The organism is Paraburkholderia fungorum, assembly GCF_902833645.1.
In the GTDB taxonomy this organism is placed as follows: Bacteria; Pseudomonadota; Gammaproteobacteria; order Burkholderiales; family Burkholderiaceae; genus Paraburkholderia; species Paraburkholderia fungorum.
Genome location: NZ_CADFGE010000002.1, coordinates 230398 through 287678, shown reverse-complemented (window position 1 = coordinate 287678; position 57281 = coordinate 230398). Strand labels below are relative to the sequence as shown.

The following is a 57281-nucleotide window of genomic DNA, read 5'->3' as shown; positions in this document are numbered from 1 at the left end:
TCTGGTCTACAAGGACCTGCGCTCGGGCGAAACGAAGAGCATCGAGCTCGAAGGCGTGTTCGTGCAGATCGGCCTCGTGCCGAACACCGAATGGCTGAAGGGCACGGTCGAGTTGTCGAAGCACGGCGAGATCGTCGTCGATGCGCGCGGCGCCACGTCGGTGCCGGGCGTATTCGCGGCCGGCGACGTGACCACGGTTCCGTTCAAGCAGATCGTGATTGCCGTAGGCGAGGGTGCGAAGGCGTCGCTTTCCGCGTTCGATCACCTGATCCGCAACAGCGACGCAGACGAAGTGGTCAGCGAGGCGGAAGCTGAAGCGGCAGTTTGATAAGCGTTGTGTGAGTAGAGAACGGCGGCCTGCGGGCCGCCGTTTTTGTTTGTGGTCGGTCTGGATTCGCGTGAATGCGGCTTCGATCGCACGCGTTTTCGCGTGACGGCGGCGCCGACGCTCCGAAATGCACTGCAGCAAACAGGCAAACGCCCGTTTCATTCACCCGCTCGACGCCCATCCTTCCTGCCGCGTTGAGCGCCCCTTTGTTTGGAGCCTCCCACCTGGGCCAATTCCTTGGCTATCCCACCGCTCAGGCCATATAAATCTGGGGGTCGGGCGCGTCCCGCCGACAGGCGTACTGGTTCGCAAGCGCACAGCGTGCTGCCGCCAGGCGACATAAAACAAGGAGGGAGACAATGGCAATATCGCAAGCAGCCCCCGCCCGGTGGGTCGACGGCAAGCGCTATTTGTGGCTGCTCGGTGCGCTCACCATCACCTTGCCGCTGCACGCCGCCAATCTGGCGTTGCAGACCGGCTGGCATATCTTCTGGTGGTTCGGGCCGATTTTCGTGTTCGGCATTATTCCGGTGCTCGACTATCTGATCGGCGACGATCCGAGCAATCCACCGGAAGACGTCGTCCCCAGGTTCGAACGGGAGCGCTATTATCGCCGCGTGGTGTATCTCGCCACCTTCATCGAATATGTGTCGTTCTTCGGCTCACTGTGGATCGTCGGCACGCACGCGCTGACGTGGTACGACTATCTCGGTTTCGCGCTCTCGCTGGGCGCCGCGACCGGCGTGTCGATCAACACCGCGCACGAACTCGGCCACAAGACCGACGGCTTCGAGAGATGGCTCGCCAAGATCACGCTGGCGCCGGTCGCTTACGGTCATTTCTTCGTCGAACACAATCGTGGACATCATGTGCGCGTGGCAACGCCGCCCGATCCGGCGAGTGCGCGCTACGGCGAATCGTTCTGGCGTTTTCTGCCGCGCACCGTATTCGGCAGTATCGCGTCGGCGTGGCGCCTGGAGAAGCAGCGGCTCGAACGCCTTGGCAAGTCGCCTTGGACATGGCGCAATGAAGTGCTGCATTCGTGGGCGATGACGGCGGTGCTGTGGGGCGCGATGGTTGCGCTGTTCGGCAAAACGGTGATTCCGTTTCTGCTGATTCAGGCGGTGTATGGCGCTTCGTTGCTCGAAGTGGTCAATTATCTGGAGCACTACGGGCTCGGCCGCAAACAGCTCGCCAGCGGCCGTTATGAGCGTTGCCAGCCGCAGCACTCATGGAACAGCAATCGCATCGTGACGAATCTGTTTCTGTACCAGTTGCAGCGTCACGCCGATCATCATGCGAATCCGACGCGCTCTTATCAGGCACTGCGTCATTTCGACGGCGCGCCGCAGTTGCCCTCCGGTTACGCGACGATGATCATGCTCGCGTACGTGCCGCCACTGTGGTTTCGCGTGATGAACCCGCGTGTGGTCGCGCATTATCAAGGCAATATGGCGCAGTCGAATATCCGGCCGGCCATTCGTGAGCGAGTGCTGGCGCAGTTTGCCGGCTAGCGCGCACCGCTTGATGATGCAAATAAAAAGCCGCCCGGGCAATTGGGGCGGCTTTTTTGCTGCGCTTGCGGAACAAGCGCACCGTGGTCCTAACGGCGGTCGATCGAATACTTGCCGGCTCCGGTCACACACAACAGCAGCAATCCACCCATGATGCTGATGTTCTTGTAGAAGTTGATCATGTTTTCGTACTGGGCGGCGCCCGTCATGTTCCAGAAGTGGTGGCCAATGATCGCCGTGCCCAGCGTATAAAGCGCCAGCAGCAGGGCAAGCGGGCGCGTGTAGAAGCCCACCAGCAGCGCGATGCCGACCACAAACTCCATCACCACCGCGATGACCGCCGACAATTCCGGAACCGGCGCGCCGGTGGACGTCATATAGGCGACGGTGCCGGCAAAGCCGGTCAGCTTCGACCAGCCAAAGATCACGAACAACACCATCAACAGGATACGGGCGACGAGAACAACGGCGTCTTTCTGGTTTTCAAATAGCGTATAGCGCATGATTTTTCTCAAAAGGTAAGGAAAGGGGCCGGCTCGCCGCGAACTGCGCAGCGAGCCACGCTTAAGCCTGCCGCTTAATCGGCTTGTTTCACTGAACCGCTTAAGCCCACAACTCCGACACTTCAATATTGCGCAGATCGAACACCAACACCTCCGCGTCGTGACCTTTTGTGAAGGTCAAGGCTTGTTCGTCGCGGACCCGTGCGCCGTCGCCTTCGCCAAGCTCGACGCCGTTCACTGTGACGCTGCCGCGCGCCACATGAATATAAGCATAGCGATTACTGGCCAGTTCGAGGCGTGCAGTTTCGTCACCGTCCAGAAGACCGGCGTAGACCCGGGCATCCTGTTGCAGCACCAGCGAACCGTCCGCACCGTCCGGCGACATCACGAGACGCAACACGCCGCGCTTCTGGTCCGCGCCAAAATGACGTTGCTGGTAGCGCGGCGCGGTGCCTTGCTTTGCCGGCGCAATCCAGATCTGCATGAAGTGCACCGGCTCGCTCTTCGAATGGTTGTATTCGCTATGCGCGACGCCGGTTCCCGCGCTCATCAACTGGATGTCGCCGGGCACGATCACCGAGCCGGTGCCCATCGTGTCCTTATGTTCCAACGCGCCTTCCAGCACGTACGAAAAAATCTCCATGTCGCGGTGCGGGTGCTTGCCGAAACCCTGAGCCGGTGCAACGCGGTCGTCGTTGATCACGAGCAGGTCGGAAAAGCCGTTCTGTTTCGGATCGTGATAGTTCGCGAAAGAAAACGTATGACGCGAGCTGAGCCAGCCGTGTTCCGCGCGGCCGCGTTGATTGGCGTGTCTGATATCGAGCATCGTGTTTCTCCTGGTTCTGGTGGACGATCCGGCCAGATGTTTGGCCGCGATCCATGAACGACAGTTTAGGTCAATCAGGATGGTTATAATCGGGTGTAAATAGGAAACAGTGTCTCGATGAGGTGGACAATACGATGCAACTCGATGACATGCGGATCTTCGTCGCCACGGTCGACGCTCATAACTTCACCGCGGCGGCAAAGCGGCTGGCGCTGTCCAAGCAGTTCGTCAGCCGGCGCGTGATGGCGCTGGAGGAACGGCTTGGCGTGCAGTTGCTGATCCGCAATACGCGCAAGCTGGCCGTGACCGAACTCGGGCAGGAGTTTTATGAGCGCGCGCGGCGCATCCTCGGCGAGGTGGAAGATGCGGAACAGGCCATGTCGGCGGGGCGCGCGGGGCCGCGTGGGTTGCTGCGGGTCAGTGCGCCGATGTCGTTCGGGATGACGCATCTGTCGCCGTTGGTGGCGAGTTTCCTACGTGAGCATGCGGAGGTGCGCTTCGATATGGAGTTGAGCGATCGCACCGTCGACGTGGTGGGTGAGGGGTTCGATATGGCGATCCGGATCGGCACGTTGCCGGATTCGACGCTGATCGCGCAGAAGCTTGTCGATGTGAGGATGGTGGTGTGTTGTAGTCCGGGGTATGTGCGGCGGCGTGGGGCGCCGGTTGGGCCTGCCGATCTGGCGCGGCATTCATGCCTGTTGTATGGGCACGGTGGGGTTGTGAGTTGGGATTTTGTTGTGGATGGGGTTTCGAAAGGGTTTGAGGTGCATGGGCCGCTGCGGGCCAATAATGGAGAGTTGATTCGCGATGCTGCGATCGCCGGGCTTGGGATTGTTCGGCTTCCTGATTTTATTGTTTCTCAGGCCGTTGAGAGTGGGCTGCTGGTGAGTGTGCTTGATGAGTTTTTGCCTTCGGCGGCTACTGTTTATGCGGTGTATCCGCAGCATCGGCAGAGTTCGGTCAGTATTCGGGCTTTTGTGGCGTTTTTGAGGGAGGGGTTGAGAGGGTGAGCTGGTTTTTTTGGTCTTTTGGCCTTTCCTTGTTTTGTTAGTGGTCTATTAGCGTTGCCCCTGTGCGGGGCGGCACCTACTTTTCTTTGCCGGCCGCAAAGAAAAGTAGGCAAAAGAAAGCGGCTTTACACCGCCAGCTCATAAGCGGGTCCCCCGCACAGCCACGGTAGTGGTGCATCTGGAATCTGTGTTCTCGCGCATTCCGCCTTAGTGACAAGGCAGTCATACCTCCGGCGGCGCTGCGCGCGCCGATGCGTATTTCTATGACCCGTCGTCCGTTTTTCTCTTTACCCGTTTCGGAACAGGAAGCTGTAGCCGTTCAGTGCGGGGACGCCACCCAGGTGCGCGTACAACACGCGTGAGCCCTCCGGGAATTCGCCGTTGCGAACCATGTCAATCATGCCGTGCATCGATTTTCCTTCGTACACCGGATCAGTCAGAACGCCCTCGAGTCTCGCGCACAGGCGGATCGCCTCTAACGTGCCGTCGTTCGGTAAGCCATACTCCGGGCCGCCGTAGCGCTCGTCCAATACCACGTCCTTGCTCGTAATGTCGCGCTCAAGCGCCACTTTTTCCGCAGTCTGCTTCGCGATTCGGATGATCTGCTCCCGCGTCTGCGCAGGTTTCGCAGATGCATCAATGCCAATCACCCGCTCGGCACGGCCGTCGGCAGCGAAACCCACCACCATCCCCGCCTGAGTGCTGCCCGTCACGGAACACACCACGATATAGTCAAACTTGAAACCGAGTTCGACCTCCTGCCGGCGTACCTCTTCAGCAAAACCGACAAACCCCAGGCCGCCCAGCGGGTGGTCCGAACAGCCAGCCGGGATCGCGTATGGCTTGCCGCCCGCAGCACGCACGCTCGCCAGGGCGTCCTCCCAACTCTTGCGGAAACCAATGTCGAAACCGTCGGAAACCAGCCGGACGTCAGCGCCCAGAATGCGCGACATCTGGATGTTGCCGACCCGGTCGTATACGGCGTCCGAATAGTTGACCCAGTTCTCCTGCACCAGCACGCACTTCATCCCCAGATGCGCGGCAACCGCCGCTACCTGACGGGTCTGGTTCGACTGGATGCCGCCAATCGATACCAGCGTGTCACACCCCTGCGCCAACGCCTCAGGAATCAGATACTCAAGCTTGCGCGTCTTGTTGCCGCCAAACGCAAAACCACTATTGCAGTCCTCACGCTTCGCATACAAATGCACCTTGCCGCCCAGGTGGTCACTCAAACGCTTCAGCGGCTGGATCGGCGTGGGCCCGAAAGTCAGGGGGTAACGTGCGAATCGTTGCAGGTTCATGGCAGCTCCGAAATGATAGGTTCGGCGCGAGCAGCAAGCCGCCGCGCTATCCAGATGGTAGGGAAAAGCGCTCGAAATGAGCTTGCAAATAAATTCTCTCCAGCATACTTTTTAAAATATTCAATCGAAGATGACCTAATAAAAAACCGGTCAGGAAACAATGAGCACAATAAAAGTTCGTAGCAGATCCGTTGCCGCCGAGGTGCCCGCCGCCCCAAGCGCAACCGCGCGAGCCGACTCGCTCCACGCGCTCGATCGCATCGACCGGGCGATCCTGCGTCAATTGCAAACCGACGCGTCGATTTCGAACGTGGCGCTGGCGGCCAAAGTCAAACTGAGTGCGCCGGCCTGTCTGCGGCGCGTCGAGCGGCTAAAGGAGTCGGGGCTGATTCGCGGCGTCGTCGCGTTGATCGACCCGAAGGCGGCCGGGGCGGGCATGCTGGTGATCATCGGCGTGGTGCTGGATCGGTCCACGCCGGAGTCGTTCGCCGAGTTCGAAAAAGCCGCGCAGAAGGTGGCGGGCTGCATGGAATGTCACGTCGTGACCGGTGAATTCGACTATTTCATGACGATCCGCACGCGCGACAGCGAGAGCTTCAATCGTCTTCACGCGGAGCAGTTGCTCTATCTGCCGGGCGTCCGGCAAATCCGCTCCTTTATGGTGCTCAAGGAGATTCTGTCGACCACGAAATTTCCGCTGTAACCACCGCCATCACGCAAAAAGAGGCGCATGCTGTCATAAACACCGTGGCTGGCCGACTAAGTGTCGGGACCACTCGCGGGCGGCGCGTTCAGCGCCTGAACGGGTGAACGGTACGGACTTTCCGGGACGATCATCATGGCTTGCAGCAGACGAAGTTTCTTCAGGTTAATCGGCGCGGTGTCGCTCGCGGGCAGCACCGCCGCGTGGCGCACCGCACGCGCGGCGGAGTTGGGCGCCGCGGCGGCTTACGAGGTCGCGCACAGCGACGCCGAATGGCACAAGCTCCTGACAGACGCGCAGTACCGCGTGCTGCGCGAGGCGGGTACGGAGCGGCCGTTCAGCAGCCCGCTAAACGACGAGCACCGCGTCGGCACGTTTGCGTGCGCCGGCTGCGCGCTGCCGCTGTTCTCTTCGAAAACGAAGTTCGATAGCGGCACCGGCTGGCCGAGTTTCTGGCAGCCGCTGGATCACGCGGTCATCACGCGGACCGACAAGTCGTTCGGCATGACGCGCGACGAAGTACTGTGCCGGCGCTGCGGCGGCCATCTGGGGCATGTATTCGACGACGGTCCCAAACCGACCGGCCTGCGCTATTGCATGAACGGCCTCGCGCTCACTTTCACGCCCGCTGCGCGCGGTACCAGTTGATCGAATCAGGACAGACATCATGAACATCGAGAAACGCATCATCGGCAAACCGGCCCGCTCGCGCGGCGCGGCCATCGCGCTTTCGCTCGGGCTCGGCGCGCTGGCGCTGCTGCTGGCGCAGCGCGTGGCCTTTTCGTCGGAAGCCGGGGTTGTCATTGCGCCGCCCGCGCTCGACGAACCCGTCTCAGCCACGAGCGCGCACGAAGAAACCGCCATATTCGCGGGCGGCTGCTTCTGGGGCGTTCAGGGCGTGTTCCAGCACGTGCGAGGCGTCACGAAGGCGGTCGCGGGCTATTCGGGCGGTCAGCGCGACACGGCGCAGTACGAGATCGTCAGCGGCGGCGACACGGGCCACGCGGAATCCGTGCAGGTCACGTTCGACCCCACCAGGGTCAGCTATGGGCAGTTGTTGCAGGTCTACTTCTCGGTGATTCAGGATCCGACCGAGTTGGACCGCCAGGGGCCGGACAGCGGCACGCAATATCGTTCGGCGGTGTTCCCGCTCAATGACACACAGCGGCATGTCGCGCAAAGTTACATCGCGCAACTCGACAAAGCGCATGCTTTCCCGGCGCCGATCGTCACGAAGACGGAGCCGTTCAAGGGCTTTTATCCGGCCGAGTCGTACCATCAGAACTACCTGACCTTGCACCCGAACTCCGCCTATATCGCCATCAACGATATGCCGAAGATCGCCAATCTGAAGCGGCTGTTCCCGAATCTCTACCGCGACAAACCCGTGCTGGTCGAAGCGGCGCAGTAGCAACGCAAACGCCGCGCGGGCGGCAATCTTCCTGTTCCGGCGCCGTGTCACGCGGCGCCGGACGTTTTTTTGTGGCTGTATTCTGCCTGTCACCATCGCCACGGCATGCTTGTCAGCATCCGTCGGTCCGTCCTTGCATTGTCCCTGTCCGAACCGGTCCTCCAGCGACCAGGCCCGCATTTTGCACAGCAGCATGCGTCGACAAATCTTCCGCAGGTCACGGTTCGTACCAAGGCGCAATTGACGGGGCGGCATCTGGTTCGACCACTGCGTTTTGTCAGACAAGGCATGTCGTTTGCTGAAAGAATTACATGCTGCGCGTAGTAAATGCGGCATTCGCCCGGACGTTTGTGATCAGTTCTGGAGTCCGGGCGAGAACCTAAACCCTTCGCGAAATGCGAGAACGGAGGCTTCTGGTGTTGAACAGCCGTAGAAAGCGAATCGGCAAGATTCGTAATAAACGAACAAGTATCGCGGCAAAGTCTCTGGTCGCCGTGACCCTGGGTGGTATCGGCGTTCTGCCGGGCTCGGCGCAGGCTCAAACGCCTTCGCCATTGGGCGAATGGCAGTATTCCGTAGGCATTCCGCTGCAGAAGATGTGGCAGCCGGAGATTCCGGACTGGCAGGTGCGTGTTGGCGCGGCGACGTCGTTCCAGCCGCGTTACGAAGGCTCGGACAGGTATCACCTGATGGCGGGTCCAAGCGTCGACGTGCGTTACAAGGACCTGTTCTTCTTTTCGAGCGGCGAAGGCCTCGGGGTCAACTTCGCCCAAGGGCAGAACTGGCGCGCGAGTCTTGCAGCCGTCTACGATCTCGGGCGCCGCGCGCATGACGATCAGCAGGAGTTGAACGGACTCGGCAACATCAATCCCGCGCCGGGCCTCAAACTCTCCGGGGAATATGTCGTGTCGAAGGATTTCCCGCTCGTGCTGCGCGCGGATGTCCGGCGCTATTTCGGCGGCTCGAACGGCTGGATCGGCGATCTCGGCGCTTATATGCCGTTGCCGGGCAGCTCCAAGAAATTCTTCTGGTTCGCCGGGCCGAACGTGACGCTTGCGGACTCTAACTACATGAATGCCTGGTATGGTGTGAACCAGAATCAGGCGGCGCACTCGCAATATTCGCAGTATCACGCGAGCGCGGGTTTCAAGTCGGTAGGGTTCGGCGTCAGCATGGTATGGCTATTCGACAAGCACTGGTTTGCCACCGCCGACGGCGCATTCGAACAACTGGTCGGCAGTGCGGGCAATAGTCCAATTACGCACACCAGGGCCACCGGTGTAGCCGATATCTCGATCAACTATCGCTTCTGATGGACGCGCGGGTTTGCTGCAAGGCGCGATAGCCGGTGTCTTTCGCGACGGCCGGGCTACGGTCGTTGCGCAGTGGACCCGCTAACCCCGCCCATTGTCAATCAACCGGGCTGGCGCGTGGCAGAAGACTGCGCTGTTCTGCCACCCGCGCTTCCAGAAACCGCTGCCACGCCGGGTCCCGTTCGACATTGGCTCGCGCCCCGTTGTGCTACGCTTGCCGGACCGAAACCCAAGCTTGGCAAGCTCGCCTTTATCATGCGTTCCTGGCGCGTATCCACACCGCCCCGCAGCGGGCACATCAATACCTCGCGTGTTACCGACCTCGTCATGTCGATCTCGCATGCCGACCCGGACGCGCTTGCTGCAAGTATTCTGAAAACCGTCGGCGACGCGCTGCCCGTTTCGCAGTGCACGATTTTTGCCTATGAGTTCGACGCGCGGCCGCGTACCGTCTCCGCCGCCGACCATCGGGGCGGCCGCTTTCTGCGCAATGTCGCCGACCACTACGCGACGCACTTCTATGCCCTCGACGGCAATCGCGCCATCATCGGCCGTCCGCAAGCGAAGCAGCCGCAGGAGGCGTTAGTGCTGCACCAGCAGCAAAGCGAAGAAATCGAAAACGAAGCCTACCGCGCCGCCTGCTATGCGCAGCCCAACGTGTCCGACCGCTTATCGTTGCTTCTGCAACCAATGGAAAGCGTCTGGCTGTCGATCAATCTGTATCGCGACCGCGCCTATGGCATGTTTCAACCGGGTGAACTGGAGCATGTGGAGAGCGTGGCGCACCTGTTCGCGCATGCGGCGAAAAGCCATTACGCGCTCAATGGCCAGCATCAGCAAGGTACGGCAGCCGCGATGCTGGCGCGCGTGAGACGGGCCTGCCCGACACTGACGCCGCGCGAGATCGACGTGCTGCGCGGCACGCTGGAAGGCGCCAATGCGGCCGAGATCGCCGCGCAAATGGGGATCAAGGCCACTAGCGTGATTACGTATCAGAAGCGCGCTTACGCCCGGCTGGGTATTTCCAGCCAGCGCCAATTGTTCGCGCTATGTTCTGCTGCCTGAGTGGCGTTGAGCGGCCCTAAACGAGCCTGAGCGGTTCGAAGCCGGCGCGCCGAAGTTGCAGCGATCGCCTCGCGGCGCCGCAGTTGACGGGCTACCGCCAAACAGCCGGACTGCAATCGCTCCCGGCTCGACAATCATCCCCGTTTAGCCCGTGCGTCGGCCTGCGTCTCACGATCCCAGCGCTTCAGCCACGGCATGATGAATTCCGCGAAGCCGTCGGCCGGTGGCGACAGCGCACGTTCGGTCGAGCGATACACGCATACCTCGCGGATGGTCTCCGGATCGACAATGCGCTTCATCACCAGACCGAAGGTTCGCGCGAGCGGCGCGACATAGGCGGGCGCGAGCGTGACGGCGAGCCCCTGTGAAGCGAGGCCGAACGCGGTGGTGACGTTGTCCACCACATCCACCGGAATGATGCGCGCTTCCACCGGCAGATTCGCCAGCATCTGTTCGACAGCGCGCTCGTGATCGCGGCCGGTGGCCACGATCGGCACGTCGCGCAAATGCTGCCACTGCACCCGGCGCCGCGCGCTCAACGGATGCGTTGCCGCGCACCACATCACCCATGGGCTCGCGAAAGCCGGATCGCAACGCACCCGCGTGCCGCTCTGGCGATCCGGGCCGATTGCGAGGTCTACGTCGCCACTTTCCACGCGTTCCACCAGTTGCTCGACCACGGTATCGCAAATGCGTACGACCACCTTCGGCTTGTCGCGCGCATATTCGGCGATGGCTACCGGCAGCGCGGTCGCTGCGAGCACTAGCGGCGCGCCGACCCGCACGATGCCGGCGGCGCGATTGCGGATGTCGTCGGCGGATTGGGCGGCGGCGCGTACATGGCGCAGCACCGATTCGGCCGACGACAGAAAATCCTGCCCCGCGCTCGACAGGTTGACGCGCCGCGTCGTACGGTCGAACAGGCGAAAACCCAGTTCGGATTCCAGTTCGGCCAGCAACTGGCTGACCGCCGACGAGGTCAGCCCGAGCCGGTCCGCCGCCGCGCCGATGCTGTGCAAATCGACGATGGCGAGGAAGGCTTCGAACTGACGGATGGTGACGCGCGTAAGTGGCATCAGGCGATTCTAAAGAAAAACTTACTAATCGTGAAAAAACGATTGATTGTATGTGGCGAGCCGTTGGCCGACACTCGTGCTGGTCGACGCGAGGAGGGAACCCGCTTAGACTTTCGTCTTGCCCACGCGGGGCTCCACTCAAGGAATTGCCATGTTCGACCACATTCCCGCCTATCCGGGCGACCCAATCCTGAGCCTGAACGAGGACTTTCAACTCGACCCGCGGCCCAACAAGGTCAACCTGAGCATCGGCATCTATTTCGACGACGCCGGCAAGCTGCCGGTGATGGACGCCGTGCGGCACGCCGAAACCGCGCTGCTCGGCGCGATCGGCCCACGCTCCTACCTGCCGATGGCGGGTCTGCCGCTGTACCGCGACGCCGCGCAGGCACTCGTGTTCGGCGCGAATCACGAAGCGCGTGCGGCGGGCCGCATCGCGACCTTGCAGACCATTGGCGGATCGGGCGCGCTGAAAGTCGGCGCGGATTTTCTGAAGCGTTATTTCCCGGCCTCGCAGATATGGATCAGCGATCCGAGCTGGGAAAATCATCGCGTGGTGTTCGAAAACGCGGGCCTCACGGTCAACACTTATCCGTATTACGACGAACACACCGGCGGCCTGCGTTTCGCCGACATGATCGAGACGATTGGCCGCTTGGCGGAGCAGAGCATCGTGCTGCTGCACGCGTGCTGCCACAACCCGACCGGCGTCGACCTGAGCCCCGCGCAATGGGCGGAACTGGTGCCGGTATTGCAACGCCGCAAGCTGATTGCGTTCGTCGACATGGCGTATCAAGGTTTCGGTTCGGGCCTCGAGGAGGACGCCGCCTGCGTGCGCCTGCTCGCCGATGCGGGCGTGCCGTTGATCGCCGCCAATTCGTTTTCAAAAAACTTTTCGCTGTACGGCGAGCGCTGCGGCGCATTGAGCGTGGTGTGCAAGAGCCGGGACGAGGCGGCTCGCGTGCTCGGCCAATTGATGTCGGCGGTGCGCGCCAATTACAGCAATCCGCCGACGCATGGCGCACGGCTCGTTGCCAATGTGCTGTCGGACGTGTCCTTGCGCGCTTCGTGGGAAGCGGAACTCGCTACTATGCGCGAACGGATTCTGGCCATGCGCGGCACGATTCACGACGGCCTCGCCGGCCGCGTCGATGAAGTGATGCGCGCGCGTTATGTCGCGCAGCGCGGCATGTTCACCTACACGGGCCTGAGCGAAGCCCAGGTCGAGCGTTTGCGCAGCGAATATGCCGTGTATGTGCTGCGTTCGGGGCGCATGTGCGTGGCCGGATTGAATGCGCGCAACGCGGGCTATGTGGCGTCGTCGATCGCGGCGGTGGTGGCAGGCGCTTAAGCGCTGCGACGCGCAACGGCTGCGCATTCGACTCGGTGAACGATAACAATGGAGACCCTGATGACGATTCTCGAAGTACAACCGGCGAGCCCACCGAAGTCCGCGGCGATGCATCCCGACGAATGGCAGGCGCGCGTGCAACTGGCAGCGTGCTATCGCATCTTCGATCTGCTCGGCTGGACCGAGATGATCTACAACCACATCACGTTGCGCGTACCGGCCAGCGTCAGCGGTGACGAGCGTCACTTCCTGATCAATCCGTTCGGGCTGCATTACAGCGAAGTGACGGCGAGCAATCTCGTGAAGATCGACGCTCAGGGACGCGTGCTCGACAACTCGCCGTATCCGGTGAATCCCGCGGGCTTCGTCGTGCATGCGGCAATTCACGAAGGTCTGGCCGACGCGCACTGCGTGATGCACACGCACACCACGGCGGGTGTCGCGGTGGCCTGCCTCGAAAACGGTTTGGAGCAGACCAACTTCTATAGCGCGCAGTTGCACGACCGTATCGCGTATCACGATTTCGAAGGCATTACGGTGCATGCGGAAGAAGGGCCGCGCCTGCTGGAACATATCGGTAACAAACAGGCGGTGATCCTGCGCAACCATGGCCTGCTTTCATGGGGCCACACATTGCCGCAGACTTTCGCTATCCTGTGGACGCTCAACCGCGCGTGCGAAATTCAGATGGCCACATTCTCGATGGGTCGCGCGCGGCCGGTGCCGGAAGATGTGGCGATCCGCTGTTCACGCGATTCGTTGCAGTTCGATCCGCGCCACGGTGCGGGACAGGATGTGTTCGACGCGCTGGTGCGGCGCGTGGATCGCATCGACGCGAGCTATAAGGAATAACGCAAGGAATAGTGCAAGCAATAACGCAAGGCTTAACGCAAAGCCAGGCTCAGGAATCAAAGCAAGGATTGAATCGATGAAAGTAGCAATCTACGGTGCGGGTGCGATCGGCGGCTGGATGGGTGTGAAGCTCGCGCAGGCCGGCCACGACGTGAGCGTGGTGGCGCGCGGTGCGACGCTCGATGCGTTGCGGCAGCACGGCTTGCGTCTGATCGAAGGTGGCGTGACGCACACCGTGCCGGTGAAGGCGAGCGAACAGCCGGCGGATCTGGGCGTGCAGGATCTCGTCGTGGTGGCGGTGAAGGGGCCGGCCATGGCGTCGGTGGCCGCGCATATCGCGCCGCTGCTGGACTCGCGGACCACCGTGCTCACCGCAATGAACGGCGTGCCATGGTGGTTCTGCGACGGACTCGGCCGCGATTTCGCCGGCAAGCGGCTGAAGTCGATCGACCCTGACGGTGCGATCGCCGCCGCGATTCCCACCGCGCAAACGGTGGGCTGCGTGGTGCACGCCAGTTGTCTGATCGAAGCACCGGGCGTCATCCGTCACCATCAGGGCAATGGGCTGATTATCGGCGAGGCGTCGGGACAACCGAGCGAACGCGTCAAAACGCTCACCGCCGCGCTGAGCGCCGCGGGCTTCAATGCGTCGCTGTCGGAGCAGATTCAGCGCGACGTCTGGTACAAGTTGTGGGGCAATATGACGATGAATCCGATCAGCGCCATCACCGGCGCGACCACCGACCGGATTCTCAGCGACGAACTGGTGCGCAACTTCGTCACCAGCATCATGCTGGAAGCGAAGGAGATCGGCGCACGCTTTGGTATTCCGATCGAGCAGGCGCCGGCGGATCGGCACGAGGTCACGCTCAAACTCGGCGCGATGAAAACCTCGATGCTGCAGGACGTGCAGGCGGGCAAGGCCGTCGAGCTCGACGCGCTGGTGGCCGCGGTGCGCGAACTAGGGCAACTCACCAATGTGCCGACGCCATATACGGACGCGCTACTCGGGCTCGCGCGCTTGCATGCGAGTACATTGGGCTTGTACCCACGACAGTGAACGTAGTCATAGAAAACCGCCCCGCGTGAGCAGTTCACTCGCGGGGCGGTTTTTTTTCGTCTGATGGCTTGCTTCGGCAGCGCTGCGCCGTACTCCGGCCGCGTTATGCGGTCACGGCCGGGGCCGGCGGCAGCTTCGCCGCTTCGATCAGCGACAACGCCCGCTGCATATCGCCGAGCTCCGTCATGGCTAGCAGCGCAAGGCGCGCCAGATACAAAGGCGCTTGCGCTTCGCCTTCGGTGGTGAGTGTCGTGCAGAGCGTCGTGTAGACGACGTCGAGTTCGCTATCGGTCATGGTGTGAATTCCTCTTGCGTCATTTCGTCAGACTGGCCGTCACGGCACTTTGCACGTTCGCCGCGCTGCCGTTGCGCCAGCGGGCGAGCACATGACCGTCCGGCCTGATCAGATAGACGGTGCCCGGCGTCGCGTCGAGCATCTCGTGCAGGCGTCCCGCCGGATCGACCACGTACGGGCAGGCGGTGCGCGGCGCGTCGGCCATGACCAGCGTGACCGCCTTGAACGGAATGCTGTGTTCGCCGAGCGCATGATGCAGTTGCTGCCACGCCTCGTCTTGTGCCGCGTTCGGGCCGAAGCGAAGCGCGGTGAAGCATGGCCCAAGCAGGTCGGTGAGATGGATGTCGACCGGTGCGCCGTCGCATAGGCGTTGCAGGCGGCACTCCGGCAGCACCGTGCCTGGCGCGGGGCCTTTGGCGAACGCGTCCGACGCTGCGGCCGCAACCTGATTGAGCGGGGACTGGGTGTACGCAATGGCATGCGTCTGCCGCGGATTGATCAGTGGCCGCACGGCGGGATGATGTTCGGCAAGTCCCAGCACGGCCTTGCGCATCAGGTCGAACGCGAACGACGGCGGCGCCATGAATTCAGTGCTTTTCATCCCGTAGCTCAGATTTTCACGCGCGGCGAAAACGCGCTCGTCGCTGTAACTGTCGAGCAGCCGTGCCGACGCGATGCCATTGACCACGCAAGCGAGTTTCCAGCCAAGATTGTCCGCGTCGTCGATGCCGGAATTCGCGCCGCGCACGCCGAAGATCGGCACGAGATGCGCGGCGTCGCCAGCGAACAGCACCGAGCCGTGACGGTAGCGTTCGAGGGTCAACGCATTGGCTTTGTAGACGGTAATCCAGATTGGCGACCATGCACCGGTTTCGCCCATCGAATCGAGCACGCTCTGCACGCGCGGCATTACGTTTTCAGGTCTGACCGCGGCTTCGGGGTCTTCGTCGTCGCGAAGCTGGTAGTCGATGCGCCAGACATTGTCAGGCTGTTTGTGCACCAGCACGGTCGAGCCGGGATTGGAGGGCGGATCGAAATAGGCGAGGCGTTCGGTGGCGCGCGCACTCTCCAGTTCGATATCGACAATCACATAGCGGCCCTCGTAGGTCGTGCCCGTGAGTTTGAGGCCAAGCGCCTCGCGTATCGTGCTGCGGCCGCCGTCGCATGCAACAACCCAATCCGCGCGCATTGTCCATGCGGTGTCGCCGGTGCTCAGGGCGAGCGTCGCGCCCGTGGCGCCGTCGCCGGCATGCTGCTCGATGCCGGTCACGCGCGTTTGCCAGCGGACCTCGATCAGATCGGCGTGCTGTTCCACTTCATCGAGCAGCAACTGTTCGATCTGGTATTGCGCGATGTTGATCATCGGCGGCAGCGACTGCTCGTCGTCCTGATGCATGGTGAAGCGGAATACTTCAGCGTCGCGGTAGAAGCTGCGGCCGCCGGTCCACGGCAGGCCTTTTTGCAGGAAGCCTTGCACGACGCCAAGGCGTTTGAAAATCTCCAGACTGCGTCGCGAAATGCAGATCGCTCGACTGCCGGTGCAAACGCCGTCGTCGGCTTCGATCAGCACGGAGCGCACGCCCAAGCGAGCCAGCGCGAGCGCCAGCGTCATGCCGACGGGACCGCCGCCGACGATCGCCACCGCGCGCCGCACGGGGTCGCGTCCGTCGACCAGCGGCGGCACCGCGCCCGCGTAGTGACGAGGCGTGAAGGGATAGGGTTTGAAGCTGCGGCTCATGCATGTCTCCTGGATCTTCGATGCCGGGGATTGCCCGCCACGGCGCTGTACGCGCTCTAAAGACGGTGCGAATCGATCGATGAAGTATGCAGGAGGGGTGGCCCGTGGCTGTCCTCATTTTGGGTACATTGCGCCGGTGCATGGGTGTATTCGCGTTTCGGTGCATCGAAGCCGCGCAAACAGAAAGGCCGCGAGGTGCGTCGGCACCTCACGGCCTCTTTCATTCGATCCATGCCGGCGTTGCGAGGACTACCTCAATCCGCGCCTGTCGCATGCAAGGGCTGGCGCAGGTGGTACGCGCTCGTCGTCGCCTGGCATTCCTCGATCATCGCGCGGAAGGTCGGCGCCGCATGCGAAGCGCTGGTTGCACCGGTTTCCGGACTGCCCTCGGGCGCTCCGCCGACGCCAACCACCAGGGTTGCCTTCGGCCGCCATTCCCGCGTACGCCGCAGCATATTGCGCAGATACGGCGGCGAATCGGGCGCGTCGAGCGAGATGATGCAGATGATCGGCGCGTCCCTGAAACTCGGCTCGTCGGCATGTGCGCTGCGATAACCCGAGTGCGTGGCCATGATCGGCGCAAACCCGTGGCGGCCGAGCAATTGCACGGCGATCGCCACGGTGACCTCGTCGAATGCGCCACGTCCAGGCACGCACAGCACCGAGGTCTTTTCTCTTTCGTGGCGCGGCGGCGTATGGGCCGGATTGTGGCTGTCGTGCCGGTCCGAAAGGTCCGCTGACGCCGAAGCCAGCGTCACACCCGCCGAGCCGGCCGGTTCCGTGCGCGACAGACGATCCGGCAGTCCGTCGGCGACTTCCAGGTTCTCGACGATATCGACCAGCGCATCGTTGATGCGCGCCAGTTGCTCGGGCATCAATACCCCGCGCATCGCATCGTTGCGCGCGAGCTTGAGGCCTTCCAGCGCGACGTTGTCGTAGTAGTCGATCAGCGACATCTCGCGCAGCAGGCGCTCGGCTTGCACGATGGCTTCATGGGTATCGTCTGCCAGAAGCCGCTGATAGAAGTTCTGCGCGGGCGTTAGCGCGGGCTGGTCGCCCAGCAGCACCGTGAGGAAGTTCAGGCGGTCGGCGTAGCGCCCCAGCGTGACGACGCACAGCGTGAGCGGCGTGGACAGCACGAGGCCGATCGGCCCCCACAGCCAGCTCCAGAAAATCGCCGCCACCACTACCGCCAGCGGCGACAGGCCCGAGCGATGGCCATACAGCAGCGGCTCGGCGATCTGACCGGCCGCTACATCGACGACGATGAAGAGGATCAGCGTGTAGACCGCCATGGTCCATTGGGGCTGGATGGCGGCGGCGAGAAAAACGGCAAGAATCGCGGCGATCCAGATGCCGATATACGGGACGAAACGCAGCAACGCGGCAATCACGCCGAACAGCAGCGCCCCCGGCACGCCGATGATCGCGAGGCCAATCGCAATGATGCCCCCCGCGCTGAGGTTCACGCCCAGTTGCGCGACGAAATAGCGGCTCAGACGCCCGGCGGCGTCGTCGATGGCGGTGGTCGTGCGGTGCAGGTCGCGCGAGCCGAACAAACTGATCAGGCGGTCGCGCAGATCTTCGCGTTGCAACAGGATGAAGATCGTCACCACCAGCACGATGAAGGTCGTCTCGATCGGTGCGATCGCCGGCGACAGCGCCCGTTGTGCGAGTTGCAGCGGCGTGGGCGAGGGTTCGTGCACTTCCACAGGCGTCGGTACTGGGGGGGCGTTGCGCGCCGCGCGCCCGGTCAGGCGCGGCGGGGCCGGCTTGGTCGGCGCGACGCGCTGCAGCGCGGCGGCGGCGCGGCTCATCAGCGAATCGGCCCGGCCGACGGTTTTTTCCTGCACCGTCTCGATCTTTTGCTCGATCGCCTCCTGGTACTGCGGCAGATCGCCCGCCAGTTGCACCAGTTGCGCGCCGATCAGCCCCCCTATAGCCAGCAACGCGGCAAGGGCGAACAGCACGGCGATAAAGATCGACGGCAACTGACCCATGTGCAGGCGCCGCAACGCCTGCACCAGCGGGGCGAGCAGAAAGCTGAGCAGCACGGAGAGAGTGATCGGGATCAGCACCGCGCGGCCGAAGTACAGCGCACACACCACCACCACGCCGGTGATGACCGAGGCGAGGCCATGCAGGCTGGGCGTGCCCGGCGGGTATACGCGGTTCGGCCGCCCATGCGGCGGTAACGATATTTTCATAAGCACACTTCTCGATAGGGTGGCGCTGCCGCTTGGTCTGGAGGCACGCGCGAATGGCAAGGCGGCGGATGGATAAAGCGCCCGAGCAATTCATATGCCTGGATTGTAGGCGTTTTGACGGGCAGCGCCGTTTCCGCCTAGCCCAGGTGCAGCCGCAACAGTTCGAACAGGCGCGAACTCGCATACAGCAGCAAACCGATGAAGCCGCCCACGATCGTCCCGTTGATGCGGATGTACTGCAAATCCTTGCCGATATTCAACTCGACTTGCCGTGACATTTCGCGTGAGTCCCAGTTCTTCACGGTATCGCTGATGTGGCGCGTGAGGAATTGGGCGAAGTCCGGCGCCATGCCGCGCGCCACTTCTTCCATGTGGTCGTTGAGCGACTGGCGCAGCGCGGGGTCGTGCGCCAATTCCCGGCCCACCCATTGGCCCATGGCCATCACCCGGGCATGCAGGGCCGAATCGCTGCTTTGCAGGTCGCGCTTGAGCCATGCGCGCAATTCGCCCCACATGTCCTTCACATACGTGCTCAGCGCTTCGCCTTCCACCAGATAGCGCTTCAGTTCCTCGCCTTTTTGCAGGAAGGCGGGATCGCTCTTGAGTTTGACGATCAGCTTCTGCGCGGCTTCGTCGAACTTCTGGCGCAACTGATGGGTGGGGTTCTCGCTGATCTGCTCGAGCATCCGGTTCACGACATTGGCGATCGTTTCGGCGCCTTTCTCGCCTAGCCATGCGGACGGCAGGATCATCTCCATCTTCGGATACTCGTTCTTCACCCACTCGACGATGCGTTCCGCGATAAACTCGCGCGCCTGCGGCTCGCTCAGCAGCGCCACGACCTGTTCGATGCCGGCATCGAGCAGTTCCTGGTGGCGGCCGTCTTTGGTGAGCGTGTCGAGAATCGCACCCATGGATTGCGACAGATCGACTTTGGCCAGCACGTCGCGCAAGGCGTCCTTGATGAAGACCTGGATGCGCACGTCGTCGGTCAGCTCGAGAATGCCGCCCGTCAGCCTGACCACGTAGTCGCCCAGGCGCGCGGTGTTGGCCGGCTTCGTCAGCCAGCCGGTGATGCTTTGCGCCGGGTCGTGCTTCTGGATCAGCCCGACCAGCGAGGGCACGTCCAGAAACTTGTCCTGCACGAACACCGCGAGGTTGTCGGCGATCTTGTACTTGTTCCTTGGAATGATCGCGGTGTGCGCGGAGACGAGCGGGATCGGCACACGGCGAAACAGCGCGGCCACCGCGAACCAGTCGGCGAGCGCGCCGACCATGGCGGCTTCCGCCACGGCCTTGATGCCGTCCACCCAGAGGCCACGTGGCATGAAAGCGGTTACGACAAAAATGCAGGTGGCGGCCGCCAGCAACAGCAAGGGGGTGCGTTTGGCCTTCTTCAGGTCGGTTTCTTTGTTCATCGGCAGCAGGGCAGCGTGGGCAGGTCGATTAAATGTTGCGGTGCGATTGATCCGATCGTCCAGAAACGCGAGTGTAGCGCTGCTGTTCCTGCTGCGTGGCACCGGCCCGGGACTTTCTTTGAGCGGCCGGCGCGGTAACATGAGCGCCGAATGACGGTTGAGTCACGAGGCAATTGAACGGAATGGAGGCACAGTGATCAGGTTTCTGCACACCGCGGACTGGCAGATAGGCACGCAGTTCGGCCAGTTCGAGCCGGACGATGCCGCGCACCTCGCGGAAGCGCGCTTCGAAACCGTGCGGCGGATCGCCGGGGAAGCCGCCGCGCGCAAGGTCGACGCCGTGCTGGTCGCGGGCGACGTATTCGACTTGCAGACCGTCTCGGATACAGTGATTCGCCGTCTGTTCGGCGCGTTGCAGGCATTTTCCGGCCCATGGATCATGCTGCCCGGCAATCACGATGCCGCGCTGGTCGAGAGCGTGTGGACCCGTGCACAGCGCCTGAACTGCATCGCGCCGAACGTGGCGGTGGTGCTCGAACCCGGCGTGGTGACCCTCGACGCCTGCCAATGCGCATTGCTGTGCGCGCCGCTCACGCAACGCATCACCTACGACGACACCACGGGCTTCTTCGACACAACCGAAACGCCGCCGGGCTATCACCGCATCGGACTCGCGCATGGCAGCGTGAGCGGAATCCTGCAGGAGGGTATCGATTCGTCGAACCCCATCGCTGCGACGCGTGCTGCCAGCGCCCGTCTGGACTATCTTGCGCTCGGCGACTGGCACGGCCATCTGCGGGTCGACGAGCGTACCTGGTATGCCGGTACGCACGAGCAGGACCGGTTTCGCGCCAACGAGCCGGGCTTCATGCTCGATGTCACGCTGAGCGAGCCTGGCGCCGTACCGGCCGTCGAAGCGGTGCGGGTGGGGAAATATCAATGGCATCGCTGGGAGGAAACGATCTCGGTGCCGACGGATGTGGATTCGCTCAGAACGCGCCTTGGCGCATTGGGCAGTCACGACGTGCTGCGGGTCACGGTAAGCGGCACGGCCGCGTTGGCCGACGCGGAGGCGATTCGCGTCGCGGTGGAAGAAACCCGCGCGCGGGTGCGCGCGCTGCGCGTCGATCTGAGCGGCCTGCAGGTGCTGCCTACCGCCGCCGACCTCGCCGAACTCGGCGCGCAGAGCGGCTACCTCGCGAAGGTGGTGGCGCGTCTGCGAAGCTTGCAGGAAGACCCGCAGTCCGACCCGCAGAAGGTCAAGCGCGCGGCGGAGGCGTTATTGCTTCTCGCGCGTTTTCAACGTGAACTGCCGCGCGAAGCGAGGTCCGCATGAAGCTGGAAAGTATTGCGATTCAGGAATTCAGGCAGTTCACCGGCCGCCTTGTCATCGACGATCTGCAGCCCGGGCTCAACCTGTTCACCGGTCCGAACGAGGCGGGCAAAAGCACGATCGCCGAAGCCGTGCGAGCGGTGTTCCTCGAACGCTACAAGGCTTCGCATCTGAAGGACCTGTTGCCGTGGGGCAAGGCAGGTGGGCAGCCCTCGGTTGAAGTGACGTTCGATCTGGACGGCACGGCGTGCCGCCTGTCGAAGCAGTTCGTCACACGGCAGCGCTGTGAGTTGAAAATCGGTCAGGCGGTGTTCGGTGAAGATGAAGCCGAAGACAAGCTCGCCGCGTTGCTCGGCTTTTCGCGTGCCGCGCGTGGGCCGCTCAAGGCGGAAAACGCCGGCGTCCCCGGTTTGTTGTGGGTCCAGCAGGGCGCCACGCAGGAGGTGCGCGACTCCACCGGGCACGCGGCGCAGTATCTGCGCGACGCGCTTTCACAGCTCTCGGGCAGCAGCGAGTCCGCGGGCGAGGACGCGTTGATCGCTGCCGTGCAGCGCGAATTGCGGCAACTGCTTACCGCGCGTACGCAGAAGTCCACCGGGCCGTTGGCCGAGGCCGAACAGGCGTTGGCGGCGCTCCAGCAAGAACGCGGCGAACTGGAGCAGCAGCGCCAGCAATTCGACGACAACATCGTGCGGCTTGCCGCGCAGCAGGAAGCTTTCGACGACGCGCAACGCAAACGCCCCTGGGAGCTTCACGAGCAGAAAGCGGTGCAGGCGCAACAGCGTGCCGATGCCGCGGCGGAACTCGAGCGTAGTCTTCAGGCGCTCTCACAGTCGTTGCAATTGAAGGACGCGGAACTGGCCCTCTCGCTGCAACAGGAGCAGGCGGCGAACGAACTGGAGGCGGCCGTCGCACGCGAGAGGCAGCAACTCGATGCCGCGCGCGCCAACGTGGCGGCGATACAGAACGAACATGCGCAGGCTCAGGCGAGCGTGACGCAACTCGAGCAGGTGTATGCCGACGCCACGCGTGCGCAGGAACTGGCGAACGCCGCAGTGACCGCGGGCGATCTGCGCAGTCAGATTGCGCTGCACCGTGCCGAAAGCGAGCGGCTTGAAGCAGCGATTGTGGCTGCCGACAAGGCAAATGAGACCGTGCTGGAGGCGACGCGCGCGGCTGCCGCGCTCGAAATCGACGCAGCGCAGTTGAAGCGGCTGCAATCGTTCGATGCCGAATTGACCGTGCTGCGCGCGCGTACCGAAGCGGCGATGACGCGCATCGAATACCGGCTGACGGGTGCGATTAGCGTCGGCGATACGCAGGTAAGCGGTGATGGTGTGTTACGGGTCGATGAGGAGAAGCGGATCGGCCTTGGCGAGCTTGGCGAATTGCGCGTGATTCCGGGCGTGTCCGATCTGTCGGCGCAGTTGTCCGAGCTGGCGTCGCTCGAAGCTCGTCATGCGCAGTTATTGCAGGCGCTGGGCGTGGCGTCGCTGGGCGAGGCCGAGGCCCGGCACGAGCAGTGGAAGACGCTGGTCGCGCAGCAGAAAAGTCAGGCGAAGATTCTCGAAGTGCATGCGCCGCACGGTATCGACGCGTTGCGTGCCGCCCTGGCGACGGCTGCTGCACGTTTGCAGACCTCGAATGAGCGGCTGGCGCTATTGCCCGATGCGTCCGCTGCGCTGCCGCTCGACGAAGCTCGCCGCAATGCCGACATCGCGCGCGATGCATTGGAAGCCGCCAGAAAGGTGCTGGCGCAGGCCGCGGAAAGCAGATCCACCGCTACCGCAACGACAGAGTCGCTCGCGGTTCAGTTGCAGCGCAAGGAAGCCCAACTGGGCGACGAAGCGTTTTGCCGCAACCGTGCGCAGTGGCAGACGAAAATCGTCGAGCAGCGTGTGCAGGTCGAAGCGCTGAAAAAACAGCTCGAAGGACGTGAGCGCGAACTGGAAGCGGCGCGTCTCGACGATCCGGCGGCTGAAGCGAAACGCTATCGCGCGTCGGCTGAGCTTGCGCGCAACGAGCAGCATGAGCGGCAGGTGCGGATTGCGCAATTGCGCAGTCAACTGGAGACGGTTGGCGCGTCCGGGCTTGGCGAACGTCTCGCCGCCGTGAACGCTTCGCTGGAACAGGCCACGCGCCGTAAAGACGAACTGAGCTTGCGGGCAGGTGCGTTGAGTTTGCTCGACGAGGTGCTAGTCGACGAACGCGATGCCGCGGTGGCCCAACTGCGCGCGCCGTTGACCGAACGCCTCGGACACTACCTGAAGCGGATTTTTCCGCAGTCGACGATCGCGCTCGGCGACGATCTGAGTCCCGCGACGCTGGATCGTTATGGTCGAGCGGATACGCTCGATGCGTTGAGTTTCGGCACGCGCGAACAGTTGGGCATCCTGACGCGGCTCGCCTATGCGGATCTGTTGCAGGCATCGGGACGCCCGACCTTGCTGATGCTCGACGATGCCGCCGTGCATACCGATGCGGCACGGCGCGACGCGATCAAGCGCGCATTGATCGACGCGGCCACGCGGCACCAGATTCTGGTGTTCACGTGCCATCCGGAGCTTTGGGACGATCTGGGGGTGCGGCAGCGGGCGATTGACGATCTGAAAGTGGCGGCTTAGCGGGCTAAGCGGGGCGCCTTTGTTGAACCAGGCGGCTACCCCAAAGGAGGGTGGTATGAGCGAGCCGACCGCTCACTCATACCAGCGCGGCGTATACACCCACTCGCCACCGTCGACGCCGTTGGTAAACCCGCGCGTGGTCGACGAGCCGATGATCACCATCGTCCGCATATCCACATCGGACGAGCGCAGTTCTCTTAGCGTGATCGTACGCAGCGTGCCGCCCGGTCTGCCGATATCGCGACCGAGTACCACCTTCGTTGCTGCCGTGCGATATTCCCGCAGGATATCCAGTGCCTTATCCAGTTGCCACGGTCGTGCGCGCGAGATCGGGTTATAGAAAGCCATCACCAGATCCGCTTCGGCCGCATGCCGGAGGCGCTTTTCGATGATGGTCCACGGTTTCAGATTGTCGGATAGCGACAGCATGCAGAAATCGTGACCCAACGGCGCGCCGGCCTGTGCGGCAGTCGCCATGGCTGCCGACACCCCCGGCACGATGGCGAGTTCGACCGCACGCCAATCGGCGTTCGCCGAACCGCCTTCTTCGAGCGCCTCAAGCACCGCAGCCGCCATCGCGAACACGCCAGGATCGCCCGACGACACCATCACCACCGACCGTCCTGTGCCAGCAAGTTCGAACGCATGGCGGGCCCGCTGCATTTCCTCGCGATTGTCGGTGCCGTGCACGCGTTGATCGGCGCGCAACGGGCCGGCCATTTTCACGTAGGTTTCGTAGCCGAGGATATCGGTGGCTTCGTTCAGCGCGGTTCGTGCGGCGGGCACCATCAGGTCGGCGCGGCCAGGGCCCAGGCCGATCACGGTCAGGCGGCCGCGCGCGCGGCCAATCGTGTGCGGGTCGATGGCCAGCGCGGCCAACGCGAGGGCAACGCCTGCGTCCGCGTCGTCGTGCAGCGTTTGATAAGGGACGCGCAGCGCGGCGTGCAGCAGATTGCTCGGCGGTTCGCCGTCCTGCGGGCGCGGCTGGGCAAAACGCAGCGGCACGTTCAGGCTCGCTGCGGCATCGGCGAGCGCCGGGTCCAACATGTGTTCGGAAGGCGCCAGCAATGCCGCGAGCGAAAGCGGCGCAAGACCGTGCGTGTCCAATGCGTCGCGCACCAACGCCGCGATCCGCGCGCCTGAACCCGTCCGGGAATCGGATCTGGAATTTGCGCTGAGGTTTGCGTTCGTAGCAGAGGGCGAGCCAGAACTAGCACCCGCACCCGCACCCGGCACGGTGACTGCCGCCACCACGCTCCGAGGATGAATCACCAACTCATCATCACGCCCTTCCCACGCACGGGGTGTCACGCGAATCGCGAGACGTGCCGATTCGGAGCGCGGCAGTTGCGCATCGTCGAGCCACGGCGCTTCGCCCTCGATTCGCGTGCTTTCTCCAGCGAGCAGGTCTGAAACAAAGCGCTTGCCTTGCGCGATATCGGCGAGTGCATAACCTTCGGGTGGATTGAGCACGCAGGTGCCGAAGCGCAGTTCGCCACTGGTCGTAATCGCAGGCGGCACAGCCAATTCAGCCGCGATCTCACGCGCCATCACGTTGACGCCTGCAAGGCCGCCGAGCAATGGCACGACCGCGCTGCCATCTTCCGCGACGGCCAGCACGGGCGGCTCGACGCCCTTGTTCGACAGCAAGGGCGCAATGCAGCGAATCACGATACCGGCGGCGCACAGCGCAACGATCGGCGTTCCCCGCGCATACAGATCGCACAGATGCGCGCGGAGTTCCGCATACGAGACGTCAGCTTCGACGCGCCCCTGCAAGGCGTGCACCTGGGAACCGGCATGCAGCGTCTGGATACGCCGTGCGGTTGCCAACGCGCCCGTGCCGAGAATGACGATGGCGGGCGGCGTCATCCTTGCCATTTTTCCCCCGGCACCACAAGCAGCGAGAAATACGGCGAGGCCATCGGGTCGACTTCGTCGAGGGCCACAATACGTTGATTACCCATGGTCGCGCGTTCGACGTAAAGCGCCCGATGCGCGAGCCCCAGTTCGACGAGCACGCGCCGCACCTTTTCGAAATTGCGGCCGAGTTTCATGATGACCGCGGCGTCGGCATCGGCGAGACGCCGGCGCAATTCGTCCTCGGGCAGCACGCCGGAGAGCACCGACAGACTCTGATTGCGATACACCAGCGGCGCGCCGAGAACGGCCGCACCGCCCAGCATCGAACACACGCCCGGTACCACTTCGGCCTCGAACCGCGCGGCAAGGCGGTCATGCAGATACATATACGAGCCGTAGAAAAACGGGTCGCCTTCGCAAATCACCGCGACGTCGCGGCCGGCGTCGAGATGGCCGGCAACGATCTCCGCGGCGGTGTCGTAGAAATCGGCGATGATCGCTTCATACGAAAGCGGCGGTTCGAGCGCTTCGGTCGTGACGGGATACACGAGCGGCAGATGCTGCTGAGCGTCATGCAGATGTGCCTCGATGATGCTGAAGGCATTGCCCTTTTTACCCTTCGCGACGAAATACGCGACGACGGGGGCCGCTTTCAGCACGCGCAGCGCTTTTAGCGTGATGAGTTCCGGGTCGCCGGGGCCGACACCCAGACCGAATAAACGTCCTCGCACGGTCATTTACTCGACCTCCGTCGCCAGCGCATTCACCGCGGCGGCGGCCATCGCGCTGCCACCGCGCCGGCCATGAATCACGACGTAGGGCACACCGCGGCTATTTTCCGCCAGCATCGCTTTCGATTCGGCAGCGCCGACAAAGCCGACCGGAAAACCAAGAATCAGCGCGGGTTTCGGCGCATCGTCGTCGAGCATGTCTAGCAGATAGAAGAGGGCGGTCGGCGCATTGCCGATCACCACGAGGCTGCCGGCCAGATGCGGCCGCCACAATTCGAGCGCGGCGGCCGAACGCGTATTGCCGAGTTCGCGCGCGAGCGCGGGCACGTCCTGATGCGTGAGCGTGCAGATCACTTCGTTGTTGGCGGGCAATCGTGCGCGCGTGATGCCCTGCGCCACCATGCCGGCGTCGCACAGAATCGGCGCGCCTTGTGCCAGCGCCGTGCGGCCCGCGGCGCCCGCCCCCGCGGAAAACCGCAGGTCTTCAATGACGTCTACCATGCCGCAGGCGTGGATCACACGCACCGCGAGTTTTTCGAGGTCGGCGGGAATACGCGAAAGATCGGCCTCAGCACGTATCGTCGCGAAGGATTGGCGATAGATCTCCTGACCGTCGCGAATGTAATCAAGCATCTGAAGGGCTCCGGGCCGGGTGGGCCAATGAGTCGAGCATGTCGGCGGCCTGTTCGATCGTAAGTTGGTGCGCGACGCACGCACCGAAATCCGGTTCGCCGTTGCGTCGATAGAGGTCATAGAGGCCGGGCGCGGTGGCCAGCAGCGTGTACGGCGCGCAATGGGTCGCAGCGCATGAGCGCGGACAGCCGCTCAGATGAACGTCGACGCCAGCGGGCAAGCGATTCGCCAGAAGCAGTGCATCGGCCTTGGTGTCGGCGAGGCTTTTTGCGCAACCCGTGGAACCGGCGCAGGCGATCAGGTGCGTAATCGGCTGCGCGGGATCGCAGGCGAGACCTAGCGCGTTCATTTCCGCGAGCGCGGCGGATGCGTTATGCGCCGCGATATCGGGAAGCAATACGCTTTGCCAGGGCGTGATGCGCAGCGTGCCGTTGCCGTGCTGCTGGGAGAGTTCCGCGAGGCCGCGTAATGCGGCGGCGTCGAGGCGCCCAAGCGGCGGCTGCCCGCCCGCGTGCTGCAGGCCCACCACGCGTTGAGCATGCGCGCCGAGCCGCAGCGTGGCATCGGCAAGCGTGCCGCGTTGCCAGTGTGCGAGCGACGCGTCGCGTGACAGCGGGAAATCGACGTACTGACGAGCGTGCTGCAAGACGGCGTCGATGGAATGCGCGGTAAGCAGATGACGCATGCGCGTGGCATCGGCGGTGCCCAGGTCGAGGAACGTATGCAGCAGCGCGCGAACCAGGCCGGTGACCTGCTTGGGCAGAACGGCGCCGAGGGCGCCAGGTTTCGCGTTCATCTCTGCAGCGGGGCAACCGGCCAGGCCGAACACAAATCGCACTCCGTCTTCGGCTTGCGTCGCCGCCAGCCAGACATCGTGCGGATGATCGACTCTCGCAAGGCGCTCGCCGCCGTCGAGCAATAGCGCGAATTTGGGCGACAGCGCCGCGAAACGCGCTTCGGTCTGCAGCAAGGCAAGCAGTTCGGTGCAAAGAGGCCGCGTGTCGAACAGTGCAAATGGATCGCGCCCGGCAGTCGGACTTAGCATCACGTTGCGCACGTCGTCCGCCGAAGTCGCGAGCAGCGACTTGGCGGCATCTACCGCAGCGTCGGCTCGAATCGGCTCGACAGCCGGTCCGAGGCCCGCGTCGAGCAACGTGGCGATCAGTGCCGCTTCTTGCCCGCTGCGCACGCCACGCACCTGCAGATTCGCGCGATTGGTCAGCTCAATCACACCGCTTGCATGCCGCCTGCTGGCCTCGGCAATCGCGATGGCCTGTGCGGCGCTCAACTCGCCGCCGGGCAGTTTGATCCGGCAGATCCCACCGTCGCGCGCGGCGACGATGCGCAGCAGCCCCGGACACGCCGAAGGCCGCAGTGCGAGCGCCGCGTCAGGCAAAACAGTGGAGGGCGAAGCTTGATTCAAGACGGACACCGGGTTGAGCGTCGCGCGATAGCCCGAGCGCCGCCCTTACAGGCATTGCTGCGGCATCGGTACACCCCGCCCGATGGTGGCTGGCACGAACAGTCTGGCCGGCAGGTCTCCTGGCTGGCAGGTCATCGTCCGCCGCCGCCTTCCCGGTTAAACCAGTGGCGCGTAGCGCAGGCGGACTCGCTGCATACAGTTGCGGGGGCAGCCACAGCGATACTGTGTTCCCTCTTCGGCCCCGAAGGGCACCGGCGGCTGTATTATGCCTTTTTTCGAACAGCAGAACGAGGCTGGACGCTTTGACCGGCGTGGCACAGCACAAGATTTGAAGACACAGAATGAGGATGGATGCATGCCGGCGTGGCTGACTGTGGTGGGCATAGGCGATGACGGTTTCGCCGGCTTGGGGAGGCCCGCGCGGCGTGCTTTGCTGGAAGCGTCGGTGATCTACGGCGGCGAACGTCATCTGGCGATGCTGCCCGGGCGTCTGGCCGCGCGCCGGACAGCATGGCCGAAGCCGTTCGATCTTGCACCTTTGCTGGCGGAGCGTGGTGGGCCCGTGTGTGTGCTGGCGAGTGGCGACCCGATGCTGTTCGGCGTCGGCGCCACGTTGGCGCGGCAATTGCCGGCCGGTGAATTGCGGGTGCTGCCGGCGCCGTCGTCGCTATCGCTAGCGGCCGCACGGCTGGGCTGGCCGTTGCAGGATGTGGCCACCGTTTCGCTGGTGGGGCGGCCATTGCCGGCGCTGAATGCCCATTTGTACGACGGCGCGCGCGTGTTCGTTTTGAGCGCTGACGGGCGTACGCCCGCAGCGCTGTCTGAGTTGCTGAACGCGCGCGGTTTTGGCGCGACACGAATGAGCGTGCTGGAACATTTGGGCGGCGACCTGGAGCGGTGTATCGACGGACGCGCCGACCAGTGGTCCGCGGGCGACGTGGCGGCGCTCAACCTGGTGGCGCTCGAATGCCGTGCAACGGAAGGCGCGCCGCGTTTGCCGTTGACCACCGGCTTGCCCGACGACGCCTTTCGCCACGATGGTCAGTTGACCAAGCGCGACGTTCGCGCGATCACGCTGGCGCGCCTCGCGCCGACGCCTGGCGAATTGCTCTGGGACGTCGGCGCGGGCAGTGGCTCGATCGGCATCGAATGGATGCGTGCGCATCCGGGCTGCCGCGCGATCGCGATCGAAGGGCACGCGGAGCGTCAGCGCTTCATCGAACACAATCGCGATGCGCTGGGCGTGCCGGGCTTGCAACTGGTGGCCGGCCGCGCGCCCGAGGCACTGGCAGGATTGGCCGCGCCAGATGCCGTGTTCATCGGCGGCGGCGTGACGGTGCCGGGCGTGCTCGACGCCTGCTGGGCGAGTCTGCGCGCAGGCGGCAGGCTGGTCGCCAATGCCGTCACGTTGCAGGGCGAGGCGGCGCTCGCGGCATGGCGGGAGCAGCATGGCGGCACGCTGACCCGCATCGCGCTGGCCGAGGCTCAGCCGCTCGGCGGTTTCGATACGTGGCGTCAGGCGTTGCCGATTACGTTGCTGGAGGTCACAAAACAGGCCGACGGCGCGCACGGCGCGTCCGGCAACTCACCTCAACCGTAATCGGAGCCGTGCAATGAAGCGCGTTCTGCTGCTCGGCGGCACCGGCGATGCTGTGCGGATCGCCAGACAACTCGGTCATGAGCATGTGTACAGTCTCGCGGGCCTCGGCAAGGTGCCGGACGATCTGCCGTGCCCGGTGCGTGTGGGCGGCTTCGGCGGTAGCGAAGGGATGGCGCGCTATATCGCGGACGAACGTATCGACCTGGTGATTGACGCGACGCATCCGTACGCCGCGCGGATTAGCGCTAATGCTGTGAAAGCGAGTGGCGCGGCGCGCGTGCCGTGTTGGGCACTGCGGCGCGAAGCCTGGCTGCCGCAAGCCGGCGACGACTGGCGCATGGTCGGCGATTGGGCCGAACTCACGGCGGCGCTCGCTTCGTTCAAGCGGCCGCTTTTCACGCTCGGACGCGAACCGCTTGCGCATCTGGACGAAATCCCTCTGCGGCAGTTCTGGACGATACGTTGCCTCGACGCATCCGAAACCCATCCGCGTGCGCGGATTCTGGCGGCACGTGGCCCGTTCACGCTGGAAGGCGAACGAGCGCTGTTCAGCGGGGAAGCCTTCGACGTCGTCGTCAGTAAAAACAGCGGGGGTAGCGCCACCGAAGCGAAACTCGAAGTCGCGCGCGAACGCGGCTTGCCGGTCGTGATGCTGCGTCGCCCTGAATTGCCCGCGGTCGATCGCGAGTTTGCAAACGTGGCCGACTTGCTGGAAGCGTTGCGAGTCTCAGCTTGAATGGCACATGCATGGCATTCCGGCCAATCGAATCATGGAGTACTGAATGACGGTGTTTTTTATCGGTGCGGGTCCCGGTGACCCGGAACTGATCACAGTGAAAGGGCAGCGCCTCGTGCGCGGCTGCCCGGTGATCCTGTACGCCGGCTCGCTGGTGCCAGCCGCCGTGTTGGACGGGCATAGTGCCGAGCAGGTCGTGAATACCGCCGAACTCGATCTCGATCAGATCGTTGATTTGCTCAAGGCCGCACACGACAAAGGCCAGGACGTGGCGCGGGTGCATTCCGGCGATCCGTCGTTGTACGGCGCAATCGGCGAGCAGATTCGCCGGCTTCGCGAACTCGATATTCCCTACGAAATCGTGCCGGGCGTAACGGCAACCGCGGCTTGCGCGGCGACGCTCGGTTGCGAACTGACGCTGCCCGATATCTCGCAGACGTTGATCCTCACGCGCTTCGCCAGCAAGACAACGATGCCGGAAGGCGAGCAACTCGCCGACCTCGCGAAACATCGCGCGACGATGGCGATTCACCTCGGCGTGCGTCATCTGGCACGCATCGTCGATGAGTTGCGGCCGCATTACGGCGGCGACTGTCCAATCGCGGTGGTCTATCGCGCGAGTTGGCCGGATGAGGAGAAGATCGTCGGTACGCTCGACGATATCGTCGGCAAAGTACAAACGACCTCCATCGAGCGTACGGCGCTGATTCTGGTGGGGCAGGTACTCGCCGCTGACGGGTTCGCCGAGTCCACGCTGTACGCGAAAGGCGCCTGATTCGCGCGGCGCCGACTCGTTACCCTCCGGTTTTTAGCTGCGCCCACAGCCTGCCTTCCAGGCGTTTGATCGGGGCAGGCAAAGGCTTGAGCAGAAACAGCGTTTTCAGCACGGAATCAGGCGGGTACACGGTCGGATCGTTGAGAATTTCCGGGCGCACGAATTTGCGGGCGGCCGCGTCCGCGTTCGGATAAAACACCTCGTTCGTGATGCCGGCATGAACCTCGGGCCGTTCGATGTAGTTGATCCAGTCGAGCGCGGCTTGCGGATGCGGCGCATCTTTCGGAATCGCCATCATGTCGAACCAGACTGGCGCACCGCCTTGAGGAATGAAGTATTTCACCTCGTAGCTCTTGCCGGCTTCGCGCGCGCGATGGCTCGCCATCGACACGTCGCCTGACCAGCTCAGCGCGAAGCAGATATCGTCGCCTGCGAGATCGTTGATATAGCTCGTTGCGTTGAACTGCGTGATGTACGGGCGGATCTTCTTTAGCGCTTCGTACGCGGCCTGGTAGTCGGCGGGGTTCGCGCTGTTCGGATCGCGGCCGAGATAGTGCAGCGCGACCGCGAATACATCGGTTGGCGCGTCGAGCACCGATACGCCGCAACTTTTCAGCTTGCTCAGATATTCGGGCTTGAAAAGGATGTCCCAGTTATCGAGCGGCGCGTCGTTGCCGAGAATCTTTCTGACCCGCGTCACGTTGTAGCCGAGCCCCGTGGTACCCCACGCCCACGGCACGGCGTACTGGTTGCCGGGATCGGCGTCTGCGACCAGCTTCAACAGGCTGGGGTCGAGGTTCGCGAGGTTCGGCAGCTTCGATTTGTCGAGTTTCTGGTAGATGCCGGCCTCGATCTGCTTCGCGAGAAAGTTCGAGGTGGGTACCACGACGTCGTAGCCGGTCGACCCGGTCAGCAGTTTTGCCTGCAAGGTTTCGTCGCCGTCGTAGACGTCGTACCGCACGTGAATGCCGGACTCTTTCTCGAAGTTCGGCACGGTGTCCTTGGCAATGTAATCAGCCCAGTTGTACAGATTGAGCTGCTTGTCGTCCGCGTGCGCGGCGGTGCTGAACGAACTGAACGCGCAGAAGGCGCAGAGCAACAGCGCGGCCAGTTTTGGCGCCGCGGGCGCCCGGCTCATGACGGTATGGGGCATGGTGATCATCCAGAGAGATTTCAACGGAGGAGTAACGACACTTACACGCAGGCGCTTACTCGCGCTGCTGGCGTTGCAGCTTCTGATTACGCATCAGGCACAGCATGTCGGCAGCAAGGTGCGCTGCGGCGAGCGCGGTAACGTCGCTGTGGTCGTAGGGCGGCGACACTTCCACCACGTCCGCGCCCACCAGATTCACGGCGCCCAGCGCGCGCACGATTTCAAGCGCCTGCGCCGAGCTCAGACCGCCCGCCACCGGTGTGCCCGTGCCGGGTGCGAAGGCCGGATCGAGGCAGTCGATATCGAAGGTGAGGTAGGTCGGCGCATCGCCGACGATCGACAACACTTCGTCGACGGTCGCCTGCGTGCCGTTGCGATGCACCCACGGCGCGTCGAGAATGCGCACGCCCATGAAGTCGTCGTTCCAGGTACGAATGCCGACCTGCACCGAGCGGGCGGGGTCGATCAGCCCTTCGCGAATGGCCTTGTAGAACATCGTGCCGTGGTTCAGCGAATCGGGGTTGTCGTCCGGCCAGGTATCGCAATGCGCATCGAAATGGATCAGGCTCAAGGGCCTGCCGAATTTTTCAGCGTGCGCGATCAGGAGCGGATAGGTGATGTAGTGATCGCCGCCGAAGGTCAGCATGCGCGTGCCGGCGGCAAGAATTTCCCGGGCGTGGGCAACGATCGCGTCGCGAATGCCGAGCGGGTTGTGGGCGTCGAAACAGCAGTCGCCGTAGTCGACCACGTTGAGATGGTCGAAGGGATCGATGCCCCACGGAAACGCGCCCAGGTCCGCCAATTGCACCGAGGCCGCGCGCATGCCGGCCGGCCCGAAACGCGTGCCGGGGCGGAAGGTGGTCGCGAGATCGAGCGGAATGCCCGATATGGCGACGTCGACGCCGGCGAGATCGCGCGTATAAGGGCGGCGCATGAAGGACAGCACGCCGGCGTAGGTGGGCCCGGCGGGGTGCCCGGCGGTGGCCGTGTCAGCGCGCGCCGGGGGCATGGCTTCGGCGTGCGGGGCGTGCAGGTTTTGGTGAAGGGTCTGGGACATACAGATCGATCCGGTCGGTTTCAAAGGACGCCATGACACAAATACTGTTCATGTCTGGCGGAAAAGGCTAAGACCACGTGAAGGGCGTTGGCGCTATGATTGCGGGGCAATAATCCGGCGAAAAGCGAAAAATCTTGCTGGAAGTATCGATATTCTTAATATCTGGCCGTGAGCCCACATGCCCCATGTCCATGCGTAGACTTCCCCCTTTGCAGGCTTTGCTTGCTTTCGACGCCGCCGCGCGTCTCGGCAGCTTCACGCGCGCCGCGCAGGAACTGGCGCTGACCCAATCGGCAATCAGTCATCAAATCCTGCAACTCGAGGAATGGACCGGCCAGCCCTTATTCCGGCGGATCGGACGCGGTGTCGCGTTGACCGCCGCCGGCGTGCTGTATGCGCAAACCGTCACGACCGCGCTCGCCACGCTGGCCGACGGGCGCGACCGGATCGAGCCGTATGGCAATCCGGATTCGGTGATCCTCGTGTGTGCGCCGCAGTTCGCATCCGGTTGGCTGATGCCGCGCATGCGGGCTTTTTCGGAGGCATTGCCGAACCTCGAGATCTGGCTCGTGACGGGCGAAGAGGTCAACGAGATCGATCGTGTCGACGTCGACCTGGTGGTGTCGGAGAAAGAGATTCGCACGCCGGAAGTCGTGTGCGAATTGCTGCTTGAAGAAGAGGCGCTTGCGATCTGCGGCCCTGCGACCGCACGCCGGCTGCGCTCAATGCCGTTTCCGGATGTTTTGACGCAAGCTCCCTTGCTGGTTCACGAGGCGCACGCGGACTGGGCGCCATGGTTGCCCGAGTTGCGGCGGGGTGGGTTGCGTACGCGGCGGGCGATGACGGTCAGCGACCCGCGTTTTCTCGTGGCGGCTGCCGAGCAGGAGGCCGGCATCGCGATGGTGTCGCGGCTAACCGCGGGCGAGGCCTTGACGAGCGGGCGCGTGGAAATCTTGCCGCAGGTGCCCGGGTTCGCGCTGGCGCCGCTCTGGCTGATGCGCTCGGCTCAGCCGGCTCGCTCCGCTGCAGTGGACGCGGTCTATGCGTGGATGATGAAGCTCTGCCGGGATGGCGCTTGACGGCTTGATGCACAGCAGATGCCGTCACGCATCCCGCCAGACTCGTCCATTTGTAGTATTGAAACCCGAGCCTGCGCCCGGGTAAATGCCGCAAGTTCTGCACCGTCTTCCGTCCATGAGACCGCTATCCTAGCGCCATGATGAAGCCCAGCACCGAACGCGATTATCGTCGACGGATCGCCCGCGTAATCGAGGCGATTCTGGTGGAACCCGGCGCGCCGCATACGCTCGAGAGTCTTGCCGCGGTGGCGCATCTGTCGCCTTATCACTTCCATCGGATCTATCGCGCGCTAACCGGCGAAAGCGTGGTCGAGACCGTGCAGCGCCTGCGGCTCGCCCAGGCCGCGCAACGGCTGACCAATGCCGCGGCTTTGGTCACGATGGTCGCGCACGATGCCGGGTACAACAGTCCGCAGGCTTTTGCGCGCGCGTTTCGCGGTTTCACCGGGGTGACGCCGAGCGAATTCAAGGCGCGGCAGAAGCGACTGGCCACGCCGTCCAGAGGGCGCCGGGACAATGAGGCAAACGGGGCCGGCAGCGAACACGCGGCTGAAAGCCGGGTGTCGGCTCTGCCGTCGGTTGAACTCACCGAGATCGCGCCGCTCGATCTTCTGTGCCTTCGCCACGAAGGGCCGGTGGCGACGATCGGACAAACCTTTCGCTCGCTGATGGAGCGGCTCGGCTGTGGCGCGAACGCGCTTGAGGATCAGCGTATCGGCGTCTGTACGCGCGATCCGGCGCAGCCTGCCGGTTTCCACTATCACGCGGGCCTTGTCGCGTCGCTTCATGATGTGCTGGAAGCGGGCGAGGCAATCGAGCCTATGCGCGTGGAGGGCGGCCTGTACGCGGTCCATCGGCTGGTCGGCCCGTATGCGCTGATCGCACCGACCTTCCATGCGCTCTACCGCGGCTGGCTGCCGCAAAGCGGCTATGCACGCGACAACCGTCCGTTGCTCGAGGTGTACCGGAACCCGGCGATTGCCGGGTTGCAGCATGCGTGCGTCACGGATCTGATGATCCCCATTCGCAAGGATTAGTCATGTTTCGTTTCTGCTGTGCCGCCATCGCGTGTTCGGCGGCCTTCCTGTGGGCAGACGCCGCTGCGCCGGCCGATCCGCCCGCCTGGCATGTGGGGGAGGCCGCGCGTGTGTTGCACCCGGCCGCGGCGCGTAACTGGCGCGGGGCCCGGACCCAGGCGCTGGTGACGACCATCTGGTATCCGGCCGATCCGGCGAGCCCGGAACTCGCCCATGATCTTGGCGCACCAGGACGTCCGCTGTTTCATGGGCACCCGGCCGTCGTGGATGCCCCGCTGTCGGGCGCGCGAGCGAAGTATCCGCTGCTCGTGCTGTCGCACGGCACCGGCGGTAGCGCGGACAGTCTCGACTGGCTGGCCTCGGCGCTCGCGGCCCAGGGCTATATCGTGGCGGGCGCGAATCATCCCGGTAACAACGCGTTGGAGCAGATGACGCGCGACGGCTTCATGCTCTGGTGGGAGCGCGCCACGGACGCGAGCGAAGTGCTGGACGGTGTCCTTGCCGATCCGATGCTGGGCCCGCATGTCGATCGTGACCGGATCGGCGCGGTGGGTTTCTCGCTCGGTGGCTACACGGTTCTCGAACTGGCCGGCGCGCGAACCGATTTACCGGCCTTCGAGCGTTTCTGCTCCGGGCCGCAGGCCGATGCGATCTGTCATCCGCCGGAAGCCGCCAGAATCCACGACGACCCTCAGGCCCCAGCGTTGACACTCGCCACGCTTTCGCCGGAAACGAAGGCGTCGCGGGACCGCGCCGGCGACTCGTACCGCGACCCGCGCGTCAAGGCGGTCTTTGCAATCGCGCCGGCGCTAGGCGAGGCATTCGATAGCCACTCGTTCGCGGACGTCGACATTCCCGTCTCGCTGCTCGCGGGCGAGGCCGACGTGACCGCGCCGTTGGACACCAACATTCACCGCATCGCGGGTTTGCTGCCGAAGGCAAGCGTCACGATGGTGCCGGGCGCGTCGCACTACACCTTTCTCGACACCTGCCTGCCCGGTGTAATGGATCGCCTTGCGACTATCTGCAAGGACAATCCGGGTGTCGATCGGGATGCTGTACACGCACAAACGGCCCAGCGGGCGATCGATTTCTTCGCCGCCGCGTTGCCGGCGAGCGGCGCGTAGCGCCACATATCACGCGGCGGCGCTCAATCCTCGAGCGGCGACAACGCTTCAAGCGGAATCTGCTTGGTCGGCCCGATGGAGATGGGCGGCACGAAGCCGAGCAGCACGACCACAAAAATCGCAATCGCGAAGATCGAGATAAAAGTCAGGTGCAACGACTGATGCAGCACCATGCGGATCATGTCGCTGTCGGCGAGACTCGTCACCTGATTCTGCAGCAGCGCTTTCAACTGGTCGGAGGTGACCACGGCCACATTCTTCGAGTGGCTGAGCCCGAAGTTAAGGACCGCGCCGAACAAGGTCGCGCCCAGCGTGCTGCCGAGATTGCGCGAAAAAAGATTCGATGCGGTCGCGCTGCCGCGTTCGTCCATCTTGACGATCTCCTGGATCAGCACGAGCGAACTGACGCTCGACGTACCCATGCCGAAGCCCATGATGAGCGAGCCGAACGCCGCGATGAGCGGTGAGCCGCCAGGCTGCAGGAACAGCAGCAACACCGCGCCGAGCGGCACGAAAGCGCTGCCGCCGATCAGAATGCGCCGCAAGCCGATGCGGTGAAATGACTTCGCCGCGAGCGTCGCGCCCGCCGGCCAGCCCACCATCATCATCGTGAGCGCAAGACCCGCGACCACGGGCGAACGGTGCAGCACGCCTTGAACATACATCGGCAGGAAGGTGGTGGCGCCCATCAGGATCATGCCGGCCAGCACGGTGGCGGCATTGCACGCCGCAATCGGCCGCCGGCTCCAGAGCGCGAACGAGATCATCGGCTCGACCGCGCGGCGTTCCTGGAACACGAACAACAGCAGGCACAGCATGAATGCGCCACCGGCGAGCGAGGCTTTGACGAGGTCGTCGTCGCCCGCATAGGTGAGCGCCATCATCAGCGCCGCGATCGCCGCCATGAACAGCGCCGCGCCCGCGAAATCGATCGACGGCCGCGCATGCCGCTCCGATTCGCGCAGGAACGCAATGAAGCCGGCTGCCGAAGCAAGTCCGATCGGCACGTTCATCCAGAAGATCCATGCCCACGACAGATTGTGAATGATGAAGCCGCCCACCATGGGCCCGACCACCGCGGAAATCGCCCACACGCTGGCGAGATAACCCTGCACCTTGCCGCGCTCGCGCGCCGGATAGAGATCGGCGACGATGGTGAGCGTGACCGGCTGGATCGCGCCCGCGCCGACCCCCTGGATCAGACGGAACACGATCATCGCGGGCATCGACCACGCGAAGCCGGCCATCACCGAGCCGAGCAGAAAGATCGCGATGCCGGCGAGCATGACCGGCTTGCGTCCGTACAGATCGGCAAGCTTGCCGAATACCACGGTCATTGCGGTTTGCGTTAGCAGGAACGACGAGAAGACCCAGCTATAGAGATGCAGATCGCCGAGTTGCGCGACGATCTGCGGCATGGCGGTGGAAACGATGGTGGCTTCAATGGCGACCATTGCCATTGAAGCCATGACGGCGGCAATGACTAAACGACGCGACGATTGCGGGCTGCGGGACATGGGGGCGGTAGTATTAGGATGTTGGAAGCGTCTGACGGCACAACAGGCAACACGCATGCCGCGACGCATAAGCGCGGCCGCCCGAAGGCGGCCGATCTCGAGTATGCACCTTGCGGAGAATGTGTGCTGAACGCGGCTAGCGGCGGCGCGGGTCAGGCCGGTATTGAAGTGGCACCGGATCGGCTTGGCATGGCCATTGCGGCGTCGGCATTACTTTCACCAAATGGAGGGTCATTATGAGGATCGAATTCACCGGACGCCGTGAAGTGGTGGCAGCGGCGCGCGTCGCCTTCGAAGCCAATGTCGATGGAGCCGACGTCTGGTGCAGCGTGTCGCTGGACGCGCTGAATAACCATTTCGGCAACGAGGGACCGTCGGCCCACGATCTGGTCGGGACCTTCGAGGCCAATCGCGCGCGGATTGAAAATGCTACGCGGCGTGTTCTCGAAAAAAACGGGGGACGGTCAGTGGAACTCGAAACCGGGGATTTCAACTGAGGCCTGAGCGGCCCGAATCCTGACACGGCAGGGCGGGTCCGGCATCTTTGTGCCGGGCCCGCCCTGATTGCTTTTCGCCGGCGCACCGGCTGATTTCTCCAGATTCAACAACAATCCCTTCGATGAGCGCCCGTTACTCCGTGAGGAAGCGGCGCCTATATTGGGTTCAGCGGTCACAACGAGTATGACTCGACAGACCGCCCACCCTTAACTATCGGAGGTTGTTTTTATCATGAAGTCTTTGATCCAGGCCGTCGTTATCGTTGCTTCGCTTGCCGCTTCGGCCACCGTTTTTGCGCAATCGAATTCCCGCATCACCCGCGAGCAGGTGCGTGCCGAACTGATTCAACTCCAGCAGGCCGGGTATCACGTCGGTGACGGCGACCAGGCGCATTATCCTGAAGCGATTCAGGCTGCGGAGGCACGAATTGCCGCCCGCAATGGCGACATGAGCGGCTACGGTGGCAGCGTTGCGGGATCGTCGCAAAGCGGCCGTCCGGCGGTATCTGCCGCGGACTGGAATGCGATGTACAGCCGTTAAATCGTGAGCTTTGCCGGAAACGCGGCGCGGATTGACTGACCTGGTTGTGTTGCGCTTATGCGTGTCGGTGCGTGTTGCCGTCTGGCGATGCAGCAATGTGGCAGCGCGCATTAGCGCAACGCGTTCGGGTTTTCGCCGCGCAGCCGGCGAGTAGTGGAGAGCGATGTAGAGCGGAGACGACCGGTGGAAAGGACTCTTCCAGAGTCACGTGTATATCCGCTGCGTCTGCGCAGATACAGTATTCATGCCCGCACGGTTTCCGGTGTGCGGACGAGAGAGTTGGCCCCGGCTGGTAACAGCCGGGGTTTTTTTGTTTGCGGCTTGCTTGCCGCCGGATGAAATGGCAACCGCGACTGCGGTATAGTCCCGCGAACCGATCGCAGACACGCCTTGGACCTTTGCCGCAGTTCCGGCAGGCTAAGGCTTTGACTATCCGGAGAAAATCGTGAAAGAAATCATCGAAGGGCTCATCCGCTTCCAACGTGAAGTCTTCCCGCAGCAAAGCGCCTTGTTCAAGCGCTTATCGACCGCGCAAAGTCCGAAGACGTTGTTCGTGACCTGCTCGGATAGCCGGGTCGTCCCCGAATTACTGACCCAGGTGGAGCCGGGCGCGCTGTTCGTCATTCGCAACGCGGGCAACATCGTGCCGTCATACGGTCCCGAGCCGGGCGGGGTATCGGCCACGGTCGAATATGCAGTGGCGGTACTCGGCGTGCGGGACATCGTGATTTGCGGTCACTCCAATTGCGGCGCAATGACGGCAATCTGCACGTGCAAGAACCTCGACCATCTGCCAGCAGTGGCAGGCTGGTTGCGTCACGCCGACGCCGCGAAAGCGATCAACGCGTCACGAACCTACGCATCGGACACCGAGCGTCTCGAAGCGCTGGTCAAGGATAACGTGATAGCTCAACTCGCGAACATTCGCACGCATCCCTCCGTGGCCGTGGGGCTGGCAAACAGAACGGTGCGGCTGCACGGCTGGATCTTCGATATCGAAAGCGGCACGATGCTCGCGCTCGACGGGCGTACAGGACAGTTTCTGCCTTTAGTGGACAACACGGAAATTTACGCCGTCTAGTTTGAGCGGGATGCTTCTGCGCGTCGGATAGCCGCCTATACTGCCAGAACGCGCGGCGCCGGCGATCCCGTTGCACGGTGCCGCGCCACGCGAATTGAACTGACTCGCGAGGTTTCCATGAAAATCCTGGTGGTGCTGACTTCACACGACCAACTCGGCAATACCGGCCGGAAGACTGGTTTCTGGCTGGAAGAGTTTGCCGCGCCGTATTACGTGTTCAAGGATGCCGGCGTCGAGATGACGCTTGCTTCGCCCAAAGGCGGCCAGCCGCCGCTCGACCCGAAGAGCGACGATCCCGATGCGCAGACCGATGCGACGCGCCGGTTCGGCAAGGACAAGGACGCGCAAGCCGCGTTGGCGAGTACCGTAAAACTTTCCACCGTGTCGGCCGCGGACTACGACGCGGTGTTCTATCCCGGCGGCCACGGACCGTTATGGGATCTCGCGGAAGACCCGCACTCGATTGCGCTGATCGAAACGCTCTATGCCGCCGGAAAACCGGTCGGCGCCGTATGCCACGCGCCCGCTGCGCTACGCCATACGAAGCTGGCGGATCAAGCGCCGCTCGTGCGTGACAAACCGGTTACCGGTTTTTCCAATTCCGAAGAAGCGGCGGTCGGTCTTACCGACGTCGTGCCTTTCCTCGTGGAAGACATGTTGAAGAAACATGGCGGACGTTATTCGAAGGGGCCGGACTGGCAGTCGCACGTGGTGATCGCGGGCAATCTGATTACGGGGCAAAATCCCGCTTCGTCGGAAGCGGCGGCCAAGGCGTTGCTCGCGAAGCTCGGTTAGCGGCAGGCTCAGTCGGCCTCAAGCCGCATAGCAGCGAAACGCGAGGCTGATACGCGGCTCGGTCACGCCCGCCAGTTTGGGAATGCCGTGCTCATGGGTGAACTGCGAGGCGTAGCTCATGACGATGCAACTGCCTGGCTCCAACTGCACATGCACGATCCGGCCGGAACCCGCCTTTGGCCGGATCGACATACGGCGGCACGCGCCGAGCGAGACGATGGCAATCGGCTGGCCCGGTAACAGCTTTTCGGTTTTGTCGCCATGGAGCGCGACGCTGTCGTTGCCGTCGCGATAGAGATTCAGGCCGACGCGATTGAATGGCGCGCCCAACAGCGCGCGTACGGCCTCGAATGCTTCGCCAAGCGGCGCAGGCAGATCTTCGGCTTCGCGGGCGAAGGTGGCGAGCAGGCGCGGCACCGCCACTTCCCGGTCGTACATCATGCGCTGCTGGCTCACCCAGCCGATATTTTCAAGTAACTGCTCGAACCACTGTTGCGCGGCAATTGCGGGGATCGAATCAGGTAAATATCGAATTCCGCCTTCCGCGTCATTGACGAGGGATAAGGGTTCGGGGGCAAACAGGCCTGGCTGGAACACCATGATTCAAACCTTGGGGAGCAATAGCCCGCACACGAAGCAATGGGGCCATCCGTAAAGGCTATTATACTGTGTTTTTATACAGTGTTTCGAGGCAAGGCCGCGCATTTCCACCGGACATCCACGTGAACCGCAAACGAGTACCCGGTCTGTTGGCAGCCGTCTGCATGACGGCGGCGTTTTCGGCCTGCGTGCAAACCGGTGATGGGACGGCGAACGCCGGCGTGCCGCCCGCAACGACAAGCGGTAAAACCGGGTCGCAGTCCGATGACAATCTGGCGATAGCAGTCCGGCGAGCACTCGACAAGGCCCCAGGCTTCAATGTGGCGGGCGTATTCGTGCGCGCACGGGACGGCGCGGTGATCTTGAGCGGCACGGTGCATAGCGCCGAGCAGATCCGGCAGGCGGAGCAGATCGCCCGAACCGTGCCGGGTGTGCTGGTCGTGGTGAACAAGCTCACGCTGTGGCACGGCGGTAACGGCTGAACCCGCGGATTGACGACACCACCAGTCGGCAGTTGTTGCTGGGCTGCGGCGCTGCCGACTGGCGCAACGATCGCTCCGTTAGTTCGATGTCACGAGCGAGTCCGACGGCACGATCCTCAGTGCCCCCGGGTTCTTCGCCATTGGGCTCGACCACGACAGGTGCATGCTCGCCGGGCCCGACCCGTGCACATACTCCACCTTGATCGAGGCGCGCTGCTTCGCGGTGAGCCAGGTGGTGCCGCTCACGGTGGCCAGCGCCGAGGTCTTCTTGTCGATGACCCGCACCCCGTTGATCCACAGGCGCGCAACGTTGTCGCTATTAATCGAGAACGTGTAGAGCCCGGTTCTGGCGGCCTCGATTGCGCCGGTCCACCGCACGCCATAACCGGTCGCGTTGACGCCCGCGGAGGCATCAGGCGAATCGGTGCCGCGCTCGGTATTCAGGTCGAAGTCGATCAACGGCGTGACCGAGGTCTTGACCGGCGCGCTGTTGAAAGTCGGATCGTTGTAGTAGCCGACTTGCAGCACCGGCAGCTTCACATCGAATCCGCCCGTCAAGGCCTGGACCTCCGACGTCTGCCACGGGTGGCCATCCGGATAGATCGTCCCCTGGAAGGGCGTGGCCGGTTCGACGGTGGCGGGCGCGCTCGGCACCTGACCCCAGTGGAAGCGCGTATTGGTGCGGCCAATCATCAGTTCCCACACGACGAAACCCGTCGTGCCGCCATAGTTCGACACAATGCCCGGCATCGTCTGTCCCGTCGTGCCGGGGAAGCCGCGCTGCAGCGTTTCGGAATTCAAGGCGCTGACATTGCTGCCGTTCACCGGTCCCGTGTACGGGTTGTTGTACGGATGGAACGCATAAAAGTCCGAGAAATACGTGCCTTCGTCCTCCTGCACCTGGGGCGAATTGATCGGCTGCGTCGCACCGGCATTCAGAATTGCGATGCGCGCGTCGTTCATCATCACGGCGCGGGTTTGCTGCAACGAACCGTTGCCGCTGCAACCCGGTTCGTTCATCGGCTCCCAGAAAATGATGCGCGGGTCGTTGCGGTGCGGTGCGACGAAGTCGGTGATGTAGCTCGCGAGACTCGCCTTATACGTGGTGCCGGCATTGGCCGCTGTAGGCTGGAAGTACGCCTGCTCGACCGGCGTGCCTGGCGACTGCACCCACTGGCTGTTATGCACGCCCCAGATCGGCGCGGGTTGCGGGCCATACGCGGGCGTCGGGTTCCAGCAGTCGTCGTAGAAGATCGGCGAGACCTTGATGCCATGCCGCGCGGCGATCTTCAGCAGGTTTTCGAACTTGCTAAGGAATGCGACGCGATCGTTCGCCCACACGAGGTAGTGCAGATACACGGCAATCGTGTTCATGCCGTATGTCTGCGCATACGTCAGCTCGCGATTGACGATCTCGGGGTCGTAGTTCTCCCAGAAATCGATCGCGTTCACCGCGTTGGACGGCGTGTAGACCGCGCCGACCACTTTCGAGAAATCGAAGCGGGGCGACGTAACGGTCGGATAGGTGCGGATCGTGATGTTGCTGAAGCTCGCGCCGACGCCGAAGCGCCGCAGCCCGAAACTGCCCGACTGGAAGGCCGCGGGGAGCGCGTTGGTGGCGTCGTTGACGCTGATCACGCGCTGCTGGTCGAGATCGACGGTGATGGCCGTGCCGCTCGTCGTGACTTTCAGGTGGTGCGTGCTGCCGCCCACGATCGTGCTCATCGGGTACGCGATAAAGCTCGTCCAGTTGTTGTTTTCCCGGCCGACCTGCAGCACGTGCGAACCCGTATCGAGGCCGATGTAATAACCGGTCAGGCTATCCGGGCCGCCTGCGGTGGGGTTCGTCGTGCGGACGATAAAACCGGCGTTCGCCGCGCCGCTGCCCACCGGCGCGCTGACTGTCACATCCGCTTCGTAAGACGCGGTGGCATAGGTGCTGGCGAGCGCAACCGTTTTGTCGCCGGCGCCTGTGCCGTTGGTGGCCGGCGGCGGAATCGTGATGGTCGAACTGCTCGTGCCGGGCTGCCAGCCTTGGGTCGACCCCGGCGCGAGGTAACTCGTGAAGTCGCCGAAGTTGAGGGTCGTGGTGGAAACCGGTGTGGGCGGGGGTGGTGGCGTGTACGGCGGAAGGTTGAGGGTGGGGTCGGCGATCACGAGCGGCGGCGTCGTTGTCTTCATTCCGAGGGGGATGGTCTTCGCCGCCCTGAACTCGGCTTCCACGTTGGCCGTATCCGCCAGCGCCGCTGCCGAGGCCGCGGCTGCCGCCGACGCTGCTGAGGAATCGACTGCCGCGATCTGCCTGTTCGCCGACGCGGCGACGTCCGGCGAACCATCATTGCCGCCGCAAGCGCCCAGCATGGCGAGCGTTGCCAGCACAAAGTAATTGCGCACCTGTATCTCCTGATGTCCCCGCTTAATTGATGGTCATAATTATTATTAAACTCGCATAGGGCCTCTGACAGTTGGTCTGGCTCCTATGAGTGCGGAAATCGATATGAATAATATTATTAGTTGGCCAGACCTGTATCGGTACTTACCCGGAATGGCGTAGACGCGGGGGCAGGGTGTCAGGCGAGGGTGCAGCCGATGCCGGCGGCGCAAAGGAGGCGCGGCAGGCATAATCCGTTTTCCGATTACACAACCCTTTCATTGGGGTGCAATCCAGGCGGTGCACCGCCGGGTGCGCCGTCAGGAAAACTCATGCCGCCCATCACTGCAGTCCGGAACACCGCCGTGCCGCTGCGCAGCATTGCGCTGATCCTCGTCTCGATGTTCTGCTTCGCGCTGGTCGATGCGCTGGCGAAGTCGGTGGCGCTCGCCTATCCGGCCAATGAAGTGACCTTTTTCCGGATGCTATTCGGCCTGCTGCCTGCCATCGCGGTTTGCCTGCGCGGCAAACCGCTCATCGAGCGTCTCAGGCATATGGATGTGCGGGGGCAGACCGTGCGCGCGCTGACCTTGCTCGGCGCTTCAGGATTGTTCTTTGCCGGACTGCCTTATGTGCCGCTCAGCGAGGCGGTGGCGATCGTCTACTCGGAGACTTTGCTGGTGATCGTTCTGGCGCCGCTTATTCTGAAGGAGACGCTCAAGCCACGCGATGCGCTCGCCGCCGCGATCGGTTTTATCGGCGTACTTTTCGTGGTGCGGCCGGACGGTTCGCATTCGAGTTGGCTCGGCCCGGTCCTGCTGATTGCGAGCGCATTTTGCGGCGCGTTGTCGATCATTCAGATCAAGCGGATTCGTGCCACCGACGATTCGCGCACCACGGTGCTGTATTTCACGGTGATCGGCACGATCGTCACCGGAGCGTCGCTATTTTTCGCGTGGCGCACGCCATCGCTTCAGGCGCTCGCGGTGATGGCCCTGCTGGGCGGATTTGCCACCGCCGGGCAGCTGCTGATGACGATGGCATTCCGCCAGGCCGACGCCGGTGCGCTCGCGCCGTATAACTACACCAGCATCGTATGGGCCGCGTTATTCGGTTATGTCGCGTGGGGCGAGACGATCGGCAGCATGTCGCTGCTCGGCATTGCCTTGATTGTCGGCAGCTCGATTGTGGTTGCGGTGCGTGGCAAGCAGGCGGAAGGGCCGCTCGTGTAGGCCTGTACCGGGCTCCCCGCATGCGCCGGATTCAAACGCTGAATTCAAATTCGCTGCTGATTGCTTCGCAGTTCAAACAATCGTCCTGGAAATGGCTGGCCAGCAAGCTGGCTTTTTCGGACAACACGCCAGACACATGCGGACAGATCGACGTTTGGTGGCTATAAATAGCACATAGCACGCATCCAGCTTGCACTCCTGTTCGTACGTGCCTGTACCGGCCCGAACTTGCGGTCGTTGCGGCGGCATCGATTAATTCGCTACGAACCCTCCGATGAATTCGGGCACGTTTGCGATACCGCGAACGCGCACGCGTACGTCCACGATTCGAGGGGAGACGTCATGATTAGTGAACCCAGCAAGATCGTTCTCACGAGCCTGATTGTCGGCACGCTCGGGATCGCGGCTTATATTTCGCAGTCGGATAAAAACTGGCTGCCGGCGGATGACCTGGGTCTCGAGCACGGAAACACTTTGGCTCGCGACGCAGGCGGCGGCACGAACAGCGGTTCGGTAAGTTCGGGACCCGTCCTGACATCCGGCGGCTCGGCGGCAGCTATCGCCGGGAATCTCGACGCGGCGCGCCATAGTCTGCAGCGCAACGATCTGGCTGCCGCGCAAGCGCAACTGGACGCGGTACGGCCGGCACATCGGGGCGACGATCAGGTTCGCGCGCTGCAAAGAGAAGTCGCGGCACGCATGGAGCAGGCACAGCAAGCGCAGGCCGCCGTGCAGGTGCGCCAGCCGACGCGGCAAGGGATCAAACCGGCTCACGCTGCGTCGCTGTCTTCCAGCAACACGGTCCGTTCTAGTGAGGGTCACGTGGCGACGCGCGAACAGCCGAAGCGCGTGCCCGCAAGCTATGCGAAGACCCGGCGGGTTCCAGAAACAGCGGTGACTACTGCTGGCGCGGGCAGCGTGTTGAGCGGGGCAGCGAGTCCCGTTGACGCTCCTGCGACTGGACGCGCATTACCCTCAGTTCCCGCTGGGGTGGCGGAAGTCTCTAACGTGGCCGACGCGCCGGCTGACTCGAAGCCGACCGTGCCAGCGTCAACTGCGCAGTCCGTACCGCGAGCCGAGCTAACCGCGCAAGCCGCATCGGCACAATCGGCACAATCGGCGCAATCGGCGCAATCGGCGCAATCGGCGCAATCGGCGCAATCGGCGCCGCAACTCACGCCCGCCGCCGGCACGTCGGCGAATTCAGAAGGCGGGGCGATAACACGTGCACAGGTGCGTGCGGAAATCGCCCGTGCCCGTGCCGACGGTGCTCTGCCCGCGTTCGGCAATCCGGACCCGGCCGGACCCGGCGGCGCGCCGAGCCTGACCCTCGCGCCGCGTCCTTGAAGCGTTGTGCGGGCAACTGCACCTGCGGCACTTCGCAGGTGGTCGGCATGGTGGGTATCCGTCACCGTTTCTAACCGGCCGGTGCAGAGGTAAGCAGAAAAGCCCGCATTTTGCGGGCTTTTCTGTTCTCGCCGACGAAGCGGTCCCGCCCTCATGCTCCGAGGCCGCTCATTGTGTACCATGCGGATTGCCGTGCCCGCTTTGTGCCTTCGCTGCCGCCGGGTGGACGTGGCCAGCACGACGAAGGTCGAATGTGAAGCGCCCGTTATTCCCCCACACGCTGTGCCGGATGAACTGACATGCAGATAGAGCCGTTTCAGATTGCCGTGCCTGACGCCGACATAGATGATCTTCGCCGGCGTATTCGCGCAACCCGCTGGGCCCCGGCGACGCCATCGCCCGCGTGGCAGCAAGGCGCCGATTCCGCGTGGCTACGCGAACTCGCGCAGTACTGGGCCGAGCGTTTCGATTGGCGCGAAGCCGAGCGCAAGCTGAATCGGCTGCCGCAATTTCTCGCGGAGGTCGACGGACAGCGCGTGCACTTCGTGCATCGGCGCGGGGTTGGCCCAGCGTGCTATCCGCTCGTCGTCACGCATGGCTGGCCCGGATCGTTTTTCGAGTTCCACGCGTTGCTCGACCGCCTGTGCGACCCGGCCGCCTTCGGCTGCGATCCGGCCGATGCGTTTGACGTCGTCGTCCCATCGCTGCCCGGCTTCGGGTTCTCGCAGGCTCCGACAGAGGCCGGAACATCCGCGGTTCAGGTGGCGGACCTGTGGGCCTCGCTGATGCGGGGTCTCGGTTATGAACGCTTTGGCGCCCAGGGCGGCGACCTGGGCGCGGGTGTCTCGATCGCGCTCGCGGCAAGGCATCATGAACGCGTCGATGGCATTCATCTCAACTTCCTGCCGAGCTCGTATGAGCCCGCAAGCGGCGCCGCGCAAACACCGCTCACGCCAGCGGAGGAAGCCTATCTGCGGCACAAGAACGAATGGGCCGCGCTCGAAGGCGGCTATGCGCATATGCACGGCACGAAACCGCAGACCGCGGCGGCGGCGCTGAACGATTCGCCGGTGGGGCTCGCCGCATGGATCGGCGAGAAGTTTCGCGCATGGAGCGATTGCGACGGCGACGTCGAGCGGGTGTTTTCGAAAGACGAGCTGCTCACCAATATTTCGCTTTACTGGTACACCCAGAGTATCGGCTCGTCGATGCAGATGTACTGGGAAAACCGGCTGCAGCCGATGCGTTTCGCCGATGGGGCTCGCGTCGTGCCGCCGGTAGGATTCGCCTGCTTTCCGAAGGAAATCAATCAGCCGCCACGCACGTGGCTCGAGCGGACCTTCAACGTGGTGCAATGGAGCGACATGCCGGCCGGCGGCCATTTTGCCGCGATGGAGAAACCGGATCTGCTCGCAACCGAGATTCGCAAATTTTTCAGGAAGTTGAGGCACTAGGTGTCGATTCAATGGCGTGATCGGTTCGGCGATGATGTGCCTGGCCGACACGACCGGCGTGTGTTCCGAAGCGAATCTTCAAATATCGTCAGGGCGCATTGCGGTGCCACGGAGGCCGCGTATGATCGGCAGGGCAACAAGAACAACGCAGTGACGCAGGTCTGGGCACAACGCGTCTCAGAGCAGGCTCTGCGGGAAAACCAAAAACAATGCAGACAATGAAGGCCATGACGCGGCGTGTCATCTATTCACGCGCGACGCTTCGCCAGAACTATTGGCGAGCTTCGAGGAACGCGATTGGGAGGTCGAGGTGATCGGCTCGGTTCGAGACGTGCGGCGCGCCGTGGACGATGGCTCGCTGGCGGCCGGACTGGTCGATCTGTCGAGCGTGTTCGACGTTCACGACATTGCCGCGCTGGAAGGCTGCCTGGCAATGCCGAACGTCGGCTGGGTGGCAATGACCGCGACGCCGGAACTCGATGCGCACGCCGTGCGCCGACTGGTGCGCGACTACTGCTTCGATTATGTGACACTCCCTGCCGCGCACGCCAGGATTGTCGATACCGTCGGCCATGCCTGCGGCATGATCGCGCTCGGCGAACCCGCGTTCGTCGATACGTCGATGGCGGAAGGCGAGATGATCGGCAGTTGCGATGCCATGCTCGCGCTATTCCGCTCGATCCGCAAGGTCGCGACGACCGACGCGTCCGTCTTCGTTTACGGTGAATCCGGTACCGGCAAGGAGCTGACCGCGGCGGCGATTCATGCGCGTTCGCCCCGCCGTAACGAGCCGTTCGTTGCCATCAACTGCGGCGCGATACCGCCGCATCTGCTGCAGTCCGAGTTGTTCGGCTACGAGCGCGGCGCGTTCACGGGCGCGAGTCAACGCAAAATAGGGCGCGTCGAGGCCGCTCACGGCGGCACGCTGTTTCTCGACGAAATCGGCGACCTGCCGCTCGAAAGTCAGGCAAGCCTGCTGCGTTTCCTGCAGCAAAACACGATCGACCGCCTGGGCGGCATCGACTCCATCGATGTCGACGTGCGCATCATTTCCGCTACCCACGTCGATATGGAGGCCGCGATTAGCGACGGGCGTTTCCGCGCGGATCTGTACCACCGCTTGTGCGTGCTGAGAATCGACGAGCCACCGCTGCGCGCGCGCGGCAAAGACATCGAACTGCTCGCGCTGTACACGCTGGACCGCTACCGGAAGGATGCGAGCCGGCGGGTGTACGGTTTTTCGCCGGACGCGATCGCAGCAATGCATCAATACGACTGGCCCGGCAATGTGCGGGAACTGATTAACCGGGTGCGCCGCGCGATTGTGATGTCGGAAGGGCGAACGATTGGCGCGGACGACCTCGAACTCTCCAACTACGTCGAAGTCGTGCCCGTGACGCTCGCCCAGGCGCGCGAGACGGCGGAACGCCAGGCCATCGAACTCGCGCTGCTGCGCCATCGCGGGCGGCTCGGCGACGCCGCGCGCGAACTCGGCATTTCACGCACCACACTGTACCGTTTGCTCATCTCGCACGGCATGCGCGAGGGGGAAGACAGCAGCGTGGCCGAAAGCTGATGCGAAGGTCGCGCGGCGTTGGCCAATCTGCCCAGCTAAAGCGCCCCAGCTAATGCACCCAACTGCTGCACCCAAGTAAGTTATTCACGCAAATGTCAAAACACCGGATCGCTGCGCGTATTTTCGACCTCCCGAAAGCCGATTGACGGCGCCCGCGTTGCGTCTCGCTGGCTTTTGGCGGAAAGGGGATGCAAGGACGTGAAACGATAGCTCATACCTGATAGCCGCGGCCCGGTTCATCCGATTCCATCGCCGCGGATCATCACCCGGCTCGAGCGTGACGCCCCCAGGGCGCGAGCCGCGGCACGACGGCTCTCGCACCACCTCGCGCGGGCTTCTGGCTTGCCGCCCGATGCGGCCTGTGGATCAATCCGCGAACGATTACGGCAGCGCTGGAAAAAGCGAACCGTCTCTCACACATGGTGAGGAACAACGTGAATCTTTTTCCTTGCACGCTGGTGTATGTGGATGTCGATGCGAATCCGGGGCCCAACTCGAGGAATCGCGATCCGCTGTCGTACGTGAGTCAGGCGATCTGCCTGAACAACAGCTTGCGGCAGGTCGGCATGCCGAAGCTGACCATCGTGACCAATGCGCCGGCACTGGTCGCGCCCCGGCTCGACAAGGTGACGCCCGAGCGCCGGCCCGCACTGATGACCCTGAAGGCGACGATGGAGTTGCCGAAAAACACGCCGTTTTACGCCGCGCATTTCAAGCTGGATCTGATGGATCAGATAGCCGGCTGGCTGCCAGCCGACACGATGCTGTTGCTGCTCGACGCCGACATGGTCGCGCTGCAGCCGCTCTCGCGCGATCTGATCGGGCGCTGCGCTGAAGCAGGGCTCGGCGCCTTCGATATTTCGGATCAGGTATTTCCGCCGTACGGCAGCGAACGCGTTGTCGCCGACCTGGAAATCGTCGCGGACAGGCGGCTCAAAAATCCGCGCTGGTACGGCGGCGAGTTTTTGATGGCGACGCCCGCTGCATTGCGCCGGCTGGTGCCGCGCGCTCGCGCCAGCTACACCCGCTATATCAGCGAAATCGAGCGGCTCGGACATCACGGCGACGAAGCGTTCATTTCGGCGGCGCTCAACATCCTGGCCGACGAGGGGCAGGGCCTGATCGAAGTGGGCGCCTATCAGGCGGTGGGCCGCCATTGGCCCGGCAATAACTATCGGGACGTGCGCTGGTTTCGCTGCTGTTCGTTTGTCCACTTGCCAGGTGGTAAGGCATTGCTGGAACGAGAAGCACGTTTCGCGGATTTTGTGCCGGACCGTTTCTGGCGCCATATGCGACAGGCGCATCTACGTGGCCGCGTGCGCCATGCACTGAAACGCATCGCCCGATGGCTAAGTGTGGAGCGTCTCTCCACGCGCTCTGCCTGAGACCTGTACGGCGTGAAGCGGTAGGCCATCGCATTCCGCGGGGCACGGCGGCTGTCGATCAGATCGTGCCGAACAAAGCCCGGGGGCGATCCTTCAGCGTGCCCGTCAGCAGCCGCAACGCACTCACGAGTTGATCGCGGCTCGCGGCGCACGCGAGGTTGATCCGTACCCCGTGCTCGATCTCCGAGCGGTCCACGGCAAACGCCGACGACGGCATCACCACCACGCCACGCGCCTTCGCATTCGCCGCAAAGTCGTCGGCACGCCACGGCGGCGGCAGCTTGAGCCACACGAACATGCACGCCGGATCGGTCTGCAGCCATTCCTGCGGCAACAACTCGCGAGCGAGGTCTTGTCGGGCGCGAATTTCGGCGAGCTGTGCGTCCATGATGTGGCGCGCGGTGCCGTCCTCGATCCAGATCGACGCGATCAGCATCGACATCGGCGCGGGCATCCAGGCGGTGGTGCGTACCGCCTCCGCACACAGCGCGGAACTGTCCGGCGGGCTCAGCAGATAGCCGAGCCGCAGGCCGGGCGCGAGAATCTTCGAGGTCGCCGCGAGGTGGAACGTCAGTTCCGGGCACAGGCTCGCGATGGTCGGCAGCCGCTGCGAAACCAGCGGCCCGTAGACGTCGTCTTCGATGATCGCCACGCCGTGCCGACGTGCAATGTCGACGAGCGCCATGCGACGCTCGAGACTCATCGTCGTCACGGTCGGGTTCTGCAGATTAGGCACCGTGAAGATGGCTTTCACCGGCATGCGCCGGCAGGCGCGCTCTACCTCGTCGGTCAGGAGGCCGTCGCGGTCGCTCGGAATGCCGACGATCTCGAACTGGAACACCGGCGCCAGCGCTTTCAGCCCGTAGTAGGTGAGCTGATCGGCGAGGATCACGCCGTCCGTGCCGATCAGGCTGTTCAGCACCGCATACAAACCGTGTTGCGCACCGCTCGTGACCACCACGTGATCGGGTGCCGGCGTGAAGCCCGGCGCGGCCATCCAGCGTGCGCCGGCGGCGCGCGCCCAGACGGGGCCTTGCGGCGGCTGATACTCCTGCAATTGCGGGTAACGCGGATCACGCGGCAATTCCGCCAGCGTGCGCGCGAGGCAGTTCAGGAATTCGCCCGTGGCCGGCCGGTTGACGGTCAGATCAATCGCCGCGTTGCTGGCCGCCTGCGCGGGTTCGACGCTCGGCATCGCGCCGCCGGTCACGAGCGAGCCGCGCCGCTTGCTGCCGATCACCAGCCCGCGCAACTGCAATTCCTTGTACGCGCGGGACACTGTCGACACATTGATGCCCAGTTCGGTGGCCAGTTGCCGTTGCGGCGGCAGGCGGCTGCCCGGTGGATAAACGCCGCTGCGAATCTCGTTTTCGATCGAGCTGGACACCTCGACGTAGGTGGAGCGCTTCATCTGCGCCCGCGCGCCGTTGGACCCACGCGCCGTGTCTTTGTCAGAAGCCATAAGAACCGATGTCTCCATACAAAATCGACTTTGTCCGCGATTGTGCGGAATTTTGCCGATTCTATACCAGACAAGCACCCGTGCAACGCTTAAAAACCAGCGTGCCGGGACTGCACGGTTGTTGCAGCGCCCTTGGCTGCAAGGATCGAACCACAGACCATCCAGGGAAAATGCCAGGGCCACACAATGTTAGTTTTAATTGCACACAAAAAAATATTGTGTGATTCTGATTGTCAGAGTTTGTCTGGCTGCGTGCATGTCGCGGTGTCGCCGGACAGTGTCCCGATTCTGTCAGCAGGAGTTTTCCGATGAGTTTCCCTCAGTCCTCACCAGGTCCCGCCGCGCCGAAACTGGGCGCCGCACTGCGCCAACGGCACGTCACGATGATTGCGCTCGGCGGCATCATCGGTGCGGGTCTGTTTGTCGGTAGCAGCGCGACGCTTGGCACTGTCGGGCCGGCCGCGTGCCTGTCGTATCTGGTGGCCGGCATCGTCGTGCTGATGGTGATGCGCATGCTCGGCGAAATGGCGCTGGCGGTGCCCGGCGTCGGCTCATTCACCGAATATGCGCGCATCGGCCTCGGCAATTGGGCGGGTTTCACCAGCGGCTGGCTCTACTGGTACTTCTGGGTGATCGTGGTTGCCGTGGAGGCGGTGGCCGGCGCGGCCATCCTGCAACGCTGGATTCCGGCGCCGGTCTGGGTGATCGGCCTCGTGTTGTTATCGGTGATGACGCTGATCAATCTGCTCTCGGTAAAGTCGTATGGGGAGTTCGAGTTCTGGTTTGCGTCGATCAAGGTGGCTGCCATCATCGTGTTCATTGCGATCGGCGCCGCGTATGTGTTCGGCTTTGGACATACCGGCAGTGCGGTGACGAATCTGCTGGAGCACCGCGGTTTTATGCCGTTCGGCGCGATGTCCGTGTTCGCGGCCGTACCGACCGTGATTTTCGCGGTGGGCGGCGCGGAAATCGCCACCATCGCCGCGGCCGAATCGGACGATCCGGCCAGAAACGTTGCGGCCATGACGCGTTCGGTCATCCTGCGGGTCATCACGTTCTATGTCGGATCGATGTTTCTGATTGCGTGCATCGTGCCGTGGAGCAGCATCGTCACCGGCCACTCGCCGTTCGTCGCCGCGCTGGAAACCATGCGCGTACCGGGTGCCGCGGACATCATGAATGCCATCGTGCTGGTCGCTGTGCTGTCCGCGCTGAATTCGGGCCTGTACGTATCGTCGCGGATTCTGTTTCGTCTCGCCGAGCGTGGCGACGCACCGGGTGCGCTGCTCAAGCTGACGCCGCACAAAGTGCCGCGACTGGCGGTCCTGTTGAGCAGCGTGGTGGGCTACCTTGCCATCATCGCGGCGATCGTATCGCCACAAGGCGTGTTTCTGTTCCTCGTGAATGCGTCCGGCGCGGTCATGCTGTTCGTTTATCTGGCGATAGCTTGCGCGCAGATCCGTATTCGCCATCGTATCGAACGCGGCGAACCGGAGCGTCTGACGCTGCGCATGTGGCTATTCCCCTGGCTATCCTATGCAGTTGTGGCGGCAATTGTCGGCGTGCTCGCGGCAATGGGCGCCGACCCGGCACTGCGCCCGCAAATGATGGCAAGCCTCGCGAGTCTCGCCGTCGTCTCGGCCGCGTATCTGCTGGCGGCCAAACGCTGGCAAAGCGAAGGCAGCGCAACCGGCTATCTGTCGCGGATGGGCGTCGCTTCGATGGAAGGACGCAAGTGATGTCGGAGATTGCCATCATCGGTGCGGGATTCATCGGCCTCGCGAGCGCTGCGGCGCTGATGCGCGACGGCCATCGAATCACGCTGTTCGACCCGGCCGGCGTGGGGCAGGGTGCGTCTTTCGGCAATGCGGGGACCTTCGCGCACTATGCGTGCATTCCCATCAACAATCCGTCCGTATTCCGCGACTTGCCGCGCTTTCTGTTATCCAAAGACAGCCCGTTCAGATTGCGCTGGGGCTATCTGCCCCATCTTGCACCATGGCTGGTGCGTTTCATGATGAGTTCGTTGCCGCGGCGCTACGAAGCGAGCGCCGGCGCGCTCGCCGCGCTGCTCGATTGCGCGCATGACGGTTATGCGCCGCTGCTGGCGGACGCAGAACTGGCGCGTTTTGTCCGGCCCCACGAATGTCTTTATCTTTATTCGAGCGCGGCTTCGTTCGATGCGGCGCGTCCCGCACTCGATCTGCGCCGGCAGCTAGGCGTTACCTTCGAGGTGCTGGGCGGCAGCGAAATCCGCGAGCTCGAACCGTTCCTCGCACCGATATTCGAGCGCGCTGTGCTGTTCAGCAATAGCTGGCATTTTTCCGATCCGCACGGTTTTCTTCAGACACTTTATCAACAGCTTGCCGCGCAAGGATTGAAGCTCGAACGTTCGGCTGTTGACGCCGTGCAGCCTGCCGGGGACGGTGCTGCCCTGAGCGTCGCCGGCGCCACGCGGCGTTTCAGCCACGTAGTGGTCGCAACCGGCGCTCGCTCCGCCCAGTTTGCCAAGCAATGCGGCGACCCCGTCCCGCTGGATACGGAACGGGGTTACCACGTCCGCTTTCCAGGCGCGCAGCAACTGGTGTCGCGGCCGGTCGGCTGGGCCGAGCGCGGCTTCTACATGACGCCGATGAGCGATGGCCTGCGCGTTGCCGGCACGGTCGAACTCGCGGGGTTCGGCGAGACCCGCAACCGTTCGCTCATCGATCTGCTGACGTTTTCGTCGAAGCGAGCCTTACCCGCGCTCGATAGGCCGGATAGCAGCTGGCTCGGATTTCGTCCGACCTTGCCGGACGGCGTGCCGGTACTGGGGCGTTCGCGCGCGAGCGAACGGGTGATCTACGCATTCGGCCACCAGCATCTCGGCTTGACGCTAGCCGGCGTGAGCGGGCGCATCGTCGCCGATCTGATCGCGCGGCGCGCGCCGCCGCTCTATCTCCCGCCTTACTCGGCCACGCGTTTTTGACTTTCATCGAGGCGTTGAGCGCACAGGTTTTCTCGTTTCACGATCAGTATCTGAGGACGGTTTCGACGCGTCGCGCATCGGATCGGCCAACCTTCACATCGCGCGACGTTATATCTCGCAAGGAGCGCATCATGAATCGCCGCTATTGGTTGTTGAGTGTCACCGTCTGCGCACTTGCCACGGCTATGTCGTCGGCGTGGGCGGCCGATCCTGAAGTCGTCAAGATCGGTTTCGTCGGACCGTTGACCGGTCCCGTTGCACGCGTGGGCAAGGACCTGCAGTACGGCGCTCAATTGGCGCTCGATGAAGAAAATGCGAAGCACCCGACGATTGGCGGAAAGCCGGTCACCTTCGTGCTCGATGTGCAGGACGATCAGGCGGACCCGCGCGTGGCGATTCAGGTGGCGCAGAAGCTGGTCGACGACGGCGTGGTCGGCGTGATCGGGCACTACAATTCGGGCTGCAGCATTCCCGCCTCGGCCGTTTATCACCAGGCAAACGTGGCGATGATTACGCCGGGCTCGACTAATCCACAACTCACCAAGCAAGGCTACAAAAACGTGTTCCGCACCATGGGGCACGACGGCATCGGCGGTGTCGTAGCCGGGCATTTTGTAGTGGAGCAGATGAAGGCGAAGCGCATCGGCATCATCGATGACCGTACGGCATTCGGGCAAGGCCTGGCGGATGCGTTCGAAAAAGGCGCGAGAGAAGCGAAAGGCAACATCGTCGACCGCGAATTCACTAACGACAAAGCGGTGGATTTTCGCGCTATTCTCACCACGCTCAAGAGCCGGAACGTCGATCTGATTTTCTTCGGCGGCC

Annotated in this window: 49 protein-coding genes, 1 pseudogene and 1 riboswitch (2 of these 51 only partly in view); of the genes and pseudogenes, 32 read left to right on the top strand and 18 right to left on the bottom strand. The window is 63.4% G+C overall.

Features of this window, described 5'->3' with window-relative positions:
• Positions 1–328, top strand: partial view of an alkyl hydroperoxide reductase subunit F gene (ahpF, locus tag HWX91_RS07995; RefSeq protein ID WP_028194611.1) — the final stretch only. 1265 nt of this gene lie to the left of the window's left edge; only the last 328 of its 1593 coding nucleotides appear in the window; its start codon lies beyond the left edge, outside the window; the stop codon is at positions 326–328.
• 359 nt (positions 329–687) lie between these two features.
• Entirely contained in the window at positions 688–1842 is a 1155-nt protein-coding gene (locus HWX91_RS07990) for an alkane 1-monooxygenase (RefSeq protein WP_028194610.1), read from the top strand.
• An 89-nt stretch (positions 1843–1931) separates the two neighbouring features.
• On the opposite strand, the gene HWX91_RS07985 is transcribed toward HWX91_RS07990, so the two are convergent.
• Together HWX91_RS07985 and HWX91_RS07980 are read right to left on the bottom strand one after the other, a co-directional pair.
• On the bottom strand, positions 1932–2345 hold the full coding sequence (locus HWX91_RS07985) for a DoxX family protein (protein WP_028194609.1): 414 nt from the start codon (positions 2343–2345) through the stop codon (positions 1932–1934).
• Positions 2346–2445: 100 nt separating this feature from the next.
• Entirely contained in the window at positions 2446–3171 is a 726-nt protein-coding gene (locus HWX91_RS07980) for a pirin family protein (protein WP_028194608.1), read from the bottom strand.
• Between the two features lie 134 nt (positions 3172–3305).
• Here HWX91_RS07980 and HWX91_RS07975 point away from each other — a divergent pair, with 134 nt between their 5' ends.
• A complete protein-coding gene (locus HWX91_RS07975) occupies positions 3306–4184 on the top strand; it encodes a LysR family transcriptional regulator (protein WP_028194607.1) in 879 nt (292 codons plus the stop codon).
• A gap of 287 nt (positions 4185–4471) precedes the next feature.
• Here HWX91_RS07975 and HWX91_RS07970 read toward each other — a convergent pair whose 3' ends face one another.
• Positions 4472–5488, bottom strand: coding sequence for a 1-aminocyclopropane-1-carboxylate deaminase (locus HWX91_RS07970; RefSeq protein ID WP_028194606.1), 1017 nt, complete (start codon positions 5486–5488; stop codon positions 4472–4474).
• 160 nt (positions 5489–5648) lie between these two features.
• Here HWX91_RS07970 and HWX91_RS07965 point away from each other — a divergent pair, with 160 nt between their 5' ends.
• From HWX91_RS07965 to HWX91_RS07945, 5 genes are all read left to right on the top strand, one after another.
• Complete coding sequence (locus HWX91_RS07965; protein WP_028194605.1) at positions 5649–6191, top strand: Lrp/AsnC family transcriptional regulator; 543 nt, start codon at positions 5649–5651, stop codon at positions 6189–6191.
• A 135-nt stretch (positions 6192–6326) separates the two neighbouring features.
• Positions 6327–6839, top strand: coding sequence for a peptide-methionine (R)-S-oxide reductase MsrB (gene msrB / locus HWX91_RS07960; RefSeq protein WP_028194604.1), 513 nt, complete (start codon positions 6327–6329; stop codon positions 6837–6839).
• A 19-nt stretch (positions 6840–6858) separates the two neighbouring features.
• A complete protein-coding gene (gene msrA / locus HWX91_RS07955) occupies positions 6859–7602 on the top strand; it encodes a peptide-methionine (S)-S-oxide reductase MsrA (RefSeq protein ID WP_028194603.1) in 744 nt (247 codons plus the stop codon).
• Positions 7603–8018: 416 nt separating this feature from the next.
• Entirely contained in the window at positions 8019–8915 is an 897-nt protein-coding gene (locus tag HWX91_RS07950; protein ID WP_028194602.1) for a MipA/OmpV family protein, read from the top strand.
• A gap of 255 nt (positions 8916–9170) precedes the next feature.
• Positions 9171–9980, top strand: a complete 810-nt coding sequence (locus HWX91_RS07945) for a helix-turn-helix transcriptional regulator (RefSeq protein WP_028194601.1) — start codon at positions 9171–9173, stop codon at positions 9978–9980.
• Positions 9981–10114: 134 nt separating this feature from the next.
• On the opposite strand, the gene HWX91_RS07940 is transcribed toward HWX91_RS07945, so the two are convergent.
• Positions 10115–11056: a LysR family transcriptional regulator gene (locus tag HWX91_RS07940; protein WP_028194600.1), complete on the bottom strand. Its 942-nt coding sequence runs from the start codon at positions 11054–11056 to the stop codon at positions 10115–10117.
• Positions 11057–11207: 151 nt separating this feature from the next.
• Between HWX91_RS07940 and HWX91_RS07935 the strand changes: the two genes are divergently transcribed.
• From HWX91_RS07935 to HWX91_RS07925, 3 genes are all read left to right on the top strand, one after another.
• The gene (locus tag HWX91_RS07935) at positions 11208–12407 is read left to right on the top strand and encodes an amino acid aminotransferase (RefSeq protein WP_028194599.1); all 1200 of its coding nucleotides are present in this window, start codon (positions 11208–11210) and stop codon (positions 12405–12407) included.
• 60 nt (positions 12408–12467) lie between these two features.
• Positions 12468–13259 carry a class II aldolase/adducin family protein gene (locus HWX91_RS07930; RefSeq protein WP_028194598.1) on the top strand — a complete coding sequence of 264 codons (792 nt, stop codon included), beginning with the start codon at positions 12468–12470 and terminating at the stop codon, positions 13257–13259.
• Between the two features lie 76 nt (positions 13260–13335).
• Positions 13336–14319 (top strand): 2-dehydropantoate 2-reductase, encoded by a 984-nt coding sequence (locus tag HWX91_RS07925; RefSeq protein WP_028194597.1) that lies wholly within the window; start codon positions 13336–13338, stop codon positions 14317–14319.
• A gap of 103 nt (positions 14320–14422) precedes the next feature.
• On the opposite strand, the gene HWX91_RS07920 is transcribed toward HWX91_RS07925, so the two are convergent.
• The 4 genes from HWX91_RS07920 to HWX91_RS07905 form a co-directional block, all read right to left on the bottom strand.
• Positions 14423–14614, bottom strand: coding sequence for a hypothetical protein (locus HWX91_RS07920; protein WP_028194596.1), 192 nt, complete (start codon positions 14612–14614; stop codon positions 14423–14425).
• Positions 14615–14633: 19 nt separating this feature from the next.
• Positions 14634–16352, bottom strand: a complete 1719-nt coding sequence (locus tag HWX91_RS07915) for an FAD-dependent oxidoreductase (RefSeq protein WP_028194595.1) — start codon at positions 16350–16352, stop codon at positions 14634–14636.
• A 254-nt stretch (positions 16353–16606) separates the two neighbouring features.
• A complete protein-coding gene (locus HWX91_RS07910; protein WP_028194594.1) occupies positions 16607–18559 on the bottom strand; it encodes an AI-2E family transporter in 1953 nt (650 codons plus the stop codon).
• 137 nt (positions 18560–18696) lie between these two features.
• Positions 18697–19977, bottom strand: a complete 1281-nt coding sequence (locus HWX91_RS07905; RefSeq protein WP_042273969.1) for a DUF445 domain-containing protein — start codon at positions 19975–19977, stop codon at positions 18697–18699.
• A gap of 193 nt (positions 19978–20170) precedes the next feature.
• On the opposite strand from HWX91_RS07905, the gene HWX91_RS07900 reads away from it, so the two are divergent.
• Positions 20171–21313, top strand: a complete 1143-nt coding sequence (locus HWX91_RS07900; RefSeq protein WP_028194592.1) for a metallophosphoesterase family protein — start codon at positions 20171–20173, stop codon at positions 21311–21313.
• Entirely contained in the window at positions 21310–23934 is a 2625-nt protein-coding gene (locus tag HWX91_RS07895) for an AAA family ATPase (RefSeq protein WP_028194591.1), read from the top strand. The genes HWX91_RS07900 and HWX91_RS07895 overlap by 4 nt, the downstream gene beginning before the upstream one ends.
• A gap of 72 nt (positions 23935–24006) precedes the next feature.
• Here the strand turns inward: HWX91_RS07895 and cobJ are convergent, their stop codons facing one another.
• Genes cobJ through cobG form a run of 4 tightly spaced genes read right to left on the bottom strand, consistent with a single transcriptional unit; the run spans position 24007 to position 28593 of the window.
• Positions 24007–25806, bottom strand: coding sequence for a precorrin-3B C(17)-methyltransferase (cobJ, locus tag HWX91_RS07890; RefSeq protein WP_028194590.1), 1800 nt, complete (start codon positions 25804–25806; stop codon positions 24007–24009).
• Positions 25803–26534 (bottom strand): precorrin-2 C(20)-methyltransferase, encoded by a 732-nt coding sequence (locus HWX91_RS07885; protein WP_028194589.1) that lies wholly within the window; start codon positions 26532–26534, stop codon positions 25803–25805. The genes cobJ and HWX91_RS07885 overlap by 4 nt, the downstream gene beginning before the upstream one ends.
• A complete protein-coding gene (locus tag HWX91_RS07880; protein WP_028194588.1) occupies positions 26535–27161 on the bottom strand; it encodes a precorrin-8X methylmutase in 627 nt (208 codons plus the stop codon).
• Positions 27154–28593 (bottom strand): precorrin-3B synthase, encoded by a 1440-nt coding sequence (gene cobG, locus HWX91_RS07875; RefSeq protein WP_081832935.1) that lies wholly within the window; start codon positions 28591–28593, stop codon positions 27154–27156. Before cobG ends, HWX91_RS07880 begins: the two co-directional genes overlap by 8 nt.
• Positions 28594–28676: 83 nt before the next feature.
• Positions 28677–28853, bottom strand: a riboswitch (cobalamin riboswitch).
• An 86-nt stretch (positions 28854–28939) separates the two neighbouring features.
• Between cobG and HWX91_RS07870 the strand changes: the two genes are divergently transcribed.
• The 3 genes from HWX91_RS07870 to cobM are packed head-to-tail and all read left to right on the top strand — an operon-like array spanning position 28940 to position 31695.
• Complete coding sequence (locus HWX91_RS07870) at positions 28940–30184, top strand: bifunctional cobalt-precorrin-7 (C(5))-methyltransferase/cobalt-precorrin-6B (C(15))-methyltransferase (RefSeq protein ID WP_028194587.1); 1245 nt, start codon at positions 28940–28942, stop codon at positions 30182–30184.
• A gap of 13 nt (positions 30185–30197) precedes the next feature.
• Positions 30198–30920, top strand: a complete 723-nt coding sequence (locus HWX91_RS07865; RefSeq protein ID WP_028194586.1) for a cobalt-precorrin-6A reductase — start codon at positions 30198–30200, stop codon at positions 30918–30920.
• Positions 30921–30966: 46 nt separating this feature from the next.
• On the top strand, positions 30967–31695 hold the full coding sequence (cobM, locus tag HWX91_RS07860) for a precorrin-4 C(11)-methyltransferase (protein ID WP_028194585.1): 729 nt from the start codon (positions 30967–30969) through the stop codon (positions 31693–31695).
• 19 nt (positions 31696–31714) lie between these two features.
• Here the strand turns inward: cobM and HWX91_RS07855 are convergent, their stop codons facing one another.
• Positions 31715–32848 (bottom strand): polyamine ABC transporter substrate-binding protein, encoded by a 1134-nt coding sequence (locus HWX91_RS07855; protein WP_244144024.1) that lies wholly within the window; start codon positions 32846–32848, stop codon positions 31715–31717.
• 55 nt (positions 32849–32903) lie between these two features.
• Positions 32904–33857, bottom strand: a complete 954-nt coding sequence (gene speB / locus HWX91_RS07850) for an agmatinase (RefSeq protein WP_042273962.1) — start codon at positions 33855–33857, stop codon at positions 32904–32906.
• Positions 33858–34096: 239 nt separating this feature from the next.
• Between speB and HWX91_RS07845 the strand changes: the two genes are divergently transcribed.
• The 3 genes from HWX91_RS07845 (at position 34097) to HWX91_RS07835 (ending at position 37148) form a co-directional block, all read left to right on the top strand.
• Complete coding sequence (locus HWX91_RS07845; RefSeq protein ID WP_162181279.1) at positions 34097–34984, top strand: LysR substrate-binding domain-containing protein; 888 nt, start codon at positions 34097–34099, stop codon at positions 34982–34984.
• A gap of 137 nt (positions 34985–35121) precedes the next feature.
• Positions 35122–36021: an AraC family transcriptional regulator gene (locus HWX91_RS07840; RefSeq protein ID WP_375792427.1), complete on the top strand. Its 900-nt coding sequence runs from the start codon at positions 35122–35124 to the stop codon at positions 36019–36021.
• Between the two features lie 2 nt (positions 36022–36023).
• Positions 36024–37148, top strand: a complete 1125-nt coding sequence (locus tag HWX91_RS07835) for an alpha/beta hydrolase family protein (RefSeq protein WP_028194581.1) — start codon at positions 36024–36026, stop codon at positions 37146–37148.
• A 23-nt stretch (positions 37149–37171) separates the two neighbouring features.
• Here HWX91_RS07835 and HWX91_RS07830 read toward each other — a convergent pair whose 3' ends face one another.
• Positions 37172–38665, bottom strand: coding sequence for an MDR family MFS transporter (locus HWX91_RS07830; RefSeq protein WP_028194580.1), 1494 nt, complete (start codon positions 38663–38665; stop codon positions 37172–37174).
• 236 nt (positions 38666–38901) lie between these two features.
• Between HWX91_RS07830 and HWX91_RS07825 the strand changes: the two genes are divergently transcribed.
• From HWX91_RS07825 to HWX91_RS07810, 4 genes are all read left to right on the top strand, one after another.
• Positions 38902–39162: a DUF1488 family protein gene (locus tag HWX91_RS07825; protein ID WP_028194579.1), complete on the top strand. Its 261-nt coding sequence runs from the start codon at positions 38902–38904 to the stop codon at positions 39160–39162.
• Between the two features lie 232 nt (positions 39163–39394).
• Positions 39395–39703: a DUF4148 domain-containing protein gene (locus tag HWX91_RS07820; protein ID WP_028194578.1), complete on the top strand. Its 309-nt coding sequence runs from the start codon at positions 39395–39397 to the stop codon at positions 39701–39703.
• A gap of 445 nt (positions 39704–40148) precedes the next feature.
• Positions 40149–40784 (top strand): carbonic anhydrase, encoded by a 636-nt coding sequence (locus tag HWX91_RS07815; protein ID WP_028194577.1) that lies wholly within the window; start codon positions 40149–40151, stop codon positions 40782–40784.
• A 117-nt stretch (positions 40785–40901) separates the two neighbouring features.
• Positions 40902–41579 carry a type 1 glutamine amidotransferase domain-containing protein gene (locus tag HWX91_RS07810; RefSeq protein ID WP_028194576.1) on the top strand — a complete coding sequence of 226 codons (678 nt, stop codon included), beginning with the start codon at positions 40902–40904 and terminating at the stop codon, positions 41577–41579.
• Positions 41580–41597: 18 nt separating this feature from the next.
• Here HWX91_RS07810 and HWX91_RS07805 read toward each other — a convergent pair whose 3' ends face one another.
• Positions 41598–42179, bottom strand: coding sequence for an alpha-ketoglutarate-dependent dioxygenase AlkB family protein (locus tag HWX91_RS07805; RefSeq protein WP_028194575.1), 582 nt, complete (start codon positions 42177–42179; stop codon positions 41598–41600).
• Positions 42180–42301: 122 nt separating this feature from the next.
• Here HWX91_RS07805 and HWX91_RS07800 point away from each other — a divergent pair, with 122 nt between their 5' ends.
• Complete coding sequence (locus HWX91_RS07800) at positions 42302–42661, top strand: BON domain-containing protein (RefSeq protein WP_244144023.1); 360 nt, start codon at positions 42302–42304, stop codon at positions 42659–42661.
• Positions 42662–42739: 78 nt separating this feature from the next.
• Here the strand turns inward: HWX91_RS07800 and HWX91_RS07795 are convergent, their stop codons facing one another.
• The gene (locus HWX91_RS07795) at positions 42740–45055 is read right to left on the bottom strand and encodes a PA14 domain-containing protein (RefSeq protein ID WP_244144022.1); all 2316 of its coding nucleotides are present in this window, start codon (positions 45053–45055) and stop codon (positions 42740–42742) included.
• 309 nt (positions 45056–45364) lie between these two features.
• Here HWX91_RS07795 and HWX91_RS07790 point away from each other — a divergent pair, with 309 nt between their 5' ends.
• The 5 genes and pseudogenes from HWX91_RS07790 to HWX91_RS07770 all read left to right on the top strand — a co-directional run bounded on the left by HWX91_RS07790 (position 45365) and on the right by HWX91_RS07770 (position 52026).
• Positions 45365–46264 (top strand): DMT family transporter, encoded by a 900-nt coding sequence (locus HWX91_RS07790; RefSeq protein WP_028194572.1) that lies wholly within the window; start codon positions 45365–45367, stop codon positions 46262–46264.
• Positions 46265–46606: 342 nt separating this feature from the next.
• The gene (locus tag HWX91_RS07785) at positions 46607–47611 is read left to right on the top strand and encodes a hypothetical protein (protein ID WP_028194571.1); all 1005 of its coding nucleotides are present in this window, start codon (positions 46607–46609) and stop codon (positions 47609–47611) included.
• Positions 47612–47910: 299 nt separating this feature from the next.
• The gene (locus HWX91_RS07780; protein ID WP_028194570.1) at positions 47911–49065 is read left to right on the top strand and encodes an epoxide hydrolase family protein; all 1155 of its coding nucleotides are present in this window, start codon (positions 47911–47913) and stop codon (positions 49063–49065) included.
• 218 nt (positions 49066–49283) lie between these two features.
• Positions 49284–50641, top strand: a pseudogene (locus tag HWX91_RS07775) (sigma-54 dependent transcriptional regulator).
• 434 nt (positions 50642–51075) lie between these two features.
• Positions 51076–52026 carry a hypothetical protein gene (locus tag HWX91_RS07770; RefSeq protein ID WP_028194569.1) on the top strand — a complete coding sequence of 317 codons (951 nt, stop codon included), beginning with the start codon at positions 51076–51078 and terminating at the stop codon, positions 52024–52026.
• 58 nt (positions 52027–52084) lie between these two features.
• On the opposite strand, the gene HWX91_RS07765 is transcribed toward HWX91_RS07770, so the two are convergent.
• Positions 52085–53488, bottom strand: coding sequence for an aminotransferase-like domain-containing protein (locus HWX91_RS07765; RefSeq protein ID WP_028194568.1), 1404 nt, complete (start codon positions 53486–53488; stop codon positions 52085–52087).
• Positions 53489–53796: 308 nt separating this feature from the next.
• On the opposite strand from HWX91_RS07765, the gene HWX91_RS07760 reads away from it, so the two are divergent.
• The 3 genes from HWX91_RS07760 to HWX91_RS07750 all read left to right on the top strand — a co-directional run.
• Positions 53797–55227, top strand: coding sequence for an amino acid permease (locus HWX91_RS07760; protein ID WP_042273921.1), 1431 nt, complete (start codon positions 53797–53799; stop codon positions 55225–55227).
• Complete coding sequence (locus HWX91_RS07755) at positions 55227–56456, top strand: NAD(P)/FAD-dependent oxidoreductase (protein ID WP_028194566.1); 1230 nt, start codon at positions 55227–55229, stop codon at positions 56454–56456. Before HWX91_RS07760 ends, HWX91_RS07755 begins: the two co-directional genes overlap by 1 nt.
• A gap of 131 nt (positions 56457–56587) precedes the next feature.
• Positions 56588–57281: the 5' portion of a branched-chain amino acid ABC transporter substrate-binding protein gene (locus tag HWX91_RS07750; RefSeq protein ID WP_028194565.1), read on the top strand. It continues 461 nt past the right edge of the window; only the first 694 of its 1155 coding nucleotides appear in the window; it begins with the start codon at positions 56588–56590; the stop codon falls past the right edge of the window.

Excerpts from the sequence above, each read along its gene's own strand:
- HWX91_RS07940 (WP_028194600.1), bottom strand. The coding sequence starts at position 11,056 with ATGCCACTTACGCGCGTCACCATCCGTCAGTTCGAAGCCTTCCTCGCC.
- cobM (WP_028194585.1), top strand. The coding sequence starts at position 30,967 with ATGACGGTGTTTTTTATCGGTGCGGGTCCCGGTGACCCGGAACTGATC.
- HWX91_RS07820 (WP_028194578.1), top strand. The coding sequence starts at position 39,395 with ATGAAGTCTTTGATCCAGGCCGTCGTTATCGTTGCTTCGCTTGCCGCT.
- HWX91_RS07855 (WP_244144024.1), bottom strand. The coding sequence starts at position 32,848 with ATGCCCCATACCGTCATGAGCCGGGCGCCCGCGGCGCCAAAACTGGCC.
- HWX91_RS07805 (WP_028194575.1), bottom strand. The coding sequence starts at position 42,179 with ATGGTGTTCCAGCCAGGCCTGTTTGCCCCCGAACCCTTATCCCTCGTC.
- HWX91_RS07760 (WP_042273921.1), top strand. The coding sequence starts at position 53,797 with ATGAGTTTCCCTCAGTCCTCACCAGGTCCCGCCGCGCCGAAACTGGGC.
- HWX91_RS07780 (WP_028194570.1), top strand. The coding sequence starts at position 47,911 with ATGCAGATAGAGCCGTTTCAGATTGCCGTGCCTGACGCCGACATAGAT.
- HWX91_RS07925 (WP_028194597.1), top strand. The coding sequence starts at position 13,336 with ATGAAAGTAGCAATCTACGGTGCGGGTGCGATCGGCGGCTGGATGGGT.
- HWX91_RS07895 (WP_028194591.1), top strand. The coding sequence starts at position 21,310 with ATGAAGCTGGAAAGTATTGCGATTCAGGAATTCAGGCAGTTCACCGGC.
- HWX91_RS07935 (WP_028194599.1), top strand. The coding sequence starts at position 11,208 with ATGTTCGACCACATTCCCGCCTATCCGGGCGACCCAATCCTGAGCCTG.
- HWX91_RS07910 (WP_028194594.1), bottom strand. The coding sequence starts at position 18,559 with ATGAAAATATCGTTACCGCCGCATGGGCGGCCGAACCGCGTATACCCG.
- HWX91_RS07790 (WP_028194572.1), top strand. The coding sequence starts at position 45,365 with ATGCCGCCCATCACTGCAGTCCGGAACACCGCCGTGCCGCTGCGCAGC.
- HWX91_RS07830 (WP_028194580.1), bottom strand. The coding sequence starts at position 38,665 with ATGTCCCGCAGCCCGCAATCGTCGCGTCGTTTAGTCATTGCCGCCGTC.
- HWX91_RS07825 (WP_028194579.1), top strand. The coding sequence starts at position 38,902 with ATGAGGATCGAATTCACCGGACGCCGTGAAGTGGTGGCAGCGGCGCGC.
- HWX91_RS07915 (WP_028194595.1), bottom strand. The coding sequence starts at position 16,352 with ATGAGCCGCAGCTTCAAACCCTATCCCTTCACGCCTCGTCACTACGCG.
- HWX91_RS07865 (WP_028194586.1), top strand. The coding sequence starts at position 30,198 with ATGAAGCGCGTTCTGCTGCTCGGCGGCACCGGCGATGCTGTGCGGATC.
- HWX91_RS07980 (WP_028194608.1), bottom strand. The coding sequence starts at position 3,171 with ATGCTCGATATCAGACACGCCAATCAACGCGGCCGCGCGGAACACGGC.
- cobJ (WP_028194590.1), bottom strand. The coding sequence starts at position 25,806 with ATGACGCCGCCCGCCATCGTCATTCTCGGCACGGGCGCGTTGGCAACC.
- HWX91_RS07755 (WP_028194566.1), top strand. The coding sequence starts at position 55,227 with ATGTCGGAGATTGCCATCATCGGTGCGGGATTCATCGGCCTCGCGAGC.
- HWX91_RS07785 (WP_028194571.1), top strand. The coding sequence starts at position 46,607 with ATGATTAGTGAACCCAGCAAGATCGTTCTCACGAGCCTGATTGTCGGC.
- msrB (WP_028194604.1), top strand. The coding sequence starts at position 6,327 with ATGGCTTGCAGCAGACGAAGTTTCTTCAGGTTAATCGGCGCGGTGTCG.
- HWX91_RS07905 (WP_042273969.1), bottom strand. The coding sequence starts at position 19,977 with ATGAACAAAGAAACCGACCTGAAGAAGGCCAAACGCACCCCCTTGCTG.
- HWX91_RS07970 (WP_028194606.1), bottom strand. The coding sequence starts at position 5,488 with ATGAACCTGCAACGATTCGCACGTTACCCCCTGACTTTCGGGCCCACG.
- speB (WP_042273962.1), bottom strand. The coding sequence starts at position 33,857 with ATGCCCCCGGCGCGCGCTGACACGGCCACCGCCGGGCACCCCGCCGGG.
- HWX91_RS07990 (WP_028194610.1), top strand. The coding sequence starts at position 688 with ATGGCAATATCGCAAGCAGCCCCCGCCCGGTGGGTCGACGGCAAGCGC.
- HWX91_RS07870 (WP_028194587.1), top strand. The coding sequence starts at position 28,940 with ATGCCGGCGTGGCTGACTGTGGTGGGCATAGGCGATGACGGTTTCGCC.
- HWX91_RS07975 (WP_028194607.1), top strand. The coding sequence starts at position 3,306 with ATGCAACTCGATGACATGCGGATCTTCGTCGCCACGGTCGACGCTCAT.
- HWX91_RS07845 (WP_162181279.1), top strand. The coding sequence starts at position 34,097 with ATGCGTAGACTTCCCCCTTTGCAGGCTTTGCTTGCTTTCGACGCCGCC.
- HWX91_RS07880 (WP_028194588.1), bottom strand. The coding sequence starts at position 27,161 with ATGCTTGATTACATTCGCGACGGTCAGGAGATCTATCGCCAATCCTTC.
- HWX91_RS07965 (WP_028194605.1), top strand. The coding sequence starts at position 5,649 with ATGAGCACAATAAAAGTTCGTAGCAGATCCGTTGCCGCCGAGGTGCCC.
- HWX91_RS07920 (WP_028194596.1), bottom strand. The coding sequence starts at position 14,614 with ATGACCGATAGCGAACTCGACGTCGTCTACACGACGCTCTGCACGACA.
- msrA (WP_028194603.1), top strand. The coding sequence starts at position 6,859 with ATGAACATCGAGAAACGCATCATCGGCAAACCGGCCCGCTCGCGCGGC.
- HWX91_RS07835 (WP_028194581.1), top strand. The coding sequence starts at position 36,024 with ATGTTTCGTTTCTGCTGTGCCGCCATCGCGTGTTCGGCGGCCTTCCTG.
- HWX91_RS07945 (WP_028194601.1), top strand. The coding sequence starts at position 9,171 with ATGCGTTCCTGGCGCGTATCCACACCGCCCCGCAGCGGGCACATCAAT.
- HWX91_RS07985 (WP_028194609.1), bottom strand. The coding sequence starts at position 2,345 with ATGCGCTATACGCTATTTGAAAACCAGAAAGACGCCGTTGTTCTCGTC.
- HWX91_RS07840 (WP_375792427.1), top strand. The coding sequence starts at position 35,122 with ATGATGAAGCCCAGCACCGAACGCGATTATCGTCGACGGATCGCCCGC.
- HWX91_RS07930 (WP_028194598.1), top strand. The coding sequence starts at position 12,468 with ATGACGATTCTCGAAGTACAACCGGCGAGCCCACCGAAGTCCGCGGCG.
- HWX91_RS07885 (WP_028194589.1), bottom strand. The coding sequence starts at position 26,534 with ATGACCGTGCGAGGACGTTTATTCGGTCTGGGTGTCGGCCCCGGCGAC.
- HWX91_RS07810 (WP_028194576.1), top strand. The coding sequence starts at position 40,902 with ATGAAAATCCTGGTGGTGCTGACTTCACACGACCAACTCGGCAATACC.
- HWX91_RS07765 (WP_028194568.1), bottom strand. The coding sequence starts at position 53,488 with ATGGCTTCTGACAAAGACACGGCGCGTGGGTCCAACGGCGCGCGGGCG.